The sequence below is a fragment of the Paraburkholderia solitsugae genome (assembly GCF_013177695.1).
GTDB classification, from domain to species: domain Bacteria; phylum Pseudomonadota; class Gammaproteobacteria; order Burkholderiales; family Burkholderiaceae; genus Paraburkholderia; species Paraburkholderia solitsugae.
On sequence record NZ_WOEY01000130.1, the window covers coordinates 114,071 to 171,741 of the forward strand.

Annotated in this window: 42 protein-coding genes and 2 pseudogenes (2 of these 44 running past the window's edge); 22 read left to right on the plus strand and 22 right to left on the minus strand. The window is 59.0% G+C overall.

Going from position 1 to position 57,671, the window contains the following annotated elements; all coding sequences use genetic code 11:
* Nucleotides 1-907, minus strand: partial view of an O-antigen ligase family protein gene (locus GNZ12_RS33300; protein ID WP_172309679.1) — the 5' portion only. It extends 602 nt beyond the left edge of the window; only the first 907 of its 1,509 coding nucleotides appear in the window; its start codon is at nt 905-907; its stop codon lies beyond the left edge, outside the window.
* Nucleotides 908-1,189: 282 nt separating this feature from the next.
* Here GNZ12_RS33300 and GNZ12_RS33305 point away from each other — a divergent pair, with 282 nt between their 5' ends.
* Nucleotides 1,190-2,338 (plus strand): acyltransferase family protein, encoded by a 1,149-nt coding sequence (locus GNZ12_RS33305; RefSeq protein WP_172309680.1) that lies wholly within the window; start codon nt 1,190-1,192, stop codon nt 2,336-2,338.
* A gap of 114 nt (nt 2,339-2,452) precedes the next feature.
* Here GNZ12_RS33305 and GNZ12_RS33310 read toward each other — a convergent pair whose 3' ends face one another.
* Nucleotides 2,453-3,643, minus strand: a complete 1,191-nt coding sequence (locus tag GNZ12_RS33310; protein ID WP_172309681.1) for a glycosyltransferase — start codon at nt 3,641-3,643, stop codon at nt 2,453-2,455.
* Nucleotides 3,644-3,992: 349 nt separating this feature from the next.
* On the opposite strand from GNZ12_RS33310, the gene GNZ12_RS33315 reads away from it, so the two are divergent.
* Together GNZ12_RS33315 and GNZ12_RS33320 are read left to right on the plus strand one after the other, a co-directional pair.
* The gene (locus GNZ12_RS33315) at nt 3,993-5,246 is read left to right on the plus strand and encodes an oligosaccharide flippase family protein (protein ID WP_172316255.1); all 1,254 of its coding nucleotides are present in this window, start codon (nt 3,993-3,995) and stop codon (nt 5,244-5,246) included.
* A complete protein-coding gene (locus tag GNZ12_RS33320) occupies nt 5,246-6,325 on the plus strand; it encodes a glycosyltransferase (protein WP_172316291.1) in 1,080 nt (359 codons plus the stop codon). The genes GNZ12_RS33315 and GNZ12_RS33320 overlap by 1 nt, the downstream gene beginning before the upstream one ends.
* A gap of 40 nt (nt 6,326-6,365) precedes the next feature.
* On the opposite strand, the gene GNZ12_RS33325 is transcribed toward GNZ12_RS33320, so the two are convergent.
* Nucleotides 6,366-7,370, minus strand: a complete 1,005-nt coding sequence (locus GNZ12_RS33325; RefSeq protein ID WP_172316256.1) for a hypothetical protein — start codon at nt 7,368-7,370, stop codon at nt 6,366-6,368.
* Between the two features lie 80 nt (nt 7,371-7,450).
* Nucleotides 7,451-8,035 (minus strand): hypothetical protein, encoded by a 585-nt coding sequence (locus GNZ12_RS44670; RefSeq protein ID WP_235993956.1) that lies wholly within the window; start codon nt 8,033-8,035, stop codon nt 7,451-7,453.
* A gap of 456 nt (nt 8,036-8,491) precedes the next feature.
* Between GNZ12_RS44670 and GNZ12_RS33335 the strand changes: the two genes are divergently transcribed.
* Nucleotides 8,492-10,378, plus strand: a complete 1,887-nt coding sequence (locus GNZ12_RS33335) for an alpha/beta fold hydrolase (RefSeq protein ID WP_172316258.1) — start codon at nt 8,492-8,494, stop codon at nt 10,376-10,378.
* 35 nt (nt 10,379-10,413) lie between these two features.
* Here GNZ12_RS33335 and GNZ12_RS33340 read toward each other — a convergent pair whose 3' ends face one another.
* Entirely contained in the window at nt 10,414-11,040 is a 627-nt protein-coding gene (locus GNZ12_RS33340; protein WP_172316259.1) for a phosphatase PAP2 family protein, read from the minus strand.
* Nucleotides 11,041-11,886: 846 nt separating this feature from the next.
* Here GNZ12_RS33340 and GNZ12_RS33345 point away from each other — a divergent pair.
* Nucleotides 11,887-13,320 carry a sigma-54 dependent transcriptional regulator gene (locus tag GNZ12_RS33345; protein ID WP_172316292.1) on the plus strand — a complete coding sequence of 478 codons (1,434 nt, stop codon included), beginning with the start codon at nt 11,887-11,889 and terminating at the stop codon, nt 13,318-13,320.
* A 5-nt stretch (nt 13,321-13,325) separates the two neighbouring features.
* Here the strand turns inward: GNZ12_RS33345 and GNZ12_RS33350 are convergent, their stop codons facing one another.
* Nucleotides 13,326-14,786, minus strand: a complete 1,461-nt coding sequence (locus GNZ12_RS33350) for a mannose-1-phosphate guanylyltransferase/mannose-6-phosphate isomerase (RefSeq protein ID WP_235993961.1) — start codon at nt 14,784-14,786, stop codon at nt 13,326-13,328.
* Between the two features lie 780 nt (nt 14,787-15,566).
* Between GNZ12_RS33350 and GNZ12_RS33355 the strand changes: the two genes are divergently transcribed.
* From GNZ12_RS33355 to wbaP, 4 genes and pseudogenes are all read left to right on the plus strand, one after another.
* Nucleotides 15,567-16,376 carry a Crp/Fnr family transcriptional regulator gene (locus tag GNZ12_RS33355; protein ID WP_172316261.1) on the plus strand — a complete coding sequence of 270 codons (810 nt, stop codon included), beginning with the start codon at nt 15,567-15,569 and terminating at the stop codon, nt 16,374-16,376.
* A gap of 551 nt (nt 16,377-16,927) precedes the next feature.
* Nucleotides 16,928-18,415 carry a lipopolysaccharide biosynthesis protein gene (locus GNZ12_RS33360; RefSeq protein WP_172316262.1) on the plus strand — a complete coding sequence of 496 codons (1,488 nt, stop codon included), beginning with the start codon at nt 16,928-16,930 and terminating at the stop codon, nt 18,413-18,415.
* 131 nt (nt 18,416-18,546) lie between these two features.
* Nucleotides 18,547-19,701: pseudogene (locus tag GNZ12_RS33365) on the plus strand (glycosyltransferase family 4 protein); the annotation flags it as partial.
* A gap of 165 nt (nt 19,702-19,866) precedes the next feature.
* Nucleotides 19,867-21,345 (plus strand): undecaprenyl-phosphate galactose phosphotransferase WbaP, encoded by a 1,479-nt coding sequence (gene wbaP, locus GNZ12_RS33370; RefSeq protein WP_328806096.1) that lies wholly within the window; start codon nt 19,867-19,869, stop codon nt 21,343-21,345.
* Nucleotides 21,346-21,396: 51 nt separating this feature from the next.
* Here the strand turns inward: wbaP and GNZ12_RS33375 are convergent, their stop codons facing one another.
* The 5 genes and pseudogenes from GNZ12_RS33375 to GNZ12_RS33390 all read right to left on the minus strand — a co-directional run bounded on the left by GNZ12_RS33375 (nt 21,397) and on the right by GNZ12_RS33390 (nt 25,637).
* Nucleotides 21,397-21,855, minus strand: a complete 459-nt coding sequence (locus GNZ12_RS33375; protein ID WP_172316264.1) for a GtrA family protein — start codon at nt 21,853-21,855, stop codon at nt 21,397-21,399.
* A 95-nt stretch (nt 21,856-21,950) separates the two neighbouring features.
* On the minus strand, nt 21,951-22,829 hold the full coding sequence (locus GNZ12_RS33380) for an NAD-dependent epimerase/dehydratase family protein (RefSeq protein WP_172316265.1): 879 nt from the start codon (nt 22,827-22,829) through the stop codon (nt 21,951-21,953).
* Entirely contained in the window at nt 22,826-24,328 is a 1,503-nt protein-coding gene (locus tag GNZ12_RS33385) for a GMC oxidoreductase (protein WP_216673463.1), read from the minus strand. The genes GNZ12_RS33380 and GNZ12_RS33385 overlap by 4 nt, the downstream gene beginning before the upstream one ends.
* Nucleotides 24,329-24,346: 18 nt before the next feature.
* Nucleotides 24,347-24,445: pseudogene (locus GNZ12_RS44675) on the minus strand (NAD(P)-binding protein); the annotation flags it as partial.
* A 13-nt stretch (nt 24,446-24,458) separates the two neighbouring features.
* Entirely contained in the window at nt 24,459-25,637 is a 1,179-nt protein-coding gene (locus GNZ12_RS33390; protein WP_216673456.1) for a glycosyltransferase family 2 protein, read from the minus strand.
* A 510-nt stretch (nt 25,638-26,147) separates the two neighbouring features.
* Here GNZ12_RS33390 and GNZ12_RS33395 point away from each other — a divergent pair.
* On the plus strand, nt 26,148-27,734 hold the full coding sequence (locus GNZ12_RS33395; protein ID WP_172316267.1) for an ArnT family glycosyltransferase: 1,587 nt from the start codon (nt 26,148-26,150) through the stop codon (nt 27,732-27,734).
* Between the two features lie 42 nt (nt 27,735-27,776).
* On the opposite strand, the gene GNZ12_RS33400 is transcribed toward GNZ12_RS33395, so the two are convergent.
* The gene (locus GNZ12_RS33400; RefSeq protein WP_172316268.1) at nt 27,777-29,435 is read right to left on the minus strand and encodes an endo-1,4-beta-xylanase; all 1,659 of its coding nucleotides are present in this window, start codon (nt 29,433-29,435) and stop codon (nt 27,777-27,779) included.
* 417 nt (nt 29,436-29,852) lie between these two features.
* On the opposite strand from GNZ12_RS33400, the gene GNZ12_RS33405 reads away from it, so the two are divergent.
* The 3 genes from GNZ12_RS33405 to GNZ12_RS33415 all read left to right on the plus strand — a co-directional run bounded on the left by GNZ12_RS33405 (nt 29,853) and on the right by GNZ12_RS33415 (nt 33,839).
* A complete protein-coding gene (locus GNZ12_RS33405) occupies nt 29,853-31,091 on the plus strand; it encodes a glycosyltransferase family 4 protein (RefSeq protein WP_172316269.1) in 1,239 nt (412 codons plus the stop codon).
* Between the two features lie 136 nt (nt 31,092-31,227).
* Nucleotides 31,228-32,400, plus strand: coding sequence for a glycosyltransferase family 4 protein (locus GNZ12_RS33410; RefSeq protein ID WP_172316270.1), 1,173 nt, complete (start codon nt 31,228-31,230; stop codon nt 32,398-32,400).
* Between the two features lie 194 nt (nt 32,401-32,594).
* The gene (locus GNZ12_RS33415; RefSeq protein ID WP_235993958.1) at nt 32,595-33,839 is read left to right on the plus strand and encodes a flippase; all 1,245 of its coding nucleotides are present in this window, start codon (nt 32,595-32,597) and stop codon (nt 33,837-33,839) included.
* A gap of 111 nt (nt 33,840-33,950) precedes the next feature.
* On the opposite strand, the gene GNZ12_RS33420 is transcribed toward GNZ12_RS33415, so the two are convergent.
* Nucleotides 33,951-34,964, minus strand: coding sequence for a glycosyltransferase (locus tag GNZ12_RS33420; protein WP_172316272.1), 1,014 nt, complete (start codon nt 34,962-34,964; stop codon nt 33,951-33,953).
* Complete coding sequence (glf, locus tag GNZ12_RS33425; RefSeq protein WP_172316273.1) at nt 34,961-36,067, minus strand: UDP-galactopyranose mutase; 1,107 nt, start codon at nt 36,065-36,067, stop codon at nt 34,961-34,963. The genes GNZ12_RS33420 and glf overlap by 4 nt, the downstream gene beginning before the upstream one ends.
* A gap of 1,170 nt (nt 36,068-37,237) precedes the next feature.
* On the opposite strand from glf, the gene GNZ12_RS33430 reads away from it, so the two are divergent.
* The 7 genes from GNZ12_RS33430 to GNZ12_RS33460 all read left to right on the plus strand — a co-directional run bounded on the left by GNZ12_RS33430 (nt 37,238) and on the right by GNZ12_RS33460 (nt 47,497).
* Nucleotides 37,238-38,455: a glycosyl hydrolase gene (locus tag GNZ12_RS33430; RefSeq protein WP_328806097.1), complete on the plus strand. Its 1,218-nt coding sequence runs from the start codon at nt 37,238-37,240 to the stop codon at nt 38,453-38,455.
* Between the two features lie 257 nt (nt 38,456-38,712).
* Entirely contained in the window at nt 38,713-41,064 is a 2,352-nt protein-coding gene (locus tag GNZ12_RS33435) for a polysaccharide biosynthesis tyrosine autokinase (RefSeq protein ID WP_172316275.1), read from the plus strand.
* 117 nt (nt 41,065-41,181) lie between these two features.
* A complete protein-coding gene (locus GNZ12_RS33440; RefSeq protein WP_172316276.1) occupies nt 41,182-42,345 on the plus strand; it encodes a hypothetical protein in 1,164 nt (387 codons plus the stop codon).
* Between the two features lie 225 nt (nt 42,346-42,570).
* Complete coding sequence (locus GNZ12_RS33445; RefSeq protein ID WP_172316277.1) at nt 42,571-43,761, plus strand: carboxylate--amine ligase; 1,191 nt, start codon at nt 42,571-42,573, stop codon at nt 43,759-43,761.
* Nucleotides 43,762-43,858: 97 nt separating this feature from the next.
* On the plus strand, nt 43,859-45,112 hold the full coding sequence (locus tag GNZ12_RS33450) for an NAD(P)-binding domain-containing protein (protein WP_172316278.1): 1,254 nt from the start codon (nt 43,859-43,861) through the stop codon (nt 45,110-45,112).
* 111 nt (nt 45,113-45,223) lie between these two features.
* On the plus strand, nt 45,224-46,108 hold the full coding sequence (locus GNZ12_RS33455) for a polysaccharide deacetylase family protein (RefSeq protein ID WP_172316279.1): 885 nt from the start codon (nt 45,224-45,226) through the stop codon (nt 46,106-46,108).
* A gap of 147 nt (nt 46,109-46,255) precedes the next feature.
* Complete coding sequence (locus GNZ12_RS33460; RefSeq protein WP_172316280.1) at nt 46,256-47,497, plus strand: glycosyltransferase; 1,242 nt, start codon at nt 46,256-46,258, stop codon at nt 47,495-47,497.
* Between the two features lie 155 nt (nt 47,498-47,652).
* Here the strand turns inward: GNZ12_RS33460 and GNZ12_RS33465 are convergent, their stop codons facing one another.
* The 8 genes from GNZ12_RS33465 to GNZ12_RS33500 all read right to left on the minus strand — a co-directional run bounded on the left by GNZ12_RS33465 (nt 47,653) and on the right by GNZ12_RS33500 (nt 56,597).
* Nucleotides 47,653-48,738: an acyltransferase family protein gene (locus GNZ12_RS33465; protein WP_172316295.1), complete on the minus strand. Its 1,086-nt coding sequence runs from the start codon at nt 48,736-48,738 to the stop codon at nt 47,653-47,655.
* Nucleotides 48,739-49,472: 734 nt separating this feature from the next.
* On the minus strand, nt 49,473-49,877 hold the full coding sequence (locus GNZ12_RS33470; RefSeq protein WP_172316281.1) for a DUF2471 domain-containing protein: 405 nt from the start codon (nt 49,875-49,877) through the stop codon (nt 49,473-49,475).
* Nucleotides 49,878-49,915: 38 nt separating this feature from the next.
* Entirely contained in the window at nt 49,916-50,197 is a 282-nt protein-coding gene (locus tag GNZ12_RS33475; protein WP_172316282.1) for a hypothetical protein, read from the minus strand.
* 431 nt (nt 50,198-50,628) lie between these two features.
* Complete coding sequence (locus GNZ12_RS33480; RefSeq protein ID WP_172316283.1) at nt 50,629-51,744, minus strand: Ig-like domain-containing protein; 1,116 nt, start codon at nt 51,742-51,744, stop codon at nt 50,629-50,631.
* A 58-nt stretch (nt 51,745-51,802) separates the two neighbouring features.
* Nucleotides 51,803-53,122, minus strand: a complete 1,320-nt coding sequence (locus GNZ12_RS33485; RefSeq protein WP_172316284.1) for a hypothetical protein — start codon at nt 53,120-53,122, stop codon at nt 51,803-51,805.
* 33 nt (nt 53,123-53,155) lie between these two features.
* Nucleotides 53,156-54,415: a hypothetical protein gene (locus GNZ12_RS33490; protein ID WP_172316285.1), complete on the minus strand. Its 1,260-nt coding sequence runs from the start codon at nt 54,413-54,415 to the stop codon at nt 53,156-53,158.
* Between the two features lie 42 nt (nt 54,416-54,457).
* On the minus strand, nt 54,458-55,147 hold the full coding sequence (locus GNZ12_RS33495; RefSeq protein WP_216673457.1) for an NADPH-dependent F420 reductase: 690 nt from the start codon (nt 55,145-55,147) through the stop codon (nt 54,458-54,460).
* Entirely contained in the window at nt 55,131-56,597 is a 1,467-nt protein-coding gene (locus GNZ12_RS33500) for an aldehyde dehydrogenase family protein (protein ID WP_172316286.1), read from the minus strand. Before GNZ12_RS33500 ends, GNZ12_RS33495 begins: the two co-directional genes overlap by 17 nt.
* A gap of 210 nt (nt 56,598-56,807) precedes the next feature.
* Here GNZ12_RS33500 and GNZ12_RS33505 point away from each other — a divergent pair, with 210 nt between their 5' ends.
* Nucleotides 56,808-57,266: a nuclear transport factor 2 family protein gene (locus GNZ12_RS33505; protein WP_216673458.1), complete on the plus strand. Its 459-nt coding sequence runs from the start codon at nt 56,808-56,810 to the stop codon at nt 57,264-57,266.
* Nucleotides 57,267-57,392: 126 nt separating this feature from the next.
* Nucleotides 57,393-57,671 carry part of the coding region annotated (locus GNZ12_RS33510) for a LysR family transcriptional regulator (protein ID WP_172316288.1) on the plus strand (this coding region is incomplete at its 3' end). 49 nt of the annotated region lie beyond the right edge of the window, so 279 of the 328 annotated nt are shown.

The window sequence follows — 57,671 nt, forward strand, 5'->3', positions numbered from 1 at the left end:
AGTGGCCGTAGCCTGCGCCGAACAACAGCGTTTCCGGCGACGCCGTCACCTGGTCATACTGATCGCGCATCTCGGCGAGGCGGGTGACGGTGGTCGGGTCCTTGCCGGTGACGGTTTCCTCCGACGCGAAGATACGCTCTGTCCAGTGCTCGGCGATGGCCGGAAAGCTCAACGCCGCGATGGCGGCCACGCCGGCCAGCACGGCGCTGACGATTAGCGTGCGGGCGGCCGCGCGCCAGATCTGCCGGATCGACGGCGCGGACAGCGCCATGGCGAGCAGGAACAGCAATACGGCGCCGACCAGCAAGCTGCGCGTGACGCTCAGCAACTCGACGATCACGGTGCCGGCGAACACAGCGATCGTGAAAAACGAAAAGCGCTTGGCGACGATGAATTCGTGCAGCAGCACGCCTTGCAGCCCGAGCAAGGTCACGGAGATGATGCGGAAGCGGACGTCCTCGAGATCGCCCCCCGGCGCCGCCATGCCAGTCGTCATGCCATAGACGAAGGTGAACACGAGACAGATCACGTTGGCGAAGAACAGGGCTCGCTCGAACTGCGAGATTCTGTATTCGCTCCATGGACGGCAGGCCACCAGATAGCCCAACAGAAACAGCGCGAACGGCAGCACAACGCGCAGGTAGTTGCCCGTGTCGTTATCCTGAATGAACTGGGCGACGATGCTGCCGAACACGCACAGCAACATGCTGAAGGTGACCACCGAGCGCAACCGCGAGCGGTCGCGAAAGCGTGGCGCAATCAGCAAAAGGGCGAGCCCGGTGGCGACTGCCGGCACCACCAGCGCGGTCTGCGCGAAGTGGCCTACGTTGGCGTCGGTCGCTTTATAGTCCAGTGCCAGCGGTAACAGAAAAAACCATATCCAGAGCGTCGCATACTGATGGCGCATTGCTGATTCCTCCCCGTGCTGTCGATCCGCCGTTGGTCTATAGCGGACGGTCTCGCATCGGGTCATTGTGCGGGAAGAACCCCGCCTGGCGATTGCGCGCGGTCGGTTTCGTCGCCGATTGCCTGGGTTCTGGCGACAGTGGCAAGGGCGGTCCCTGCAAGATGCGCGCACACTTCCCCATGTTGTCGGTCAATGCCTTGATGTTGGCGCGCACGCACGCGTGCCGGCACCGAAGATGCAAAAAGGGACATGCGCCCGCGAATGGTGACAGGGGAGAACAACATGAAATTATTTGGCGGGGCGGGACCCGCAACGGGCAGCCGGGCCATCGAGCTGGATTTCGTGCGCGGCATCGCGATTATCATGGTGATGGGCTTTCACTTTCACGCTGTTCATACCAACAACTTCCTGATCCATATCATCGAGTACCCCCTGAAGAACTTTGGGCGTGAAGGTGTCAATCTGTTCTTTACGCTCAGCGGCTTTCTGGTTGGCGGCCTGCTGCTTCGACAGTACGCCGAAACAGGCAACGTCGACGCAAAGCGCTTTATCATCCGGCGGATTTTCCGCATCTGGCCGGCGTATTACATCCTGATCGCCTTTCATGTGCTGGCCGGGCGCCATCCGTGGAATACCTTTCTGGTCCAGAATCTGACCCACCTGCAGAACTATCTGGGTACCTCGATTACCCAGACCTGGAGCCTCGCGGTCGAAGAACACTTTTATCTCGTTCTGCCGGCGCTGTTGCTGATGTTCGCGCGCTGGCGCCTCGGCGCGTGGACGATTGTCGGTGTGCTCACCGGAATCTGCACGGTGGTGCTCACCGCGCGCTGCTTCGCCGTGGCGGGCGGCAACCTGGAAGGGGCATTTGCGTACACGCAATACCGCATCGACAGTTTGCTGGTTGGTGTGATTCTGTCCGCGATCTACTGGATGAAACCAGGCGTCTATCATCAACTTGCGAAGCGCAAGTGGCTGCTGGTCGCCTGCATCGTGATGCTATGCGCGTGGCTCGCCTTTGCGACGCCACACTTCGCGCTCGACGAAAGCATTGGTTATACGATTCAGGCGATCGGTTTCGCCGCGCTGATTGTGTTCGTGCTGGAGTATTCGGGATCGCTCCGTTCGTCGTGGGTATATCGCGGGATTGCCTGGATCGGCCTCTATTCGTACGGCATTTACCTGTGGCATTCGCTTGCGCTCGCCCCCGGCGATATGCTGATTCGCAAAGCGACCGCCATGGGTCTTGCCCCGAGCGTGATCTGGATTGTGGCGCTCGCCGCGCAGTTCGCTTTCGCGATTGCGATTGGCTATGTCACGACCCGCGCGATCGAGTATCCGTTCCTGCGTATGCGCAATGCGATGTTCCCTGAAAAGCGCAGCAGTTCGGTGCGGGAAGAAGTACCTGTTGCGGGCGGCCAGTTGTCCTGATCACCTTCAGCCCGTGCGGCCGGCCCCGCTGCCGCTGGCTGTGGGTTGGCGCGTAGCGCCAGCCTCCGAGGGCTCTTGCCGAGGTGGTCGTGTGTCGAACGGTGTGTTGCCGGATCAGGCCATCTGCTGAAGCAAGGTCTGCTTGAATTGCCGGAGCGTATGCCGCGACAGCAGATCTTCGCGTTCCGCCGGCACGGCTTGCGGCGCGTGCGGCCACGAGGTCATCGTCTCGGTGATCGCACGGCCAATCGAGGCGGAGCTCAGGTCGCTCAGAATCGGTCCCAGCTCGCAACGCCGGCTGAACCAGCCGATCAGTCCGTCTTCGGTTGCAATCACGGGTTTGCCGAAGCGGTATGCCTGCACGAGCACGCCGCTCATTCCATAGTGTCCCTTGTAGCCTAGCCAGACTGCGTCGCAGGCGGAGAACAGATCGCGCTCGACGTCGTTCGTAATGAACGAGTCCAATATCAGCGGTGCGGGCGTGAGGCTGCGCACATGATTACGCATGAAATGGCGCGTGCCCGCGTCCTGCTCACCGGCGACGATCAGCGTGGGCGCATGCTCCAGACGGGTCAACGCGTGGACCAGTTCGTAGATGCCTTTGCGTTCGGTGATCGAACCGTACACCAACAGATAACGTTGCGTGGGGTCCAGTCCGAGCCGCTCGCGGGCCAGCACCGGATTTTCCGCTTGCTCGTCGGGAAACGGGTCCGCAACGTAGGCGATGGCCGCGCTGGACTTCGAGGCGCTGCGCGCCGACCACTCAGGCAAGGTGGGGTCGATCGTCAGCAATGCGCGCAGTCCGGCGGTCCGTACGGCGCGCTTGAAAAGCAGGGCCTTGATCGCATTCACGACCGGTCGATCCGGCGACTTGATGCCGACTTTGTGATGATGGAAGGTCGAGCGCATCGTGATACCGATCCACGGCGTCTTGCCGAACGGCGAGCCGAGAAACGGCAGCCCGTAGAAGAAGTAATCGACATAGGGCACGACCACCAGCCTGATCGGTTGCGCACGGCTGACGACCCGATGCACGCGCTTGAAATAGCGGTGAAAGCGCGAGTACTGGTTCGACTGGCGCAGCAGCCCGCGTGGCCGTTCGTCGGGATCGACGAACGCGATTTGCAGATCCGCGCGGTTCGCAGCGACGATCTGTCTGGCGAGCGGATGGTCTTCGTTGCCGGATTCCGTCGCGAGCATGCAGGGATAGCCCGCTTCCGTGCAGGCCTGCATGGTCCATTCGACATAGCGCCAGCGATGGCCGGTGAGGTTGGGCTCCACAATCAGGACGTAGTCTTGTTCCATCGATGCGGTGGTCGTCAGTGGTCGAATGCGTTGTGAAAAGGCACCCTCGCGCCGCCAGTCTGGGGGCGCTAGCGGAACAACGTTAGCATCGGCGGCGGCAGTGGACCTGTCTATTTGACCCGTTCTGTGGGTCAACGTACTAGTCCGCAATGGGTTCGGCTGAACCGGCCTAGCTGATGGCGGTTGTCGCCGATTCTCTCGCGGTAAGGTCATACATAGTATTCGATGAAAAAGCTCGCCAGCTTGCTGGTGCGACCTCACTATTTTGCGCCAGCGGCGTTTCGCAGCGATGCGTTGAATCGCTGCGTGTGGCCGATTCAGCGGCGCTCCGATTCGACGGAGATACAGCTTGCGGGCGATCAGGCTTCCGGCGTTCTCAATAGCGGCCAGCTTTGGCACGAGCGCGGCGACGTGGGTGCTGTTGCAGCAGTTCACCGTGCGTGGACTCGTAGCAATCAAATTTCTTGCGATCGGCAGGATGCTCGGGCCGGCGGCGATCGGCAGCGTGAGCGTGGCCTTGCTCGCGGTGGCGATTGCCGAGGCGTTGTCTGACACGGGTCTCGCGCAAGCAGTCATTCAAGGCGAACATCCGCCGACGCGTTCGCAACTCGGCGCGGTGTGGACGACGCTGACCGCGCGCGGCGTGCTCATCTCGCTGCTGCTGGTCGCGCTCGCGCCATTGCTGAGCAGCCAGTTTCATCTCAACGGTTCACTGGTGCTGATTCAGCTTGCGGCGCTGCTGCCGCTCCTGCGCGGACTGGCATCGCCCACGTACTACCTCGTGCAGCGCGAGCGGCGGTTCCAGCATATTGCCGGCGTCGAAGTGGCCGCGGCATTTGTCGATTGCTCGACCGGTCTGGCGCTCGCTTATTGCGGTGCCGGGGCGGCCTCGGTGCTGATCGGCCTCGTGGCCGCTGAAAGTCTGAAAAGCGTCCTGACCTGGGCGACGATGAAACCGCGTCCTCCGATGCGCGCCGTCTGGTCGGGCATCGGTCAGTACGTGGGCTTCAGCCGCTGGATCTGGGCGAGCAGTGTGGTCAATCTGCTGCTCAACCAGTTCGACAAGGTGGTAGTCGGCAAACTGCTCGGCCCGGCGCAACTGGGCGGCTATCAGATGTCGTCGCGGCTCGCGCAGATGCTGCTTGCCGACGCCGCGATCGCCATGTCGCAATACCTGTTCCCCACGTTCGCGGCGCATCATCGCCGGAGTCCGCAGTCGGCATCGAGGCTCATCAAGCTCTACCTGCTCGTGATCGCGATGGGGTTGGCGGCGTTCGTCGAGGTGCTGAGGTGGGTCGCCGAGCCGCTCTTCTCGTTGATTCTCGGCGCGGCCTGGCTGCCTGCGGTACCGCTGTTCAGAATTCTGGTGATCAATATGGCAATCGGCGCGTTGATCGCCGTGCTGGTCGCTTATCTTCGCGCGGTGGGTGACGCGAAGGCAACCGTGCATGCGTCGCTGATTCAGGTCGTTGTGCTGGTGGTCAGCGTGCCGCCGGCGGTTCATTGGTGGGGAGTGACGGGCATTGCCTGGTCCATGACGTTTGGCCTGGGTTGCGCCGCGGCGTGGATGCTTTTCAGGACCCTGACTGCAAGGGTTCCATGATGCGTGTCTTACATCTGCTTCTGGCGCCGCGTTTGTCGGGCGCCGAAGTCCTCGCGAAGGATCTGGCTATCGATCAAAGCGCCGAGGGCATGGCGGTGTGTGTGGCCTCGCTGCTACCCGTGCATGCCGAATTCGTGCCGTTGCAGGACGATCTGCAGAAGCTCGGCGTGCAGTGCTTGTTTCCGCCGCGGCGCCACCGCCTCGCCGGCAAATTGTGGAATCTGTTCATCGCGGTGCGGCAGTTTCGCCCGGACGTGATATTTGCGCACGCTACGATTCCTTCTTTTTACGCGCGCGCGTTACCGCTGCGGGTGCCAGTCGTGTATGTCATGCACTCGGCGATCAACGACTTCGAGCGGCCGTTATTCCGGCGTATCGAGCACATCCTGTCGGGACGCGCGCGGGTGGTGATCAGCGTATCGGAACAAGGCGCGACCGACTACGTGCAGGCCATTGGGCCGCATCCTTCGATGACCGTGGTGCCCAACGGTGTCGATCTTGGGCGCTTCGCGTTCACCGACGGCGCCGGGCGTAGCGGCCGGGCGCCTGAGGTTGTACAGATCGGGCGCTATGCGTCGGAGAAGAATCAGCTTCTGACGGTGCGCGCCTTCGGCGAGGTGCTCGAGCGGGTGACAGACGCGCGCCTCGTCCTGCACGGCGTGGTCGAGGATCCGGATTACCAGCGCGCGGTTATCCGCCTCGTGCGGGAGTTGGGACTCGCGGACCGTGTCGTGGTGGCGGGACCGCGCTCCGACGTGGCGAGCGTGCTGTCGGAGTCGAGCGTGTTCGTCATGCCCTCGCGCAGTGAGGCACATAGCGTGGCGTTTCTCGAAGCGCTGGCCTCCGGTATCCCGATCGTCGCGAGCAGGATTCCGTCGTTTGCGTTTGCGAATGGATTTCCCGGCGTGCAGTTGGTCGATACGGACGATGTGCCTTCCTACGCGGAGGCGATTGTCGTGGCGCTAGGTCAGACGAGGGCGCAACGCTCGCTTGCCGGCCTGACACTCAAGGAGACGGCGGCCCGCTACCGGGCGATCGCGCAGCAGGTCAGTCGTCATCTGGCGGTATCGGTTCGCTAGTTCACCTGATCATCTCACCCGCGCCCGTGGCGCGCCGCGTTCAATGGTGGCTGATGGCGATACTGCGTTCCTCGGGTGTCGCCTCGGGCGCGGAGGCCGGTGGCCACGCGCTCGCCACTTCGGACTCGCGCAGCGCGAGCGAGACAAGCAACTGGGCTTCCTTGCTGCTCGAATCGAGTTGCAGCGCATCGCCGGCCTTGTGCCAGACGCATGCCCATCGCGCGATATAGCCACAACCGCGTGCCACGCTCAGTAGCGCGTCCCGCTGCTGTTCACGCTCGGCCACCGCTGCGCGCATGCGCTGTGCCTCGGGATTGTCCGGCTGTACCGCGATAGCCGCCGCGAGGCGTGCTTTCGTCGCCGACAGATTGTTCTGCTGCAGATTGGCGCGGGCGGCTCCCATCTGTTTCGAAGCATCCACGCGGGGTTTGTCGGGCGGCTTGCTGGTCTGGCCGCCTGGATTGCGCTTTGCCTCGGCCGATGCGGTCACCATGCGGCCTGGCACCGGCAGCGTAGACGCCGGTGGCGGGGTAGGCGGTGTTCGCACGGGGGCGGGCCTCACCGGCGTTTGAGCGACGAACATAGGCGCAGATCGCTGAGCAGCGGCAAGCGGCGGCCCGACGTTCTGGGTTTTCACTTTGCCGGATACCGCGATGGGGGTGCCCTCGACCGAGTCGTTGCTGTGAATGAAGCCGAGGTAGACGGCGGAGGCCACGACCACTACCGACGCACCGAGCACCAAAGGCTGGCGCAGTCTCTGCGAGGCGGGGGCAGTGACCGGCGACTCTGTAGTGACGGCGGACGGATCGATTAAGTCGCGCGAGGAGGGACGCCAGATGCGCGGCGTGATCAGCCGGGCGGGCAGCATCGGCTCGGTGTCTTCCAGCGGGACTTGCAGGGGCGGTGGGGGCGTGGGGCGCGCGCCGAGTGACTCGACCGGACGCGTGTGGCATTGGGGGCATGGCGTAAAGCGACCGGCTAGCGGCGCACCGCAGTGCTCGCATTGGGGGTGATCATGCTGATCGGAAGTAACGTCGCTAAGCATTGCCGTTTCGCAAGTGGGCGTCGAATACCGGCGCCACAATCAAGAAAAACAAGGCACCGCAACGAGGCTTGCAAGCGGGATTACTGTGCGACGACGTAACCCCGTGCCTGCATGCATGCGCCATACGCGGCCCAGTACTGTGTCATTGGCGGTTCGGGCGCCGGCAGTGGCGGCAGCTTCACGCCGGATGCCGCTGCTGTCTCCGAGGCGCCGTTTTCCGCGATGGTGGCCGATGCCGGCGTGGCGGCCGCGGTCGTTGCGCTTGCGGGTGCGGTCGTCGCTGTGGTCGAACTTGCTGTCTTCGTTGCCGCTGCGGTGGCTGTCTTAGCCGTCGCTGTATTCACGGCGGGCTCGCTTGCACCCGGTGCGGCTGCGGGCATACCGGTGCCCGGCGGCGTCGCTGAAAAACTGCTGGGGGGCAACGGGGGCCGTGACGGCGCACCCGTCGACGATGTTTTGGTGGCCGCGGGTTTGCGCGGCGGAAGCTGCGATTCGTGCGCGATGTTGATCTTGGCCTGCTTGTTGGCCGTGGCATAGCACATCGCGGTGTCGATGCTGCGCTGATAAGCGCTTTGACTTCGGATTGGATAGACGAGCGGCTGCCATGCGAAGGCAGCACTGCTAATCACCCCTATCGTCAATGCTATATATATTCTGATTCGCATCGCAGTCGCTCCCGCAGCGATGGTTCGCCGTTCGCCGGCAATCGCGCTTCGCGGGATGTTGTCGTGGCTGCTGATTCTGCCGCTAAACGGCGGCTCACTGCCGCGAAGGCTGCTTGTTTGAGCGTAACACCGGGCCTTGTCGGCTGAAGGCGCCGCATAGCGCGCGAAAACGCCATTCTGCAGTCGTATCACGACATATTCGCATTTTTTTAATGCGGGGGAAGCGCGGTAATCGTAGCGCCCTGCGCCCGGACCCATCCGTCTGCACAATGCCCTGCGCTCGCCACAGTGACATGACCGGACCACTCGAACGCCGGATCGTGTGTGTGAGAGCGCACTTAACTTAGGCGGAGAACGGCGCTTACTGGGTACGGTTGTACTGTCTGACGTAACGTGCATGCCATTCGGCAATCCAACCCTGACGCGAGACGCTAACCGCTATCAGCACTCAGATAAATGAAACCTGTCATTTTCAATGGGCATTTTGGCTGGCTGCATCCAGCCGACGGTAACAGGGGTGTGGTGCTTTGCAACCCCTTCGGACACGAGGCAATGTGGTTGCATCAAGCGCTGCGCGAACTCGCGCAGCGTCTGGCCGCACGTGGCATTCCGGTTTTGCGTTTCGACTATCGAGGGACAGGAGATTCCATTGATCGCGAAGGCCTGGTGTGTCCCACCGATTGGGCCGACGAAGTGCTCGAGGCAATCGACTACTTAAAGCGCGTCACCGGCATCGAGCGGGTTTCCCTCGCGGGCTTTCGCTTAGGCGCAACGGTCGCTGCATGGGCGGCGCGCAAGCGCGAAATCGAATCCATTGCCATGCTCGCACCGGTTCGGTCGACGCGTCTTTTTTGGCGCGAAATGAACATCCTGAATCAGACCTGGCGACAGACTGCAGGTGTTGACGAAGATCATGAGCACACGCCGCCTGGGGCGCGGGACATCATGGGCCACCGGGTCAGTGCGGCGGCGCTCGAAGCGATCGGCGATCTCGACCTGTGCGACGAACCACAAATACCCGCTCAGCGGATCCTGATCGCTCACAGTGGCCAGCGCGACGGTACTCACGCGCTCGGTGCCCACTATGAAAGCAATGGCGCGCGCGTGGAGTCTATGGCCTTCGAAAACTACACGCAGGTACTCCAGACCGCATGGCTGACCGAGCTCCCGGAGTTACTGTTGGACAGGGTGGCGGATTGGCTGTCGGAGGGGGGTGAGCCGTGTGTCCGAGCGCCGGCAGTGCTGGTTAAGGCGAGCCCGGTGCTCGTCAACAGGTCCGCGATGGAATACCCGGTGCAACTGGGGGACGGGAACGTTTTCGGCATCCTGTGCGAGCCTGCCATGCGGCGCACCGCGCGTGAGCACACGCCCGTACTTCTTATCGCCAATACGGCCGCCACGCATCACGTCGGCGACGGACGTTTTGGCGTGGAGCTCGGACGGGCGCTCGCCAAGCGCGGATTCGCGTCGCTGCGAATCGACGCCGAAGGGCTTGGCGACAGTGGTGGCGCGACACGCACCGCCGGTCCGGGCCAAACGATCCTCGATGCGATGGGCGAGGACCTGTCCCGCGCGGCGGATTGGCTCGTTGGACGCGGTTACCGCGACGTCGTCGTTTTCGGTATCTGCGCGGGAGCCTACGTGGCGCTGCAGGCGACGAGACTGAACCGCGCGGTGCGTGGACTCATCATGATCAATCCGGTCGCCTTCGTCCTGCCGGACGGCTGCACGATGCAAAGCGCGGCCGAACGCAGGCCAGGGTCACCGCGCGTGTATCTGCGCTCCATGGTGCGCACCGGGAAGTGGCTCGAGGTGATCCGCGGCGAGGCGCGGCTTGGACCCGCCCTGCGCACGATGTGGCGGCACGCCGTTGCGCATGTACAGGACAGGGTGGCGGCCTGGAGCGGCGAAGCACTGTTCCCGGCCACGGAAAGTCACGAGGCCCGCAAGCTGTTTCAGCGATTGGGCGCAGACGGTGTTCACATTCGTCTGCTCTTTAGCCCGCGAGACCACAGTCTCGGCGAACTGCATATGCATTTTGGCGTGAACGGCCGCCGCCTGAAAAAGCTCTCACGTGCGCGCGTGCTCATGATCCGCACCATGGACCATGAGGTGCTGAGCCGGATTGCTCGGGAAGATGTGACGGCCGTATGCGAGGAACTGCTATACGCGGCGTTCGTTACTGCCGCGACGGACGAGAAAATCTCCCCTGTACCGAAGGCGATCGGCGCCGCTGTTGCATCGCGCCCCGCTCATGCCGGCACCGGCGCGGGAAAAGAGCGAGGTGCGAGTCGCGAATCGGACATGCCGGCACGTTCTTCGCGGGCCAAAAACTCGGCGTAACACCCCGTGCGACGTGACACGCTTCTGGCTTCTGTCTAGCGCGCTTCAACCGCTTGCGCTTTACTCCATTGCGTCACTTCGGACGCGTTGCTGTCGATCCAGCTTGAAACGGGAACGATCTTGCCATGACAAATCACGATGAGCGCGATAGCGGTCGCTGCGAACGGCGTGGAGTCGTGCATCGAAAACTTTCCGACTGAAAAGGTTCGGACGCGAGACTGACCCATCAGGCTCCATGTCATGCCGGCGATCAGCGTGCCGAGCAGCCACCCGGTCACGACTTCGGCGGTTGAATGCAAGCCCATCAGGACCCGCGACACACCGATCGCCACTGCGCAAGCGAGGCCGAACAGGTAAGCCAGCGCAACCGTGCGTGGTTTTGCCTGCGTCGCGCAGAGGCCAAAGGTCGTAGGATAGACCGCGCTGGCCAGCATGGAATGGCCACTGATGACCGCAAAATTCAGCGCAGGGATTTCGACGCCCCATCCTGCGTGGGCAAGCCTGCTCGCTGCCACGGCCAATACCCCCACACTGAAACAGCTCGTCCAGGCAAACAGTGGCCGCCACGCCCGCGTCGCTGCAAGCCACAGCATGACGACGCCTGCAAGGAGCGACGTCAGGTAAGGGTCGCCGAAATTGGTGACATAAGATAGCAGCCGCACAATAACTCCCTACGTTAGACAGGTCGATTGACTTTCCACAAACTTGTTTCGCACTCCGCGAAAATCCAGGTGCTATAGAGGCGTGCCTGTTGCACTTAGTGGTCACGCTACCTGGGTGTTCGCTCTTGTCACATGTTGTTCCGTTTTGTCCGTATAACATGATCGCGTGATGTGCTATGTGCGGCTCGGAACCGACAGGGACCGGCACGCTGCATCGATTTTCCGGGTGCGCGCCGCGTGACAACAACGCTGTAGACGGCATACCACACTGCCCCGCGTGATCTCAACGTTCTCTGTTGATTGTTCTCTGTTGATTGGTAAGGGAATACTGCGGCCGGCGGCGAGCGAACCCGGCGTGTGGCGCAAATAAGAGCGATAGTTTGGCGGATGGTGAGACGCATAATGGACAACCCTAAGTAGCGTCAGATATGACGAGATTCGTCTGATTTAATGTGTTCCTCATAAGGAGTCTTGAGGTTGTGGTCAACGTGCACGGTTGGTTGAAGCCGTTGAAGAATTCGCGGTGTACGCATTGCTTTCCTCATCGCCGGTGACGGCCCGCACGACAGATTGCCTGACTGTCGTTTGCGCGCGCCCCATCTTGCGGTGACGAGTGGAAAGTACATGCGGGCGGGTCTTGCCGCCCGGCAAGAAGTGGTTTGTCTGATGTAAGCACCTGATTTGGTGACGTTCAACTTACCTGACCAGTCAACAAGAATTGCTGTTGCGTGGAAGTCGTTTTTATTCACCGATCCGCATACGACAATTTCAACAATCCGCGTACTCAATGCGGTGATAGACCTGGCAACCTTGGGTGAAGGATCATCAACAGGAAAAGGCTCCGATTTGGACAACCCATCTTATCGATCGCTAGTTTATGTTTCCCGTTCCCCCGAGCGGAGTCTGTGCGACAAGCTTGGACACCGCGGCTGGGACGTCGCGGCTCTGAGGTCCGTCCGCGAGGCGAGGGCCTATCTCGCCGCACGCCGTCCAACCGTAGGCGTGTTCGACTTTGCGAGCGGCTTTTCGTCGCGCGAACTTGCCAGTTTCCAGTCTTGCTTCGCCAGGCGTGGGGTGGGCTGGGTCGGCATCCTCGCCGCGCCTCAGCTAACGAACGAAGTTCAGCGCGGTGTGATCCGCCGGTATTTCTCACGGTTTGTCACCGTTCCTTATGAGCTCGACAGCATGGTCGACACCATCGGTCATGAGCACGGCATGGTGGTACTCAATGCGGAAACAGACGCGCTCACGGGTGACGATGAAATAGTGGGTACCTGTCCGGCGATGCAAGATCTGTTTCGCGCCATCACCAAAGTGGCGAACAGTGACGCCCCCGTGCTGATTTCCGGCGAGTCGGGCACGGGCAAGGAATTGACGGCCGTGGCGATCCATAAGCGTTCGGTAAGGCGCAACGGCCCCCTGGTCGCGATCAATTGCGGGGCGCTTCCTTATCATCTGGTGCAGTCCGAGTTGTTCGGGTATGAACGTGGCGCCTTCACGGGTGCGTTCCAACGCAAAATTGGCCGCATCGAGTCCGCGCACGGCGGCACGCTGTTCCTCGACGAGATCGGTGATTTGCCATTGGAAAGTCAGTCCATCGTGCTGCGTTTTCTGCAGGACAGGAAGATTCAGCGGCTCGGCAGCACGGAGTCCATCGATGTGGACGTACGGATCATTTCCGCCACTAATGTCTCGCTCGAAAAGGCCGTCGCCGAGCAAACGTTTCGCGAAGATCTCTATCACCGGCTGTGTGTGCTGCGCATTGAAGAGCCGCCGCTCAGGGAGCGTGGCGAGGACATCGAGATACTCGCGTATCACATGCTGGAAAAATACCGCTCCGACGCCGCGCATCAGATCCGCGGGTTCTCCGGCGAAGCGATTAGAGCGATGCATGCGCATAGCTGGCCCGGCAATGTTCGCGAGCTTGTGAACCGCGTTCGTCGCGCGATCGTGATGTCGGATGGGCGCGTGCTTGGCCCGGCCGATCTGGAACTGGACTATATGCTGAGCGAAGGCGACAACACGCTGACCCAGGTGCGCGAAGCCGCGGAACGAAAGGCGATTGAAGCGGCCCTGCGCCGTCATCGCGGCCGGTCCCGCCCCGCGGCTCGTGAACTCGACATCTCGCGCGCGACGCTGTACCGGCTAATGGCGAACCACGGTGACCGTGGGCATCAGGACAGCATTGCCACTGCCACGCGGCGCCCGGCTGGCCCTGCCGCATGCGACGAGGAAGAGGACGCATGGAAGGAGCGCTACGCAAAAGTGGGCAAAGATTGAGCGCGTCAGGAAGGCAGGCGTCCATAGCTGTCCTCGAACCTGACAATGTCGTCTTCGCCTAGATACGTACCCGACTGCACCTCGATGATCTCAAGCGGTGTCTCTCCCGGGTTGCTCAGGCGATGCACCGTGCCAAGCGGAATATAGGTTGACTGATTTTCACTTAGCAGGAAGGTCTTTTCGCCGCACGTCACCTGCGCTGTTCCGCGAACGACGACCCAATGCTCTGCCCGGTGATGATGCATCTGCAGGGACAGGCTCTCGCCCGGCTTGACCACGATCCGCTTCACCTGAAAGCGATCGCCCGAGTCAAGCGAATCGTAAAAGCCCCACGGCCTATGCACCTTGCGATGATGATCCACTTCCGAACCGTGCTCAGCACGAATCCGTGACACGACGGCGTTGATCTGCTGAGCGTTCTGCTTGTCCGCGACGAGAATCGCATCCACTGTCTCGACGACGATTACGCCCTCCAAACCCACGCACGCAATGAGACGGCCTTGGGAGTGCGCAAAGGTGTTGATGGTGTCTTCGAAGATGACCCGGCCGCGCGCCACGTTCCCACGCGGATCCTTCGGCATCATCTGCCACACGGCATCCCAGGAGCCGACGTCGGACCATGACGAATCCATCGGCACAACCACGCCACAGGTGCCTTTACATTCACCAAGCCGCTCCATGACACCGTAGTCGATCGATTCGTCCGGACAATCGTCGAAGTCTTTCGCAGCGAGATGCACGAACTTGCCGTCCCGTGAGCGGTTGCGATGCGCAGCCTCGCAAGTGGCGTAAATCGACGGGTGCAGCGCGTGGATAACCGATAGCCAGACCGAAGCCCGAACCACGAAGAGCCCGCTGTTCCACCAATATTCGCCAGACCGAACGTACTGCTCCGCCAACTCACGGTGCGGCTTCTCGACGAACCGGTCGATCACGAAGCCGCCATCGTGTCCCAACGGCACCCCTACGCGAATGTATCCGTAGCCCGGTTCCGCATGCCGCGGCACCACGCCGATGGCGACGACGGCGCCGTCGGCGGCATAGTGCGCGGCGCGCGACACGGCGTCCTGGAACGCGAGCGCGTCGGGAACAACATGATCTGCAGGCATCACCACGAGCACGGCGTCCTTGTCCCCGGCGACTGCCTCGAGGGCCGCCGCGGTCAGCGCAGGCGCGGTGTTGTGCGAGGACGGTTCAAGGAGGATGCGAGACGGTTTGCCGCACTCGTTTAGCTGTTCGGCACTGACGTGGCCATGATTCTCGCCACAGACCAGGAGCAGGGTGCTGGAGACCGGCCACCACGCTTCGAGGCCATCAAGGCGTCGTGCGGTCGTGGCCAGCAGTGACTCTTCTCCAATCAACTCGATAAGCTGCTTCGGATATTGCTCGCGGGAGAGGGGCCACAGTCTCGTGCCGGCACCGCCCGCCAGAATCACCGGCTGGATCGATAGACGCTCGTCAGTCATGGACGTGAACTGCAGCAGTTTCGATTGGGGCGCAAAGGCGGTAGTCATCTGGCGGCTCCGTTTCAGATGGGCAAGCCTTCGTCGTGGCGACGCGCTTCTCCCCTGAATCAGACAACGAAGTGGTAACGACGACACCATATGTTGATGACGGGGGCCGCTCTGTGCGGATTCGAACTTAACGGTTTGCGAGGTAGGATCGTAATACGCGAAGCATGGTGAGTAGCGCTAACCCGCGTGTCGTTTAAAGTGATGATTGGTATGACTAGAAATAAAAATGAAGGATAGCGAACTAATCCTTGAGCCATGAGGTTTGGGGGCACAGGATGGTTCAGAAAGGATGCTTCAGAACTGAGACACTTTTCGTTCGAAAACGGGTGTTCGGCTCTGCGACTTCGCGTGCGCGCGCGGGGCGCGTGGGGCCTGCTTCCTTTCCGCTGGAGCCCGCAGGGCGGGCGTTTACCCTGATCCGCACCGCGTCGCAGCAATTGCCGCGCCGCATCAAAAAAATCGTTGAGCTCGTAAAGTCGTTCAGATATGAGACGGTTCGCGGACGGAATCGGGTTCGAGCTCGGCTTCTCATAATAAATACCATTAAAAACAGGCATTTAAAACGCATGGCACATCTCTGGCTAAAGAGGGTTTGCCGATGGAGTAATGCCTTGGGGCATTTCGACCGGGTGCTTCAGTAGGACTATCGCAGTGCAGTAATTTTTGGGCGGTAAACCGTTGCCCTCACATTTTGCATGCCTTCTGGCGTGCGAGGACCAGCCGGAAACGACTATGCTCGACTTTACGAACGATCAATTCTCGAACCACCTGCTCGCCGTCGTACCAGAACCTGAGATGGCATTGATGGCGCCTCACCTCAAGCTTCAGCGATTACGCGCTGGAGAATTACTTTCGGACTCAGGCGAAACCGTCAAACACGTGTACTTCCCGACTACCGCTATTGTGTCGATGGTCTTTCTGATGGCGGATGGCGCAACGGCGGAGGTGGCTGCTGTCGGTAACGAAGGCGTCATTGGCGTGCCGGTGTTGATGGGCGGAGCGACCATGCCCAACCGCATGGAAGTGCGCAGTGGCGGCTATGCGTACTCCATGAACGCTCAGGTATTCAAGCGCGAGTTCGAGCAGCATGGGCCCGTCCATAAGCTGATGCTGCTTTACATCCAGGCGTTGCTCACGCAGATCGCCCAGAATGCGCTGTGCAACAGGCACCATCACATCGTCAAACAGGTCTGCACCTGGCTCCTGCTTACCCATGATCGACTGAAGTCGGACGAACTCGTCGTCACTCAGCAATTGATCGCGACCATGCTCGGCGTGCGTCGCGAGGGCGTGACGGACGCGGCGGGCAAGCTCCAGGACGCCGGACTGATCAGCATGCGTCGAGGTCACATTACCTTGCTCGACCGCGAAGGTCTGGAAGGGCATGCCTGCGAGTGCTATGGGATCGTCAAACGGGAATTCCGCCGACTGCTTCTCGCAAGTGCAGCGGAGAAAGAAGGCGGCACACCGGTTATGTCGCCGCAACCCATGTACCGCAGAGACAGGGAGCGTGAACTCCAGGCGGCCTGTAGCGGACGTTGAGGCGGACCGATCTCAGCTGCCGCGTTTGTCGTGATTGCTCGTTCGCAGCACGGACGTTAGCCAGCGCCACGTCATGCGCTTGCGAAATGGGGCTGGGTGCGGGTGCCGGCTTGCGCCGCCAACTTGCCGCCTGGCCTCGATTTCGTCCGGCGATAGTGCGCGTTCCGTCCGTTCATCGGTGCGCCGTGCCGCCACGCATAACGACACGGCAAAAATTACCGCAATCATTTCGAGTACGGCAAGGATGATCAAAAGGTGCATGGCGTCCACGAAAAGTCGCGCTGTCGTGCGCGGGATAATGGGTTGACACTCATAGTCTGACATACGGCGCAGACCGGCTATTTTTCAAAGAACTGCCGATGTACGCCTCTGTTCGGCGAATACGTCTCATCGATAGGCGGCCAGCAGCGCGCTGCGATTCGGCGTGCGAACCACTTTGTCAATGATGCTTAAACGGAACAGCCGGAAGGGACTGTGTTCGCATTCGCACATTTCTCATGATTTGTGGCGGCTAAAGTCACTGGCGATGTATTCCTTCAGCCTCTACGACGATGCTTAAACGCAGCCTGCTTGCCAACTATGCTGGCCAGATTGCGACCGTTACGCTCGGCATCGTCATGGTGCCGGCGTACGTGCGATGTCTTGGCGTCGAGGCCTATGGTCTGATCGCGCTCAATGCCGTGTTGCAAGCGTGGGTGCAGATATTGGATCTCGGACTTTCGCCCACATTGTGTCGCGAACTTGCGCGCGCGCAAGATGAAGCATCGAGAAAAGAGGCAAGTGTCCTCCTGCAGTCACTCGAAAAATTCGTGGCGGCGATGTGCGTGCTGCTCGTCGTGCTGTCGGTGTTGACGGCGCCGTTCTTTGCAAAAGACTGGTTGCACGCTGCCGGATTGCCTACGCACGAAATCGAAATCGCATTTGTTCTGATGGTTTTAACCGCTTCATCGCGCTGGCTTTCTTCGGCCTATCGCGGGGGCATGGTGGGCATCGACAGGCAAGCCACGCTCAATGTCGTGATCGTGGGATTTGCCGTCATCCGGGCTGTGCTCGTTGTTCCCGTCATCGCGAGATGGCCGCGAATCGATGTATTTTTCCTTTGGCAACTGGGCGCGCTTGTCGGCGAAAGCTTGACTTTGCGATTCCTGCTTGGCCGCGCGATTAAAGCGCCGCTGCTGACGCGAACCTTCTCACGCGCTACGTTGACGGCGCAGGCGAGATTGTCGCTGTCCATCGCGTTCTCCGCGCTCGTGTGGGCGACCACGACGCAGATCGACAAGGTCATTCTGTCGAAGGTCGTGCCTCTGCAGGCATTTGGCGTATTTAGCATGGCGACGCTCCTCGCCAGCGGTATCTTGCTGCTGGCCAATCCTATTCAGCAGGCGTTCATTCCGCGCTTTGCCGCGGACGGTGTGGGCGGCAGCCGGAACATCCTATCGAGCTATCTTCTCGCGAGCGAGATCATGATGATCGTGGTCATTCCGGTTGCAATGATCTTCGCGATAGCGCCTGATGTCGTGCTCAGGCTGTGGTCGGCGACTGCGCCCTCGACGCCGGAAGCCTGGCGCATCCTGCAGTGCTATGCAGTCGGTAACGCATGTACCGCTATTGCGGAGTTGGCGTTCCTTGTGCAATACGCTCAAGGAAATCTGTCGCTGCAAATCAGGGGTAACGTCGCCTTCCTGATCATCCTCGTACCGGCCGTTTTCATCGGCTCGCGAAACGATGGGGCCGTTGGCGTAGCGTATGCATGGCTTGCATTGAGTCTGTTCCGGGTGCTCGTCTGGGTTAGCATCGTGCACCGTACATTCCTGCCTGGCATCAACGTGAGGTGGTACAGGGGGATGGTGGCGCGCGTCGCGGCGACGGGATTAGTCGGCTTCGCATTTCATTACACGAACCTGCGCCAGGGATCGAGAGTCCAGATTTTCGTTTTCCTCCTCCTCATGTGGCTGTCAATGATGGTGGCCGCGGTCGCTGCCTCACCGATCTCGCAACGTAAAGCGCGCAATCTCGCGGGGCGTCTCGTCTTCAACTGAAGGCGTTGCCTGTTCTCTTCGACGGGAATCGTCGACGAAGTCGCAAATTCAACCTCCAGCCGGAAGACCTTCTGTGCGAATTCGAACCGAAGGGTATCGGGGTGCCGCCTAGGATCGGCAGTAATGGCGCACTGCGGCATGACCGCGCCACGGTTGCTGAACCGTTCAATCATGGAGGTATCGCGATGAGGGTTGCAATTGTTCACGAATGGTTAGTGACATTTGGCGGGTCCGAACGAGTGGTTGAACAGATGATTGAATGCTTCCCCGAAGCTGATGTCTTTAGCTTGATCGACTTTATGGAGGATCGTACTTTTTTGAAGGGGAAAAGGGCGAAGACTTCGTTTGTGCAGAAGCTACCGTTCGCCAAACGACGGTACCGTAACTATCTGCCGCTCTTTCCGCTAGCCGTCGAGCAGTTTGACTTGTCTGCTTACGATCTGATCATTTCAAGTTCGCATGCCGTTGCGAAGGGCGTACTGGTAGGACCCGATCAACTTCATATCAGCTATGTCCATTCACCCATCCGCTATGCGTGGGATCTGCAGCATCAGTACCTGACAGAAGCGAATCTGTTGAAGGGTTTTCGTTCGATGTTCGCCCGCGTCGCGCTGCACTATCTGCGCACGTGGGACGTGCGGACGGCAAATGGCGTCGATACGTTCGTCGTCAATTCCGACTTCATTGCGCGCCGTGTCAATCGTGTCTACCGCCGCGATGCGACGGTCGTGTACCCCCCGGTAGACACCGAGGCATTTGGGTTACACACGCATAAGGAATCGTTCTACGTCACGGTCTCCAGAATGGTGCCGTACAAAAGAGTGGACCTGGTCGTGGAGGCCTTTTCGGGCATGCCTGAGCGTTCGCTGGTCGTGATTGGGGACGGCCCGGATATGGCAAAGATCCGTGCCAAAGCGGGACCCAACGTCATTGTCATGGGGCATCAGCCCTTCGCGGTCCTCAAGGACTACCTGCAACGTGCGCGGGCATTTGTATTCGCTGCAGAGGAAGACTTCGGTATTTCGATTGTGGAGGCGCAGGCGTGTGGCACACCTGTGATTGCGTTCGGCAAGGGCGGGGCATGTGAAACGGTGATCGACGATACACAGCCGCAGCCGACAGGCGTGTTCTTCGAAGAGCAGACCGTCGAATCAGTGCAGGCTGCGGTCCGCAGATTCGAAGCGGGTGCACATAAATTTTTGCCCGAGAGTTGTCGAGCCAATGCGGAGCGGTTTTCCGAGGCGGCTTTTCGTCGGGGGTTCCTGGCAGTCGTCCTGAAAGCGATGGAATCACACCAGAATTTGCGGGTCTGGCGTAAGTTCCGCGCGTCAATTCGACCACCCGTTCGCGCCATAGCGATCGAAGACGAACCGGCGGAACTTGGCGTGTCTTCGCTTCGATCCTAATCGGTTTGGAAAGTCGGCCGGCTGCTCAACACGAGGAAATGCCAAGTGAACTCAACCGTCAGAATCGAGTACGCGTCACTGCCTGAACTGGCCGTCAATCCATTTCCGGCTCTGACGAACAAGGTCGCGCTGGCAGCCGCGGATATTGTTGGTTTTACGGTAGCACTGTTAGTGACGAATCACGTGGGCAAATTTGCTACCGCGGCGCCGAGGAATATGTGGGCGATCTTCTCCCATCAGCCCATGCTGATCTACATGGCGCTCGCCTGCGTTGGAACAGCGTGGTTCTGGGCGAGGCTGCGGCACTACACGTGCCGCCGGCCGATGTGGCGTGAACTCCAGGAGATCTTCCGGATGTTGATCGTGCTCGCGGTCGTTCATCTGGCGCTTACCGCGCTGACCAAGGGAACGTTCTCGCGCGGATGGTGGGCGTTGACGTGGAGCGGCGCCCTTGTCTTAGTGCCCGCGTTCCGGTCGCTAACCAAGCGCGCGCTCGATTGGGCAAACCTGTGGAAGCGCCCGACGCTGATTGTGGGTTGTGGCGAAAGCGCGTTGGAAGCCAGGCGGGCACTGTCGAATCAGGCGTTTCTGGGCGTGGACGTGATCGCCTATGTCGCGCCCGACGCCCAGGCCGCCGCGGACAAAGAATCGATCTTTGTGTCGGACGCCCCCATTCTGCAGGGCTTGACCCCCGCGACGTTCAGATCGTTGCCAGGGGTACAGGTCGTGATAGCGCTCGAACACGATCACCGGGCCTTGCGCGACATGTGGGTTCGCGGACTCACGAAGTACGGCATTCGGGACGTCACCGTGATGGCATCGATGCGTGGCGTGCCGTTGTGCGGCACCGACATCTCGTACTTCTTCGGCCATGAAGTGATGATGTTGCGCGTGCAAAACAACCTCGCGCGTTTTTCGGCCAGAGTGCTCAAGCGGATCTTCGACGTCGTGGTGGGCGGGTTTCTGTTAATCATGCTACTGCCTATCTTCGCGATTATTGCGGCCCTGGTGGCAAGGGACGGTAGCTCCGCGTTTTTTGGGCACACCCGGATCGGACAGAACGGCAAAAAGTTCAGCTGCTACAAATTCCGCTCGATGGTGCCGAATGCCGACAAGGTACTGAATGAATTGCTTGAGCGCGATCCGGTCGCAAGAGCCGAATGGGAGAAGGATTTCAAACTGAAGGACGATATCCGGATCACGTCAATTGGCGCGCTACTGCGCAAAACCAGCCTCGACGAATTGCCGCAGTTGTGGAACGTGCTGCGCGGGGACATGAGCCTTGTGGGACCGCGCCCGGTCATCGAGAAGGAGATCGCCCGGTACGGTGAGGAGGCTGCCTATTATTTATTGGCAAAACCGGGCATGACAGGTCTCTGGCAGGTAAGCGGCCGTAACGATACGGATTACGCGCGGCGCGTATTCCTCGACGCATGGTATGTGAAAAACTGGTCGCTCTGGTACGACATCATGATTATGTTGAAGACGGTTGGCGTGGTGGTCCGGCGCGATGGCGCGTACTGATTGATGGGATGGCGATGCTGGCGCCGACTATTGACGAGGCGTATCGCTGCATCACAGTTTCAACGCAGTGATGGTCGTGCTGAGTACGCGGGCCATACAGAAATTTGCCAGCAATTGCGGCGGCGTGATAAATGCCTTGGCCAATAGGACCTCGCCACCGTCGCTCAACGCGAGCGAGTATTGGTTGGCCAGCGCCTTCAGCAACAGAAGCACCACCGGCATGGCTGAAGAGGCGAGCAAAATGACAACGCACGTGTAGAGCGTGTATAGCCCTGTCCGTACCAGATACTGTCCGCTCCTGGCGCGGAACACCAACAATCGGGAAGCCGAAAAAACTGCAATGGCCGCAATGACCGAGCTTAGAAAATTGGCCTGGAATACCGGTAAATGCAGCCACTGAGCGAAAAAAAACAGCAGTGATGTGTCGAGCAACCAACCGCAGCCCGAAACCGTACCAAATCGAAAGAATGACTTCATCGTCTTGTTCAAATTGTTAGCTTCGGTGCTCATTGGGATCTTCGACCTTGGTGTGAGATTGTGCCCCGGCTGGGTCACGGGATCAGTTCCACGGCCGCACTGGGTGGTTATCCACGACAGCAGACCGGCTATCTGCTCTGATCGGCGATACTCAAACTTCTGGGAGCAATGCCAAAGCAATTGAGAGCGGTAAAGTCCGGTGACGGATTCTGAAAGACGACGCTAATGACGCTATCGCTACGGAAGTTCAACTTTAAACCAGCCGTCTCAGCGAGCTTGAGCCCCATATACAAGACACGCCAAGGCACGGGAATCAGTATGAGACGCCGACCTTGCATGCTGGCGATGTGCCGCAATAGAGCACGAAAAGCGATCCCATCAGGCTGAGCAATAGTGAGGGGCCCCTTTGCTTTATCGAATTCTCCGGCAATCGCACGGCGCACCACATCCGCCAAGGTTTCTTCGTGCAGCAGATACTGCAGCGAGCTACCGTCACCGATCATCGGAACAATGCGCGCCTTGTCGGCAACTTGCTCGAGGCTGCCAAAAACCCCGCCCCCGCTTCCCCCATAGACCAGGCCAAGCCGCAAAACCACTCCGCCTGCCTGCAGGGCCATCCTTTCGACCGCCAGTTTTGCCTGCCCATATACAGAACGCGCACCTGCAAATGCGCTGATCGTCGAGATAAAGACCACCTGCTGGACACCGGCCGAGCGGGCGGCTTCGAAGAGCCTCGCAGAGCCCTGCACGCAAGTGCGCTGTATATCGTCTACGCTATTCACCTTCATGTCCCAGGCAGCATGAACCAGATGGGTGACCTTACGCCGAGCCAGTTCCCGCGTCACGCTTTCGGAATCGGAATCCAGCGACCATTCCATATCCCGCTCTCCGGAAGGATGCCGAACCATCCTGATTACTTCTCCGCGCGACTCTAAAGCACGAACGAGAATCGAGCCCACATAGCCGCTGGCGCCGGTTACCGCAAATCGAGGAGAAGAGGATGTCATACACGTAGCGCACAAGCATTTTCGGATGCAAGGCGGGTCACTGCCTTACCAATGCGATGGGCGTTAGCCATCACGGTCAAGGTAATCGTCGTTGCGGGAATGCTCGGGAACACCGTCGCGTCGATCACATGGGTATAGGCCATCCCATACGGCCGTCCTAAGGCGTCGGTTTCGCCGGCCTTCGGATGGACCGCCATCGGAAAGCTGCCGCCAGTGTGGAACCCGCGGCCCGGCTCCGTCACCTGCAACATGGGTGCCACGGGGAAAGCGCCGAAGCAGCGAGAGTAAGCCCGCAGTTTGTCCACTACCTGGCTTACCTTGGCTGCGGTCTGCGGATTCAACGATTGGCTGAGATCGAAAAAATCGCCATCGCTCGTACGGCGCAAGACGCCGTTGATGGCACCCGAGTGCGCCGAATGCAGGTACGCTTGAACCAACAGCAACCGGCCGAGAACCAGATTCTTCGGGAAAACCGTTTTCAGCAAGCCCAGTTTATGGTCCAGCAACTGTTCGAGATGGTCGTTGTAGCTATACACCTGCAGGTGAAGCGCGTAAGGACTTATCGCCAGGTCGGCAATCTCAATGAACGCCTGAGTCAGTGTATGAAGCTTTTCGTCCGCTACGTCAGGCGCAGCCTTCGCTTGCAGCATAGGGAATAGAAAATACTGCGAATCCTTGAACTGCACCGGGTGATCGTAAAGTCCCAGCGAACGCAGCAGTATGACAGTGGAATTGATGGTTCCCGCGCCGATAAATACGCGGCCTCCACTCAACTCGGCCCGGGTGCCGTCCTGGTTCGCCACCTCGATGATGACGCCACTTTCCGTCTCCCTTACGGAGCGTACGAGGACATTGGGCCGGTAGTGCACACGACCCGTGCCCAACAGCCGCTCCAGGGTATGACGACTGGAATACACAGAGTCGCGTGGACAACCATGCAGGCAATAGCCGCAATAATTGCAGCCCTTAGCATCGATCCGATCGCTTGCATTCACCGCCAGGCGAGACCCGCCCACCCGGATCCCACCGGCCAGCAGTCGCTCCCTATGGTTGAATGACCGCTCCAGCAGCTGACGGACCTGCGCGCTCTTTCTTAGCGGAGACATCGACTGCGCCGGCATGGGGAACTGCATGGATAGATCATCCTCCTCCCCGGCCACCGGCAGCATGCTCAATACGCTCGCATAGCTGTTTGCCATTTCTTCATATGCAACTGGCCAATCGCAAATATCCTCGGCGCTGTATGGAAAGAGGGCGGCGCCCCATGCATTGCTCAAGCCCCCTTTGGCATAAGACGCCCGGATATTCAACTTGCCGTAACGGATGTCCGGAGCTGCAACCGGGCGCTGATAAGGATAGTCCGATCCGTGGACCAGCTTGAACGGCACCTCGCCATGCTTGGGAACCAGCGTCCTCAGCACCTTGATTTCTTCGCCCGTCCATTCGGCAAGGGGCTTGCCCCCGGCCGCACGAGCCAAGGTCTCGCGCTGAGGCTCCAACGTAACACCTGCGTCCAGTATCGTGACCTCATGTCCCTCACTGGCGAGCGCATGCGCGCAAGCGACCCCCGCGGGACCGGACCCGACGACGTAGTACATAGCCGATGTTTGTCGCATTTGTGTACCAGCGTTAGTGGCCCCCTTCTCTGCCAGACACCTTCACGTTTAGCTGAAGAATGCTTAGCAGGCAGCTTGAGAAGACGAACTCCATTCCCGTGGAAATGAGTAAGGAAGAACACACGACAAGCCGCGTGAACGAGTCTGCGTCCAATGCGCCGAAGTGCGTGCCCGACCAGATGTACAACGCACGAAAAACCATGGCCACGCCGGCCACGACCAAAGTACCTCCAATCAGCGTCCCCCGCTCCAGTTGAAGCCAGCGCCCCAACCACGCAGTCCATCTGGAATTGGGAAACAACCCTTCCTGATCCGCAAACATGCGGGAGAGCACGGCGAAGAGCAGCAGTTGAAACCCCACCTCGGTCATGGTGGCGCAATAAATCAACGTATCGATACCAAAGCGGACGCCGTGAATGGTGACAGGATGCGGGAATAGTGCACCACCCAATAGCAAACCCGCAACCAGCAGCAGCATGCCGGGGTACAGGAACAGCCAGTTAGGGCTAAACAGCAGCATGAACCGCAAGTGACGCCAGCCATCGCGATAGGGGCGCAAATGCGGTGGACGGGACCGGCCGTCAGGACTGAGGGTGGTTGGGACTTCAACAACGTTCATGTGTTTCAGCGTCGCCTTGATCACCATTTCCGACGCGAACTCCATGCCTCTCGTACGCAAGTCCATGCGCTCGAAAGCTGCCTTGGAAAAGCCGCGAATGCCGCAATGAAAATCGCCGACCTTGGGTCGAAATAACAAGCGACCGATTCCGGAAAGTACGGGATTGCCGATGTACTTGTTCTTCCAGGGCATCGCCCCTGGCGCAATGCCGCCCTTGAACCGATTGCCCATCACCAGATCCGCACCTTCCCTGAGCGCGGCAACAAAGGGCTCGAGTCGGCTGAAATCATAGCTGTCGTCGGAGTCACCCATGATGCAATACTTGCCGTTGGCGCCCATCACTGCGCCATAGAGCGCGGCGCCGTAACCGCGGACGGGAATATCGACCACCCGCGCGCCCAACTGTTTCGCGATATCCTGGGAGCCGTCGGTCGAGCCGTTGTCGCCAATGATGACTTCGCCTGAAATATCTTTTCCCTCAAGGAACCGCTTGGCTTTCGCGATGCACGCCCCCAGGGTTTCCGCTTCGTTGAGACATGGCATAACAATGCTTAATTCGACGCTGCTAGTCATGAGAAGGTACCTCAATTCGGAAAACGGATTAATCCTCCGGGGGGCTTGGCTTCGCGCTTCTTTCAGCAGTGCACAGGCCGGGAAGCCACGCACAAAAATGCGACACTCGCGCAACTGCACTGCAACGTGATTTTCGGCTCGTGCGGCTCGACGTATGTGCGATATCGCACCGAGCCTCCGGCCACTTCCTAACGAGATTGAGAGGCAATCTGGAGACTGACCATTTGTTGCTCCACATGCCCGGGAGAAATTGTCTTTCTCTTGACAAACTAGAGCGCAGCATCGATCGTTACAGTGACTCGATCGATGCTTCCGTCAGTTCAAAAACGTTTCCGCACATTGCGGACACGGTAGCAACATCAGGAGTGCAATCTACTTCCATGCGCTTCGCGCGGCCTGCCTGATCCTGTGAACGTGCCGTGGCCTTTCGCCTGCTTCGGCTTTAGGGTTGCCTCACCAACGAAGTGCACTACCGTGGAGGGACGTGCCGTGAGTGGAAACGAGAACAACATGAGCATTGGCGCTCATCAGCGCGAGGAGTCGATCGCTCGGTCTGGCGAAACACCTCTGTGGCGTGTGCTTTATTTCGCCTGCGTGATGGCTCTTTCAATAGCCTATTTCCATTCGGCCATCGAGGTATCGAACTACAAGCACCTCTGGATGGACGAAGTGCTGGCAGTGACAGCCGCCGGTCAACCGACACTTGTCGGCGTTAACGCAGCGATATGGGCTGGCACGGACTTTTCCCCCCCGCTGCTTCACTACCTTTTGCATGGTTTGATGTATTACGCAGATGTATTTAGCGCTCCATTGATCTATAGAGTTCCATCCATCCTTAGTGTTTATCTGGCGGCCTGGCTGATCTACCTGTTGGTTAGGCGATACCTGAGCGCGGCTATGGCCCTGGTGGCGTTTGCGTTGATTCTTGGCTCCGGGCTGTTTGAATTCGCCGTGCAAGCGCGGCAGTATGGATTGCTGACCCTGGACCTGTCAGCAGCACTGTTTATCTGGGACGGATTTCGCCGCACGCGATATCCGAGCGCAAGCGCCTTGGCGTTATGGGCAGTTTTTGCAATGGGGTTAGGTACACATTTTTACGGATTCCTATCGATTGCTGCGATTGGAATGTGCGAGGTTTTATATTTTCTGACTGGTGGCAGCATTAGATGGAGAATTTGGCTTGCTTTGGTTTTGACCATCCCGGTGGAAGCGGGTCTCCATCCTCTGGCAGCGCATCTGGCTTCGTTTAACGCCGGCGATAACAAAGCGCTCTCCTACTATGCACATCCAACAGTTGGCGCATTTTCTGAGGCACTGTGGAAAGTGTTGCTTGGGGGAAGCGGCGGAACCCTTGTTATCGCGATAGCAGCGCTGTCAGCGATTCTCATTTCCGTGGCCAAGGTCTCGCCGTTACTGGCTGACAAATTGAACGCACTGGAAGGCGGAGTAACGCCAACATCAGCCGCGGACCGTCTGCAGTTCGAGATCTTGCTTGGGGCCTTATTGTTGCTGCCGTTTGTTATCTTCGCCTTCTCCCTTTTGATTACGCACTCATTCAGCTATCGGTACGTCGTTGCGTGCACCTTGTTTTTTGGTATGGCAGGGGCTTATCTATTGGATAAATTGACATGCAAGCGGGCAGTTGCCTTGATAACAATGCCCGTCCTGATTCTCATACTGATAAGTCGTGGACACGCGCAAGATGATGTTGCCAGTGTGATTGCCAGTCTAAGGCAGGTTCCTGCCGGGTTGCCGATTGTGGTGGAAAATGGCCGAGACTACATCGAACTCATGGGGGCCAACGATAATCCTTCCAAAGATCGGTTGTATTTTCTCAAGAACTCTGCAGGATATGTTTCGCCTGATCCAACCAACGAGCATGCAGCAACAAGGATGGTTTCCTTGGGGAAGGGTTACAAGGTCGTAGCGGCACGTGAGTTTTTGGCTCACCAAAAGGACTTCTATCTATTTACTACGCCGGAGCATGGTACCCGTGAAGGATTTCTGCCCTGGTTGTTTGCTGACTCGATCGCAACCCGTCTGCTGTTCTCCGGACCGGACGCGACTGTGCTCCAGGTTCATCAGGGCGATAAGTGAATCAGCAGCCCTCGGGTCCGACCATGCCGGCGATACCGCGAGCTACTGTCGGTCCGGAATGAGATAGCGAGGTATCGGGCCCACTCGCCAGTCGAAGCTTTGCGCGGTAATCGTTAACGGCGTATCGACACCTTGCCAGTCGCGCTGAATGTATTTTCCGGCTGGCAGGTGTATGGATGCCATACCTTCCTTGCCGTCGGTGGTCCAGCCGGCGATGACCGGATCATCAGTCCCGTACTGATACGCCTTGACGTTATTCGCGTCGACTAGTGCCTTTGCCCAGTTACGCGTGCCGACGGTACTGCTCAACACGGAAGCGGCGACGAACGCTGGTTTGGGTGTCAGATCGTGGCGCAGCAAGCCAAAATTATGTTCGATGTTGTTGATGTCGGTGCCATCATCGACAAAGTCATACCAGAACAACACCCGAACCGCGCCATAGCGCCGCGAGAGCAAATAGGTGCGCACCAGATTGGACGCCTGTGTTGCCTCACCTTGCCCAGGGTCTTTAGGATTCACGGGCCAGCCCATTTCCGTCACCCAAACCTGGAGAGGCCGGCCGTCTGATTTCACATGCTGTGCAGTCAGTTCTTTCAGGTAGGGCCATACCGTCGGAACGCTCACGAAATCTATCGGGGCGCCCGTCGCCTGGTATCCCCTTTCTGGTGTATTGGGTGGCATATAGGGGTGTACGCTAAAGCCGTCCTGGTCGTTCAGACTTCCTTCCTTGATCATCGCAACCAGGCAGTCGCCGCCGGGGCCGCCACCCGCGCCGCCGCCGCCGCAGGAAATGACCGACGCATCCGGGCTGACACGTTTGACGGCGCTGAACGTGTCCTTCAATAGGGAAGAATAGGCGGCGTAGCTGATCTTGCTGAAGTCCGGTTCATTCCACACCTCCCAATGCTTCACTGTCCCACCGTAGCGGGCGACCACAGCGTCAACGTAGTCCGAGAAACGCTTCCGGGCCTCGGGTGACTGCGGAAAGTTCGACTTTGAAAAAAGCGTTGGATAGGCGGTCGCATTGCCATAGTCAAGCACGACTAACGGCGAGATCCCGAGACGCTTACATGCGGCAAGGTATGCGTCGTAGCGCGCAGGAAAGTTGAAGACGCCTGGTCTTTTCTCGATTGCCTCCCAATAGAGTTCGTCCCGGATCCACGAGAACCCGGCCTGCTTGACGAGCGGCAACAGCACCGAGGGCGGTGTGCCGCCTTGAGCGAAGTGGGTGACGACACCGAAGTCGGAAGGCCCCACTTCATCGCGCTTCGTGACGACAGCCAGCGTGCTCGCTGTCTTGTCGAGCGTTTCTCCGTCCGGCGCTTTCAAAATTGCGTCGACGCGGAACAAACCAGAACGCGGTGTCGCGACGCCGACTTCGATCGCCTTGCCTCCCTGCATATTGCTGATGGTTCTCTCGTACGAGGCGAGCGGAGCTGGCATCAACTTGCCGTCGCTGTCATATGGGAAAACGCTGACCGTTACCTTTGCCTGGTGCAGATCGTCCGGCGTTGAAACATCGAACCGGAGGATCTTCTTTCCGTTTGTCAGCGTGATTTGCGAGCCTGGCAGATTGACCAGTTGCAGCTTCGACTGTGCGTATGAGCCGTTTGAGAAAGCCAGAAACAGTAATGCAGTTAGCGTTGCGCGTCTGACTTGGCGTGGTTCGAACAGGCTTCGGCGGAGATGAATCGTCAGCATAGGATCATCCTCGTTGAATCGCTCATGGAAATAACTCAGTCGGTTCGACAAGCAGAGATGCCGATGCGGAGCGGCCGCGCGGGACGCCGCTTTTTCCGGGCGACAAACCGGACCAAGATAGGGCGCGCCGTTCTACTCATCAGTGCGGAATCGAACTTTCAAAGCTGTCGCCGGTGCCGGATCACACCTACGTTCTCCGCCGGGCCTTGTGTGTGAAACCGTACTGATCGAGTTTCCTGCGAGATCGCTTAATGCAACCTCTGACTGGCTATCGGCTGGTCGGCGGATTACGACGCCGGTGCCGTCTGGCGCGCTGGAATGGTGTGGCAAATCGAATACAGCGATGTGTATCAGACGGCGTGAGCGAAACCTGGGCGCATGGCGTTGCTGTCTCGGGATCATCTGGAGAGGTATCTGATGGACGACGTTACGGAGCGATCCAACGCTCACCGGAAAGACGGTTCCGTTCAGGCCGCAACGGCAACCGACGCCGGCGCGATGCGAAGTGTCCAACGGCAGGTGCCGTTCGCGGGGTTTGCAATTAACGGCAAATTTGCGTCTCAGCGGATCACTGGCGTGCAACGCGTTGGCTATGAACTGGCGATGGCGTTTCAGCGACTGTTTCCCGAGGACACCGATCTCCCGCTGCTGCTTCCTGTTGACGCACGCGAGGAGGTCGACCTACCGAAAGCAAAGACGGTCGGACGCCGGTTGAAGGGCGCCCTGTGGGAGCAATTCGCGCTCCCGTTCGCGACTGGCGGCCGAACACTGCTTAGCCTCTGCAATATGGGGCCACTGTTCGCACGTCGTCAGGTCGTGATGATGCATGACGTGGCAGTCTACGATCTGCCGGAGAACTATTCCTGGAAGTTCAGGTTATGGTATCGGTTCGCATTTTCGATTTTGAAGCACAGCGCCAGCCACATTGTGACGGTGTCGGAATTCTCGAAAAAAAGAATCATGGCGCGCCTCGGTATCGACGCGTCGCGTATTTCGGTCGTCTGGAATGGCGTGGACCACTTTGACAGAATCGCAGCGGATCAGTCGATTTTGTCACGGCTGAATCTGCAGCACGACGGCTATGTACTCGCGGTCGGTAATCTGTCAGTCGGCAAGAATCTTGCCCGAGTGCTTGCCGCAATCGAGCAACTGAGCGAGCGTCACGACTGGAAGTTTGTGGTGGTCGGCGGATGCGATTTGCGGATCTTCAATCCCAAAGCCAAGGCGGGCTACGACCTCTCGAAGAACATCATCGCCGCCGGTTTCGTGTCCGATGGTGAGCTGCGTGCGCTGTATGAAAATGCGGCCTGTTTTGTGTTTCCCTCGCTGTATGAAGGTTTTGGACTGCCGCCGCTCGAGGCGATGTTGTGCGGCTGTCCCGTGGTTGTGTCGCGTGAAGCCTCGCTGCCGGAAATATGCGGCGATGCCGCGGTCTATTGCGACGCGCGTTCCGTCGAAGACATCGCCGACAAGGTGGCGCAGTTGATGGGCGACGCTGCGCTGCGCGACACCTGGCGCGCGCGCGGCAGGGCGCATGCGCGTCACTTCCGCTGGGAGCGGTCCGCACGTCAGTTACTGGATGTTCTGGAGCGTCAACTCGGGGCGGGCGAGGCCGCTCGTCCAGTCCGCGCGCCGCCCGTCGCATCGAGGTTTTGAGTTGCTGCGCTTGCCAGGTAGCCACGACGCCAAACTGCACCTTGAGCCTCGGTGCGATTCCGAACATAGCCTTCCGTATGTCACCAAGTACTCTTCCCGTGTTGAGCGCGCCGCGCTTGCTGGACAAGAGACAGGGATGCAGCAATACAGAGTCTTGGTGATCAACGATTTCGAGCAAAAGGGTGGGGCGGAGGTCGTCTATCGGCAGTCCGCTGACCTTCTACGTGCAATGTCCGGCGTGGAAGTGGAATGTTTTGACGTCAGCCGACTCCGCGGGAGTTCGTCGTTGCTGTCGAGATCGTGGAACGTGGCGGCGGCACGCGCACTGAAGCAAACCCTTATCACCTATCGCCCGCATCGGATTCTTGTCCACAACTACCACAATGCGTTATCCGCCTCGGTCCTCGGCGTGATCGCCCGATACAAGCGGGAGTTGGGCTACGCCACGTATATGACGTGTCACGATTTTCATCTTGTGTATTACAACCCGACACTGCACTACGTTGTGAACGGCCATATCGAGCATTTGACGCTGGATGTGCTGCAAACCGGGCATGTCCTGAAGTTGCGCGCCAGCACCAAAGGTGCAGTCCACGACATTTTTTCGAAGGCCTACTGGCATGCGGTGCGGGCGGTGTACAAGCCAGAGCGCATCTTCGACCGGTTAATTTGTCCCAGTGACTTCATGCAGGAGGCCCTGCGTCGGAGAGGGATCGACAACACGGTCGTCCTTTACAACCCCTCGGTAGTGGCGGAGGCGAACAAGCCGGTGAGCGTGCGCGATCGGGAGCGCTTCAATCTTGCATTTGTCGGACGCATCGCCCGCGAGAAGGGTCTCGCGGAGTTTATCGCGCTCGCGAACTCGATCGATTTTGCGCGTATTGAGCGCATCGGTGTGTTTGGCGACGGTCCCGACCGCGACGCGATCGAGCGACGCTATGCGCCGCTGGTCGAGTCGGGAAAACTTATTTTCTTCGGTAGCCTGCCGCACGACCGGCTATTCTCCGAACTACGACGCTTTGCCGATGCCATCGTCCTGCCGTCCGTGGGGATGGAAGTCGCGCCGCTCGTCATTGTCGAGGCTGCCATGCTGGGGCTGCCCACCCTGATCCGGGAAGGCGCTCATCGATTGGATTTTGGCAATACCGTCGGCAGCAAGATCACTTATCGTGATAACCCGCAGAGTATTCGAGCGGCGCTCGATGAGCTTGCCACACACCTCGCGACGCCGGAGAGACGGTACGATGTGAGCGATTTTTTGCCTCAGTGTTATGCGGAGCGTCTGGCACACATCATGCGCTTGACATAGACCCAGACACGTCTTGCTGGCCACACGCATTGCACGCGGATTCTATAGGTGACACTGATCGAAAACTATTTAATACGTCTAAGCGACAAGAAATCGATCGGGCACTAGAAACGGTATGGGCCGACGGTTACCGATTCAACAGACAGTTAAGAACCACGGACTGACTTGCTATGGCCCACCCAATATTGCGGAACATGTTTGCGCTGTCAGTCTTGCAAGTGGCGAATATGGTGCTGCCGCTTGCGACGCTGCCGTATCTGTTCCGCGTGCTGGGCCCCGACCACTTTGGCGCCTATGTCTTTGCACAGGCGGTGATTGCCTATCTGGTCTTGCTGACCGACTATGGCTTTATTTTGTCGGCCACGGGCGAGATTGCAAAGGTGCAGAACGACCGCGACGCTGTGTCGAGAATTTTCTGGAAAACGCAGGCGGCCAAAATCCTTGTAGCGTGTGTCGGCCTTGCACTTCTGATGCTGGGCGTTTTGCTGGTGCCGAAACTGATTGAGCTTCGGCCCATCATGTTTGCGACCTTTCCGCTCGTCATCGGCTCGGTGCTATTTCCGCAGTGGCTCTTCCAGGGTTTGGAGCGGATGTCCTTTGTCACCATTTCGACATTGAGCGCACGCCTGCTTGTCATACCCGCTACCTACCTTCTCGTTCACTCGCCCGATGACACGTGGCGAGCGGCGCTCATCGCTTCAATGAGCACCGTCGTCGCCGGGATCATCTCGCTGACACTGATCGCACGCTTGAGACTGATCTCGTTTGAGCTTCCGAGCGTCAGTGATGTCATCGGCGCGTTTCAGGAAGGATGGCACGTATTCATCGCAACCGCCGCTATCAGCCTGTACACGACAACGAACAGCGTGCTGCTCGGATTTCTGGCGGGCAACGTCACGCTAGGCTACTTTGGTGCCGCCGACAAGATTCGGAACGTGGTGCAGGCGCTGATAGCGCCGCTCAGCAACGCGCTGTATCCGCGCGTCAATGCACTGTTTGCTGAAGATGCCACCAAGGCCTTTGCACTGGTGCGCAAGGCACTTTATGCGCTGAGCGCCATCATGCTCGCCGTATCGGTCATGCTCTGGGCGCTCGCGCCGTGGATCGTTCGCGTCGGTATGGGACCTCAATACGCGCCGGCGGTCGACGTTCTACGGTGGATGGCGTTCGTGCCGTGGCTGGTAGCCCTGAGTAATGTTCTTGGGCTCCAGATGATGCTGCCGCTCGGCATGAAGAAGAAGTTTAGCGAGATACTGCTTGGATCCGGGGTGTTCAACGTGGCGCTGTTGGTGCCGCTTTCGATTCGCTTTGGCGCGCAAGGCGCAGCAATGTCCATACTGGCAACCGAAACGCTTGTCACCGGTTGCATGGCGTTTTATCTCATTCAGAAGAGAGTCCCGGTCTTCGTGACACGAGCCGCGTCGGCTGATGAATATTGAACGCGTGAGTGTATTGAAAGGCGTGACATAGGTGTGCTATCGCATCCGAACGTCGACGCGCGGAGAATGGCTATCGTGATACCGGCGTGTCGCGACGATGCGGCATTCGAGCTAATCTGACGCACTCTTCGCTGCAACAGCCTTGTCAGGCTCAGGACTTGCCATGAGCGACTTTTTCCAGTCGGCCGGCCTGACTGTATCGAACGGTGTTCGACCAACCGCCTGTTCGAAGTAGCGGACATAGAGCATGATGACGCTAAAACGGCGGTCACCGAAAACCAGAATTCGAACCAGCCTTCTGGCAAAAATCGACGCAGCCCAGAACGGCGCGGGACCGCGATGCCGAAACACCATATCGACATAATTGCGCAGCCCGCACGCGTACTTCCACTGCGTAGCCGCGGGCATGCGCCTGGTTTCGAACCACGCGCGCAATGAGCGCGGGCGCTGCACCAGATCGCGGTTTTCGCCGTCCTTGTGCGTCATGTGGGAGGCGGTGACGCAACGCAGCTCACCGATGCGGCTCAGACGTGCGGTGTACTCGACATCGTCGTTCCACACAAAGTACTCGTGCGCAGGGAAGCCTACGCGTTGAATCGCATCGTGCCGGATGCACGCTCCGACGAACGACATATAGTCGGTCTTGAAGGAATCGGCCGCGTGGTATTCGGGCTTTGGCGCAATCAGTCGCATCCGGTCATCGAAGGTTCCCTGATGCCAGAACTGCACACGGCGATCGATGCCAAATACCGCGCCGCATAGTGCAACAACGTCAGTGCGTGCGGCGTCCTGGGACACCATCAGCTGTTCGAGCGCATCGGGCATGGGCTCTGCGTCGTCGTCCATGAGCCAGTACCAATCGTAGCCTTTGGAAAATGCAGTTCTGATGCCCGTTGCGAACCCTCCGGCTCCTCCCGTGTTGCTCTCCGACAGAACGACGAAAACCCTGTCGTGCTTCGCCTCAACGGCAGCCAGATACTCGCGCGAACCGTCGTTGCTGCCGTTGTCGACGACGTAAATTGCATCGACGGGCCGCGTTTGAGCAAGCAGCGCCTCGACACATTCCTGCAGTAAGGTGCGCCGGTTGTACGAAACAACGATTGCTGCAACGCGCACCGTGTTCATTGGATCAGCTCCTCGGCGATTAGCTCCTCGGCGGCTTTCAGCGCGGCGCCGACGACCTGGTCCATATTGTAATAACGATATTGCGCGAGCCTCCCGACAAACGTCACATCGGGTGTGGCTTCCGCGAGTTCGTTATAGCGTTTGAAAAGTGCCTCGTTTTCGGGGCGAGGAATGGGATAGTACGGCTCACCTTCGGCGCGCGGATACTCCATCACAATCGACGTGCCGCTATGCTGCTGGCCGGTCAGATGCTTGAATTCCGTGATCCGTGTGTAGTCCTGGTCGTTGGGATAGTTGATCGTCCCGGTCTGCTGGAAGCGTTCCACGTTGCTTAGATGTTCATGCCGAAACATCAGGCTGCGGTAGGGGAGTTTGCCGAAGCGAAAATCGAAATACGCGTCGATAGGTCCCGTATAGACGGTATGTTGTCGTTCCACGACCGACCTTATGGCACGAAAATCCTCCGACAGGCGCACCTCGATATTTGGATGCTCAAGCATCCTCTCGAACATCGACGTGTAACCTTGGGCGGGCATGAACTGGAACGCATCGGTGAAGTAGCGGTCGTCGTCGTTCGCGCGGGTCGGTATGCGTGCAGCGACGCCTGCCGATAGTTCAGAGAGGTCGAGTCCCCATTGCTTTCGCGTATAGCCTCGGAAGAACTTCTCGCACAGGTCGTTGCCTACGCTGCTCAGCACGACGTCTTCGCTCGTGACGACGCAGTCGCGGGGCTCTCTCACGGATTCAAGGTACGCCGTCACGCCCTGCTCGTTCAGATCAAGGCCGTATAGCCTGTTGATCGTCGTCCGGTTGATGGGGATGGGATAAAACTCTCCGTCCAGGTGAGCGAGTACACGATGCTCGTAGAGCCGCCAGTCAGTGAAATTCGACAGATACTCGAAGATTCTTTTGCCAGATGTATGAAAGATGTGCGGCCCGTAGGGATGAATCAGCACGCCATTTTTATCATGGCAATCGAACGCATTTCCGCCAATGTGATTCCGTTTATCGATGATCAGCACTTGCTTGCCAGCGGCGGCAAGGCGCTCAGCACACACTGCGCCGGCGAAGCCAGCCCCCACGATCAAGACGTCATATTTCATCTCTCGAAGTCCTTTGGAAAAATGCGCAACAGTGATTGCCATTCACGTCATTAGCGGCACATAAACGGCCGTGGAGGGCTCAGGTGCCAAACGGCACCACTGCTGCATGGACAAGCGCATGGCCTTGCACTCGCCACCTTCGAAAAACACATCCACGCTGCGAAAGCAAACTCGAACAGGACGGCGACCGGGAATACGGTGTCTTGCACTATGCCCGACAGATAACGCCGCCGAGAAGAAGGGTGCCTTCTCGGTATTTCGGCTTCGGTACGTTTGCGCACACAGCGGGGTCCCGCGGGGCACGACGCAATCGGGTTTCGTACTCGTTAATCGCGGTCGCGTACTTTCGCGGGAGGAGGGGGATATTTTTATGGAGAACGAAGCACCTTGTGTCGCGCAACCTTCAGACCACAGAACGGACACTTGTAGTTGGCTTCAATGAAGTCGCATGGATTTGATATTAATATTCGCCACCATGACGCTTTTGTCAGACGAAGGCATTGGAGATGTTAATTGATATAGGGGTCCGCTTCTTTTCTTGCGTCTCCGCTTCGCCACTCTATTAATCAGACAAATTGAAAATAGAAGGGAATACACCTATTTGTATGAATAAATGGCAATGGAAAATAGGAATTTATGCGGGATGGAGTATCGATCAACGTCGCTGGAACCAGCTCAGTAGAAGGGTTGGCACACAAAACGCACGTTTTGTGAATGAATAATTAATAGAATTAATTATTTTTTCCAACTGTGTGAGAGCCACAGTCGTATGTGCGGCCGCGCACATATGTTCTCTCTTTCTTCATCTGAAATGCGAAGTTTTGCCTCCACTCATAAGTATGGAGAAAGTTCGCCTTATCGCCGCGCATTTACATCCAGTTACAACATATGAAAAAGGCTGACGAATATACTGCGATCCCCAACCGAAATGCGTAAGTCGTACTCATGACCTTACCTGACCGATCAAAAAATCAGCAAGATCTTCTACAGTCTGTCCCTTCTTTAGTTCCAGCTGCATCTGTCCCTCGGAGGAAATTTCTTGCCGGCCTGGTCGCAGGCGCCGGATCAATTGCGCTTTCCGCGTGCGGTGGCGGTTCGAGCGCCGACTCGCCTGCCGCGGTGGCCAACGACGCGAGCGTGGCCAACAGGGCCACTTCAAGTAGTTTTACCGTGACAGCCCCCAAGGCCAACGCGACGGTATCCGGTACTGTCACGGTGACCGGCACGGCTGGCAGCAATTGGGTCAACGTGTGCGTGTTCGACCACGCGAGTGGCGCCAAGATTGGTGCCGACACGAAGCCGAGCAGCGGTAAGTTCGCTATCCCGATTGATACGACCCAACTTTCCACGGGCTCGCACCAGTTCGACGTGATGGGATTCACCGTCGCGGCGGGACAACCGGGCGGCACCAAGACCACGTCGTCTGTCACAGTCACGGTCGCGAGCACGACTTCCGGCGCACTGTTCTACGGCATGAACGGCCACCTTGCCTATCCCAACGGCATCTACCACACCATGTCGGCGGCCGCCCAGTTGGCCTTGCTCCAGGATCTTGGCGTCACAAACTATCGCGTCGACGTAGCGGATGGCGGCATGGCCCAAACAGTTGCCAACGCACTGACCGGTGCGTTTGCCGGCAGCGGGGTCGCCATCATGCCGGTGCTCAATCCCGTTTCGGCCGGCTGGGATCAGACAGGTACGGAAGCGGCGGCCTACACCCTGGGCTACAACCTGGGGGTCGCATGCACCACGCCGCTTAAGGGGCTCGTCAAATACATCGAGTGCGGCAATGAACTCGACTCGGACGGCCTGGTTACGAACGGTGACGGCAGCAACACGAGCAACTATAGCCCCGCTATCTGGCCGGCATTCCGCGGTGTCATCCGTGGCATGATCGACGGGGTCAAGGCGGTCGACCCGACGATCCAGTGCGGCGTCAATGTCGGTATCCCGCTCGCGTATCGCGCGTTGCAGATGCTGTGGACCGGCATCACGCCTGACGGCTCTGCTAATGGCGTTTCCGGTGCGGCGATCCTCCGCTGGGACTACACGACGTACCACTGGTACCAGAGTTCAGGCGACATCCAGTGTGGATGGCAAAATAATGCATGCCTGAACGTACTGCAAGTTCTGAAGGATTCCTTTAACTTGCCGATCTGGTTGACGGAATGGGGTTGGTCCGGCGCCCAGGATACCCCGGCGCAAGCGGCTAGCTACGTGACCGCGGCGCTGACGGAGTACCGGTCGCTCATGAGTCAATACAACATTCAGTCCATCATGATGTATTGCCTCATCGATCCGGACTACGGCCTCGTGCAAGAGGATGGCGTCACGAAGAACCCGGCCTACACGAGCTTCAAGCAATTCGTGGCCGCGAATCCGGTCTGACCCGACTCATCGCGCTAGCGTACTAATGTACTAGCGAACCAAAGCCTTCACCTCCGCAGCCCACGCGCTCTCTCCGAGCCGTGGGCTGTTTCTTTTTGTCCAAAAAACTGCGCGACGCCACTTTGGACTCGTGTGCGATATAGCACAGACGGCGTTGCTGCGGCGCCACAATCTGTGCGATCTGTGAGGCGCGTTCGAGGAGCGGCGCTCCCGAGCCAGCGATTCGTTCCGGTTCCAATCAACAAGGAGTCCGTCGTATGAATACGAGTGTTTCCGGTAATACGCCGGGTGTGCTGCGGAACAACGTGGACGCATTCTCCGCCGGCGAACTGGCACAGCTGATCGTGGACAATCTGGGGCTGGTGATCTGCATTGTCCTCCTGGTGACGGGGCTATCTGCGCTGTATGCATTCGCGGCAACTCCTGTCTATTCCGCGGATGCGGTGGTCAAGGTCGATTTCCCTCAGCCCAACGCGCTCGGTGAGGCTTCGAAGGCGCAGGAGCAAGTCATTCCCCCCACGCTCCCCACCGAGGCCGAAATCCAGATCATCCAAAGCCGGAGCGTGCTTGAGCCGGTGATCAAGAAATTCAAGCAGGACATCTCAATTACGCCGCACCACATCCCGGTTATCGGCGCGATCACCCGGCAATTCGCCACGCCGGGCACGCCGATGCCGGCGCCCATCGGTTTGACCTCTTATGCATGGGGCGGCGAGGACGCATCCGTCGGCTCACTGACCGTCCCGGCCAGCCTCGAAGACAAACCCCTGACACTGACCGTCCTCGATGGCGGCCGCTACCGTCTCGCCGATCCGACGACCGGACGCACGCTCGTCGAGGGTGCACCTGGCGCACCGGGCGAGGCTAACGGTGTGGCGCTCACCATGGAGCGGCTCATCGCGCGCCCTGGAACCGAATTCACGATCGTGCGCTTTAGCGATGTCAATGCAATCGAACGCTTCTTGCATCAGTTGAAAGTTAGCGAGTCGGGCAAGGACACCGGCGTTGTGCAGATCGTCTATGAAAACGCTGATCCGGAACTGGCTCAGGCTATTGCCAACGGCATCGCCCAAGGCTATATCGCTTCCCATATCGCCCAGCACCGCGCAGAGGCCCTCACGACCCGTGAGTTCATTGTCGGAGAGCTGCCACAGCTTCGCGCCAACCTGACGCAAGCAGAGGCCGAACTGAGCCAGTACAGAACCGCGTCAAGCTCGATGCAGGCGGGTACCGAAGCCGCGTCCTACCTCCAAGGCAGCATTGAATTCGACCGCCAGATCGCGCTGCTCAAGGTACAGAAAGCGGCGCTGGAAAGTCACTTTGCGCCAACCTCACGCGACGTGCAGACCGTCGATAGCCAACTCCAGCTTCTTCAAAATGCTAAAAGCGCGTTCGAAGCGCGCTTCGACCAGTTGCCCGCCTCCGAGCGCCGCGCGGCCGACCTTACGCGCAACGTAAAGGTTGCTGAGGATATCTACGTTGCGATGGTCAACAAGTCTAATGAGCTGGCGGTGACACAGGCTGGCACACTCGGCAACGTGCACATCATCGACACCGCGCTGTTGCCCGTGGACCCTGTGAAACCCAAACGCCCCCTGATTATCGGCGTGGGCGCTGTCGGCGGGTTGATGGCGGCGATCCTGTACGTCTTTATCCGGCGCCTGGGGTCGTCCGCCGTTGAGAACTCGCGGGCGGCCGAGCGCCATCTGAACCTGCCGGTCTTTGGTCACGTGTTGTTCAGTGACGAGCAGGCCCGGTTGGACCGCGCGCAGATTTCGAACTCGCAGTCGGAGAAGAGACGCATCTCCGGTAGTGCGCAACAAAAAGTGGCCGACCGCGCAACCAGACCACCCGCCAGATTGACCTATGCCGGCGCTGTTTCGCAAAACATCTTGTTCGCGGCCGGCCGCTTCCTGCTCGCCACTGACGGGCACGACGACATACCGATTGAAGCCTTGCGGGGCATACGTGCGTCGTTGCAGCGGCAGATTCGGGACGCCACGAATAACGTGCTTGTCGTGACGGGTGCCACGCCCGGCACGGGAAAAAGCTTTATATCGTCAAATCTCGCGGTTCTCAACGCGGAGGCCGGCAAGCGAGTATTGCTGATCGACGGCGATATGCGCCGAGGCCAACTGGCCGCCACTTTTAAGCAGACCGGTGCCGGTGGCCTCGCCGAAGTCCTGAGTGGCGAGATCGACGTTGATCACGTCATTCGAAACACGGGTGTTCATGGACTTTCTTTCATTGCCGCAGGCCGGTTCCCAACCAATCCGTCGCAGTTGCTCTCGACGCCTCGCATGCATCAACTACTTAGCCATCTTGGCGAGCGATATGACTTGATCATCGTCGATACCCCGCCGGTGCTGGCGGTCAGCGATGCAAACCTGATCGCCTCCCTCGCGGGCTCGACGGTGCTTGTGGTACGCCCGAACGCCCAGAGCGAACGGGAACTGGGGGAAACCGCGCAACGTCTCGATCGCGCCGGCGCGCGTCTGGTCGGCATGATCTTCAACGCGATGCCGCGACGGCGCAGCGAGAAACGCAGCTATGGCTATGCGGTTGCCTATTCTGCAGCGAGTACCCCGCAACAGCATGTTGCATCGTGATCGCCGTCGGCGTGCGTTCCTATCCAGTTGCCTGGGCAGCCGGATAGGAACGTGCTGGACGACTGGAGGAGGCAAGAGTAAGCGTCTTGCCTCGCGCGCTTTTGCATTGAGAAAACAATGTACTCCAGACTAATATCCGCGTTGTTCTACATGTTTTTCACTTGCGTGATTCTCAATCCGCAGGTGAACGGGACTACGTTATATTTTTATCTTGTGATCCCGTTTCTTGATCCGGGGTTCGCCCGTTTTCTTAGCGGTACGGCTCGTCGCTGGGCCGGCCCGCTGCTCATTGCGATGGCGGCAAGTGCGTTGACTTCTCCTTCCGGCGCGGCGCGAGTCCTGTCGATTGCGATCTGCATCGGCTACCTGATGTACACGACAGAACGCCGCATCAGCTATCTTCATCCATGGATGGTCATCAACGTCCTGTTCGCCATCGTGCAGTTCGCGATGTACTACATCGACCATGATTTCGCGATGCTCCTCGGACCGACGAATCTTTCACAGCTGATCTGGGGGGACTATGCGACCAGCACCTATACGAACTTCTTCGAGGTGTTTTACTTTGCTCGCGTCTCGGGATTTTCGCGCGAGGCGGGATTCTTCTCTTCGCTGCTGGTGGCGTCTTTTGTCATGTACCTTTTCAGCGATTCACCCAACAAAAAAATAATCGCTATTTACCTCATCGGCCTCTTCATTAGCTTCTCGAAATCGTCGATGGTGCTTTTCCTTTTCGCTGCGCTCTATCCTGTGCGTGACAAATTGCGGTCGCTCCATCCACTGACGATACTGATTGCCTACTATGTGTTGGTTTCAGCGATCTCGCTGTATCTTGCTTCCAACGACTTCTTCGACTCGGAAACATTTGGCCACCGGCTGGCCGGCTACGCGTTTATGTTCGATGCGCGGCTAGAGGATATTGTTACGGGCGTCACCGCACATGACATGATCGCGCACTACAAGTATCTTCCCTACATCCGGCTGATCCAGGGCGATATGGAGGCCTCCGGCGTGCCGTTTGCCGGTCTCCCGGCCACGGTCGCTGAAATGGGGATCTTTAGTAGTTTGATTCTTCTCGGCGTCATCGCGTTTACTGCGAGTGACGGCTTCGTCATGCTGATTTTCCTGCTCGTCAGTGCCACCGTGAGCGTAACCACTGTTACATCCTTTATTCCACTTGCATACCTGATTTGCTACTGGCCTCGGTTCGTGGCGTACAGCGCTGACCGCGTGGCGCTTTCGCAGCAATTCCAGCCACTTCCACGGTATGGCAAGACTTAGTTTCACCGTGTCAGTGTGACGGACTGCGACACGATTTCCCTCCCAATTTATTCTTCCGATTTTTTCGACGATTGTGCGCCTGCGCACTGAGCGGGACGCTCTGCGCCCGTAGGGTTAACGCGCAGCAAAAGGCTCGATCGGCAGTACGGTGAGACTGTCGACAGCGCAACTTCCAGCGATGCTTTCAAGAGCTCACGTACGTACGATGACCAGGGAATCGATAGTATGGCGAGCCGATACGGTTCTGATCAGATAGCAGGGGTCGTTGTGGGAGCCTCGCTGAACGGACTCGGCGTGGCGAGGTCGCTCGCCTGCGCGCGCATTCCGGTCATAGCAGTCGATACAAAGATGACTCGTTCGGGAATGTGGAGCCGCCACGTACGCGCTCACTTCATCAAAAGCCTTATCGGAAAAGATTTTGTCGACGACATGATCGAGCTGGGCAAACGGTTCAGTCAGCCCCCCGTTCTTATATTGACCGAAGAAGACGCGGTGCATGCAGTGTCGGAAAATCGCGAAGCGCTTGCCCGCTGGTTTCGCTTCCGCCTTCCGGTGGACGCCACCGTCAAGATGTTGTGTAGCAAGGCAAGTTTTCACGACTTCGCCCTGAAGCATCACTTTCCGGTTCCGCGGTCCGTGATTCTCGAGAAACTGTCCGACATTGAATATCTATCGGAATTACGCTATCCGTGTGTGTTGAAGCCGGACGACAAGCGCAATGTATTGAGGGGCGAGAGGGAGCGCGCGGTTCGCGTCGACTCGCTTGGTGCTGCACGCGCGCAGGCTATCGCGATGCTTGCCACGCCTGGCGGCGTCGTGGCTCAGGAGTGGATCGAGGGGCCTGACAGCAACATCTATTTCACGCTTTTCTATCGGGGGAGCGGTGGGAGCGTGGTCAGCATCTTTACCGGGCGCAAGGTTCTCAGTTCTCCGCCCGGTGTCGGGAATACCGCCGTATGCGTTGCCGCACCCGAAGCACGCGAAGTGCTCGAACCGTTGACATTGTCGTTTGCCGAGCAGGCGGGCTTCGAAGGCATGGGTAGCATCGAATACAAGTGGGACGGCAACCATAGGCAGTTCGTGATGGTCGAGCCGACGGTCGGCCGTACGGACTGGCAGGAAGAAATCGCCACGCTGTGCGGGGTCAACATTCCGCTTGCCGCTTACCGGCATGAACTCGGACTGCCGCCCGTACCCGACCCATCGAACCGGGTACCGGTCGCGTGGCGTGCGACGTTGGCCGAGCGCGTGCCGCTTCATCTACTGGGCGAGCGCACGAAGATCGTTGATGGATATTTTCGCTGGAGCGATCCTTTTCCTGCATTGCAATTTTATTGCCTTCTCAGTCCGCTGCAGCGCTTGAGGCGCGCATGGAAGGCGACCACGGCACTCAAACTGCTGCAGGTGAAGGTTTAGCGTGGGCTGGTATTTGCAACGTGTCGTGCTTCGCGGCGCCGGCCTCGAGCATGGCCGCCTGGAAGCCGTGAGTGCTGTCCCTGGATGGAGATGATCAATGTCGTTCACTGACACCGCAATCATTGGCGCAGGGCCATATGGATCGTCTTTGGCCGCACACCTGAGCGCCGTGGGTGTGGCCCATCAGATTCTCGGGCAGCCGATGCGCGCCTGGATCAACTTCATGCCGCCCGGCATGCTCCTGCGTTCCGAGGCGTTCGCGTCGAACCTCCATGCGCCGCAACGCGGATTCACGCTCGAGGATTACTACCGCCAGAAGGGGATGCGCTATCAGCCGATGGGCATGGAGTTGCCGCTCGAGACGTTCGTGGACTACGCGCGTTGGTTTCAATCGAATCTTGTCGACGATATCCAGGCGGTCGACGTCGTCAATCTGCGACGTGTCGACGGGCACTTTCAATTGGCGTTGAGCGATGGCCGCTCTCTCGTTGCGCGCAAGGTGGTGGTCGCTTTAGGACTCAAAGGGTTCGCGCAAACCCCGGCCGCACTGCAAGGCTTGCCTGAACGCTATGCCTCTCATTCGGCGCTATATGGCGACCTCGCATGGGCGCAAGGCAAAGACGTCGCGATTGTCGGCGGCGGACAGTCTGCGCTGGGACTCGCCGCGCTGCTGCACGAGCAAGGATCGCGGGTTCACATACTCATGCGCGAAGCGGGCGTGATATGGCATCCACGGCCGCAAGCTTCGCGCGGCCTCCTGGCCCGGTTGGTGCGCCCCGACGCTGGCTTGGGACGAGGCTGGCGCTCGCTCTTCCTGTCTGAATATCCGCACCTTTTCCATATGCTCGGTCGAGCGCGGCGCCAGCAGATCATGGAGAAGTCGTACGGAGCGTCCGGCGCCTGGTGGCTGCGCGATCGCGTCGTCGGCAAGGTGAAGATCTCGTTTCGAACCGAGGTCCGCTCCGCCGCTATCGAGAAGGATCAGGTCATCCTGCGCGTGATAAGCGAGAACCAGGAATCGTCCGTTGCCGCCGATCATGTCATCGCCGCGACGGGCTTCAAGACCGATATGCGACAGCATGCGTTTCTATCGAAAGACATCGTGGACGCGATTTCGCTCGACGGCGGCCTGCCCGAACTCACGTCCAACTTCGAAACCCAGGTTCGTGGCCTCTATGTGATCGGGCCGGCCTCCGCTCACAGCTTTGGGCCTGTCATGCGTTTTGTCTACGGCGCGAGGCACGCAGCGCCCGGTGTTGCGCGGCATATAGCCAATTCGTTGAAAGTGGGCGCGAGAGAGGGCGCGTGGTCCTCTGCCAAAGGCCCCGTGCTCGAGCGAACGGGTGAGTAGCCGGATCTTTTCAGGCAGTCCGCCCGGTCCTTGATGTCCAGCATCAGCACAAGACCGGGCGCAGTCATCGCGGCACCGGGTTCTTCGAAACGCACAGAACGGAGAGGCGAGATGAATCGGGGTAAGGCATTGGTTAAAGAAGTTCTTGCTGTGCTGGTCGTCTTGACGGGCATTGCACGAGCGACGCGCGCGTGGCTATGGCGCGACCGGGTGGCGGTCCTGCTCTATCACGACCCCGACCCGGCGACGCTCGACAGGCATCTCACGTACCTTCGAAAAATATGTGATCTCGTGCCGCTGACAGACGTCGCCGCGCCCGGCCGCGGACGCCCCCGCGCGGCTATCACATTCGACGACGGGCATGTGGGCAACGCAGCGTTGCTGCCGATCTTCATCAAGCACAACGTGCGGCCGACGATCTTTCTCTGCAGTAGCATCGTCGGTCGTCCGCGCAGCCATTGGTGGCTGCATCCCGGTTCCGTGCAGGCGGGCCACGAACGGTTGAAGCACATGACGAATGCGGAGCGTCTGGCCGAACTCGCGGCATACGGTTACCGCCAGGACGCCGATGATCGAGCGACCGGCCTCAGCACCGAGCAAATTGAAACCATGCGTGTGTACGTGGACTTTCAGGCTCATACGCGGTTCCATCCCGTACTGACCCGTTGCAGCGATATCGAATGCGCAGACGAAATCGGCAACAGCAAGCATGAGATCGAGGTGCTGCTGCGCGATGTCTGCGAGCACTTTGCCTACCCGAACGGGAACTATGGCGATCGCGAAGTCAGTTTCGTGGAAGCGGCGGGATACAAGAGTGCACGTACATGCGACGTCGGTTGGAACGATCATCATAGTGATCCGTTTCGACTGCGCACGATTATCGTCGACGACAGTGCGACGACACAGCGATTTGCCGCGCAATTGACCGGCATTCCGCTCTTCTTGCATTACCTGAAGAAAGGCGGCGGTTGGAACGGGCGGTTTCCTCAGTTTTAATGGCGCGCTGCCGTTATGTTGCGCTACGTGTACTGGCAAACATAGCCGTCGAATTGGACGCGCTAAGATCTCCCGAGCGAGAAATTCCGGCCGATACCGTCCACGTTTTGCGTGATCCCATTTGTGCGATTAAAAAGGAGCGGGGAGATGCAGCGCTGCAGGGTATTGCTGATCAACGATTTTTTGCACATGGGTGGTGCGGAGATTGTCTATAAACAATCCGCGAAGCTTTTGAGTACGTTGCCAAAGGTGGATGTCGAACTCTTCGACGACAGTCGATTCGTTGTGCAAACGTCCATTCTGTCGAGAATATGGAATGTTGCTGCCGCTCGCGCGCTCGAGGAAACCATTCTCAGGTTTCGGCCGCATCGGGTGCTGGTTCATAACTACCATAACGCTCTCTCGCCTTCGATACTGAGCGTGATCGCGCGTTACAAGCGCGATCTGGGCTACCGCACGTACCATACGTGCCACGACTACCATCTCGTCTATTACAACCCGGCGATGCAATACTTCGAGAATGGCCGGCCCTTGATTCTTCCGCTTGAAGCGTTGAGCACGCGCACTGCGCTCACGCTGCGTTCGTCGCCCAAAGGTCTCATGCACGACATCATGACAAAGACGTACTGGCATGCCGTGCGGGCGGCATGCCACCCGTCGCGCGTATTTGATCAGATACTTTGCCCCAGTTCGTTCATGCAGGAAGCGCTGAACCGCTGCGGGATCGACAACACGGTAATCCTGCATAATCCGTCCGCTGTACCGGCTGCGCTGATTCCCTTGACCGTCCGGGGCAAGACGCGCTTCAACCTGGCGTTCGCTGGAAGAATTGCGCAAGAAAAAGGCCTCGCGCAGTTCATCGAGCTCGCGCAAGCGGCGGACTTCGAGCATATCGACGCTATCGGTGTGTATGGCGAGGGTCCGGAGCGCGCAACCATCGAGCAACGCTTCGCACCACTCATCGAGCGTGGCAAGCTGATTTTTTTCGGCAGCATGCCGCAAGAGCAGTTGTTCGCGGACATGCGGCGCTTCGCCGATGCCGTCATCGTACCGTCGGTGTGCGCGGAAAACGCGCCACTCATCATCATCGAGGCCGCGATGCTTGGCCTGCCTGCGCTTGTTCGCGATGGCGGAAGCATGGCGACGACCGCGGATGCTGTAGGCAACAAGATCAAATTCCGCACGGATCCGGACAGTCTGAAGCTGGCGCTCGGGCAACTGGCCACGCATCTTTCGAATCCTGAGAGAAAGTACGATGTCGGCCAATACCTGCCTGAGTACTACGCCGAGCGCCTTGCCGAGATTATGGATATCGGCGAAGGTACGACACCTTCCGCACTCCGTTCGTTCGCTGCAGACAACGCCCAATCGTCTGGTGTGTTGCGGTAGCGGCGGACCCCGCCTGAACCTGATTGACGATTGCGATACGGGTTGCCCTCGGATGGCCGTGGATAACTAGGGTTTGCGAAGCTCGACGTTAAGTGTATCGGGCATCTCGCGACCCGTTACGGCTAACGCGATCTTTGCAGCGGCGCGTCGGACGCTTATGCCGAGACGGTCCCCAGCCTGGAAGAGAGGCGGCGATACTTTACGAGTCTAAGCACCGGCTTTTCAATCAGGGGGTACGTTACAGACGAAAGTGCGACGGTCGCTACCGTGCCAATGATGCACAACATGTCAGCCTTGGCCGTGTGCAGCAGTCCCTTCTTGAGAAGGCCGCCGGCGATCATCGTGAGGAATCCATGCGAGAGGTAGATCGAGTAAGACGCGTCACCGAGAAATAGCAGCGCCTTTGACGTGACTGGTTTTGCCATGTCGTAGATCACCACGCCCAGCACGATTGCGAAGGCTGGGATGCCGAAAATGATCACGCGATAATTGTCGATTGAAACATCTCGCGACGTCGCGTAAATCATCACAAAAAAAACAATCACAGCGGCAGCCAGCGCAAAATATGCCAATCGGGTCCTGATGGCCACGCATGCGGTCATTTTCGCGATCTGTGCCGCCACCATGCCAAAAATGAATTCGCAGATCAGTGGCGAACCTGTCAAGTACAAGACAGACGCATCATGCGTGGTACTTCTCGCCACCAGAAAAATTGCCAAAAATACCAAACTTAAAAACACGGCCATGAACCAATCCGGCACACGGACCATCAGTGCCGCTGCAAAAAACACGTAAAAATAAGCTTCGAATGACAGCGTCCATCCCTGCGACAGAACAGGCTGAAAGGGTTCGATCGTGTTCGCCAGCGGCCACAGCAAAAGCGAAGCAATGATTGTCTTGATGTCTGGAAATGCATGGGCCTTGTGAATGAATCCAGCGATCCACAATATCAGTACTACAGCTGTCCAGAGCCAATAAAGTGGAATCACGCGTTCGATACGGCGCGTGATGAACACCCGCGCGTCACGCATGCCAGCCGCATTGTCCCGGCGCGTGTAAGCCATGATGAAACCGCTGATGACGAAGAAGATATCTACGCCGGCAGAGCCAACTCTGTGGAGCCCGTAGAGAAGTGTATCTGTCGCTGCTCCATGATAGTCATAGACCGCCGTGGACACGTGAAAATAGACAACCAGAATGACCGCGACTGCGCGGAGCGCTTGTAACCCGCCAAGCTTTATAGGACCCTACTTTGCGGAGAATGAGGACATGTCTTTGATCTCGCTTGATCGGCCGCGCCGCGTAAATTTTTCACGTTAAGTAATCTGCCAAATGCCCTTTCCCACAATCGGTCACTGTAAGAGACCATAACTGTGAGGTGCTGCCAAAACGCGGTTTGTTTCAGCCACGCTTCTCGAAGTCGAGCAAGATATTGATGGCGGCGACGTGTTATCAGGAGACTTAAGCAATGGCGAAGGTGGCCGCCAACGATGACTTCAATCCCTGCAGCGTCGCCTTCGTGCCTAAGGGCTTACGGCACAAGTCGTCAGATCATCACGCGCGTTCGCGAACGCGCACTGGCTTGGAATGCGAGTGCTCGCAACATTTCCAGGTACCGTCTGCTCGCGGGTTGGACCGCCGAAATTTGGCCAGACTACTCACTGAACGAGGCGGGCTGTCGTATAGATCAGTCGCTAGAGGTTGATGGCCAACTTTGAGTGCGTGTGGCGTTGCAGGATGGTTCTTTCGAATTGCCGCCAGAGATTCGGACCGCTAAGGCGAAATTCACGAGCGACGCTGCAGAGAGAAGTCTCGCTGGACTAACGTTTCACGGCAGGAGCGGGGCGTGGGTCATAGAAACCACGCGGGGTGTTCCCCTTGGGGGGGCGTGAATCAATGGGGCTTGAGAACAGATATCCTCGGAAAAGAGGCCGCGCATCCAAAACTATAACGGCCAACGGCCGATATCGGCACATTAGTCCTGAGTGGTCACATCGGTAGCGTCGGCCTGTACCAGTGCGCGCACAAGTAGGTACACGGCTGGCAGGTTGTCGTCGTCACGTCGCCAGTCGACGGGTTCGTCGAGATCCATCCCGGACAAACGACTGTCCTCAAACCGGACAAACGTCGAGCGTACTGTCTCGTTGTGCCTCGCCCGGAAGCCCCGATTCTCAAAGACCTGTTCGTCGATTGTCAGCAGCGTGCGCCAAGTCGGCAATCGCGCGCCACTTGAGTAACGGCGACGGCCACTGTCGAGATAGCGACCCGCGACCGAGGCAATGATCTGCTGGAGGTCGAGCGACGCGCTGCGGACTGCGCGTTCGAGGGCGACAGGATTGATGTCGTGGACATCCATATCAAGAGCAGAGTCGTTAATCATGCTGTTATCTTCCTGAGGACTCGCGGTAACTCGCAGCATCAAAGTTGATGCTTCAACAACGTTTCGTTTCGCTCTGCCAACAACTGGCGGATCTGGGCAAGATAGTTATCGCCGACCGTGCAGTCTTCAACAGGCCGGCTAGGCTGATGAGGCGTTGGTGGACGTACGCCGAGATAGCGGCACACCGCGGACAGGTACGGTTTGCCGTTGCCTCCCAGATGTCGCGCAGCGGCAGCCACGCGCACGTCTCCGACATGCTTGCGCAACCACGCAAGCGTTTCGCGATCACCGTCGTTCAAGATGCGGATGAGTTGGTTCATGGCCGATCCTGTATATAAAAACAGTACTGTGAATTTATACAGTATTTGACCGGGATGCAAGTCAATTCGCAAAAAGTTGGACTCGGTGGAAAGGGAGGATGGCGATCAAAGTAGATGCGCAGTTGGTCGTCGAGCACGCAGAGGAGGCTGCCGGTTGTGCCGGTCCGGCTTTGCAATCCTGCGAATCTTTGGTGTTGGACGTGGCGAACCGCTGGTCAATGTCCGGCGGAGTGCGGCCATGAAGCGCCATTGGGCGGGGCAGTTATTGGGACATTCAAACGGCTGTTCCGCATCGCTACCGGCCGCCCGCAGGCCGAAAATGCGCGCCGCGTCCTGATTGCCCTGATTGCAGCACCTCTTCCAGAAGCGCCATGCCCACGCTCCGTCACAATCGAGGACATGCGCAGCCTACGCGTTCGTTTCCGGGACGTTTAATTCACCGAGTCTGTCAATTCGAATGGGATCGAGCAGTTCACGGTCTCGACGGTCAAATCGTGGCCCGGTCGGAGCGGCCTGTCAAACGCTGCAAGTACGCTGTTGCCGCAGACATCTTCAAGGTCCGACGAAACGCGGATGGAATACCGCCCTGCCGCCCAAGGCGCCGCTGGCGTAAAACTCCATCGCCTTTCGCCCCGATCGATCGAGATTCGCCCCGGTATCGGCAGTTCGCCGTCCCCTACAACCGTGATCGCATGCCAAAGCAACGCCCAATCCAGCGGCCTGGGAAACAGGATCGACAGAGGTTGTCGACTCTTCGTCGCGGGGGGCAGGACCTTCCAATGCAGGACCGCAATGGGCTGGCGGACAGCCTTCGCAACAACAAACGGCTTGTGGAAGTTCTGGCGTAACGGACGACCGGAGGAGTCGACCATCTCCGAACCGATGGCCAGCACGTATCGTTGCCCCGGCTTCAGCGGTGGGCCCAGTTCGCGATTGGGACCTGCCCAGCGCTTCAATCTGCCGGGATCCAGCAGGACCGTCAGGTACCGCATGCTCCTGTCCCAGAGTTCGAGCGGAGGCCGATAGAGCACGTCGGGCGCAGGCCGTCCATCGGGGCCGATCAGGCTGATCTGTTGCTCGCCCCAGCCGCGCTGCATCGCCCTGGAAAAGCACACGTAAAATCGAAGCAGGTTTTCCGGCAGCACATCGGCGGACGGAAAGACATCCGTCACGGAAGTTGGCTCGGCATCGGTCGGGTTCGGAAGTGAGAATTCGAGCGTCAGCACGTTCGGGTGCCCGGCCCAGCCAAGCGGCCGGGGATCAAAGCTCGCGCGATAGCGAACGCCCGGTTCGAACGCAAAACGCGGAATGAATCGAACCCCGGCTTCCAGTATTTGATAGCGGCCAAGCACATCCGGAAGTTCGTCGCAGTCCGGCATCTCTGATTCGATGACGCCCACCCGGAGCACGGACTGTAGCAGGTGTCCCGTCCGCTGCCGCTCGCCGAGGAACTCGACAAGATCGGGGTCGAGGTTGTGCACGCCGACGCAAGCCGTCCCGATCTGCTGCGTATCGTCATCGACCCGCAACGTTGGTTCGAGCGTCACCTGAATCCTCACGCAGAGTCCCTTTGCGATGCCCCCTGCACAGCCGACGGACAAGCGGTTATGCGTGGTCGATCTCGTTGCGATGGTCCCGGTAGTGGAACGGATCCGGGCCATTCGGCCAGTTCATTTCCGCCATGCCCAATCTGCGATCGAAGAAGTACGGGACCATCAGCGTGCCGATGTCCAATCGATACGATGTCTTCGGATGCCGCGAGATTACGACTGCCCATCGCGGATCGAGAATTGCGATATGTTCCGCCCGGATCGGTAGATCGCGCTGAGTACGCCCAAGGCCGCCAGGCCCAAAATCGATTGGCCCGCCGGTCGGCTCCGGCTTCGCGGTTGCCAGCTCCGCAGCTTCAATACGTGATGCGCTGCGTACATCGATGGTGACCAGCAAGTAGTCCTTGTGATCGAATGGGTCGGTATAGATGAGCATATCGAGCGGGTTGGCCCCATAGCCCAGCTCGCCGATCGTGTCTCCACGCACGTGTGCACCATCTTTCAAATCGTCCAGATGAAAGCGAACGAGCGGCGTACAACCGTACACGGCAAACAGATAGGGCTTTCCCTGCATTTCCCGGATCAGTTGCCTAATGATCGGAGCGCGCGTTTCGAACTCCCCGTGCGTCGGGTGCCAGATCTCAACGGTGCTCGTCGCCACGCGGGATTTGAACGGGTATGGGATGCGATACAGCGTCGACGCGAATCGTTGATTCGAGATCCCGGTCACGAAAATCTCGCCGTTGTAGTACTTGACGTCCGTGATCGCATAGATCTGCTGGGGCTCGAACTCCAGCATCGCTGTCTGGTCAGGCTCGTTCGGAATCGCGATTTTCGAGTGCGCAATACCGTCGAGTTCGAGCAGCTCGAGATTGCCGTGATTGATTTTCACGATTGCAGGAATGGCATCGGGTCCACGGCCGCGCTCGACCGACATGAAGATCTGCCTGGACGGCTGATGGATCGCCATGTCGTTGACGACAATATTGCTCACAGTCGTGCCGAAGAGTGCAGCCAGTTTCTGATCGACCCCAACCACCAAATCGCGGCCTTCGAAATTCTGAAAATTGCCCACCTCCACGTCGGCTTGCGAGGTCAGATCGGATGCCCTGAGCACGAACGCATGGACCGCGGCACCCTTGATATCGCCGACAAAAAGCACGTTGCCTGGTCCAAACGCAAGGACTCCTGCGGATTGCAATGGACCGGCTGGCCGTGACGGAGCGGATGCGCCCGCTTCGGCCGCCGTCTTCTCGTACCCGGCCAGCGCCGGGCCGGACAAGGCCAGCATGAGTGCCGAGGTTGAGCCAGCCCGAAGGAACTCCCGCCTCGAGTGGCCATCGGTTGCCAACGCAGCTTTCGTCGAATGGTCCATTGCGATCCCTCACTATGGCGCGAACGTCCGGTTCTAAATCCCTTCGAAACCACCCCCGGTAGCCGCAAATCCGCCGCTAATCTCGAGCGAGTCGATCGCACCGTGCAATTCCAGTGGATTGACGCCTTCGCCATGGGTGATCAGGCCGCCGGCGATCGTGATTTTTCGGGCCGAGCCACCTGGCTTGATGCTGAGCGCAACCGCCGCAAGCCGGAGAACCACGCCTTTGACGAGCGAATCGCCCATGCCGCCCCAAGTTTCGATGCCTCGGCGGACCGTAATATCGCCAACGGGCTGGCTGATCTGGATACCTACTGCACCGTCGGCATGCGTGACGACACGCTGGAAGTCTGCCGACCGCACGGTGCCTGCGTAGATATTGAAGCCACGCGATCCCTGGCCGAAAGTCTCGATCAACGCATTGATCTCGAGCCTGTCCAGAGTGCCGAAATTGACGAAGCCGATGCCGCTAGGTCCGTAGGACGTAACCTTCCCTTCGGCAATCCACCGGTCGACGGCTCCCCAGTTATCGAGCACCATGTCGTTCGGACCGTATGTTGTGACCGGTCCTTCATTGCGCACAGTGGCAACGAAAGCGCCCGACACGACAAACACGCCGCCGGTGATGCGATTCGGCGTACCTGGCGCGATTCCGCCGTCGCTGTAGACGGCACCGGTTTCCAGACGGTGGGCAATGACACGCCCCCCCTTCTCTCCCGCACCGCTGACGAAAATGCCGCTTCCGCGAACCGGCGCACCGGCTCGGCCAGCCGACAGCCCGGTAAGGTCGGCCGTGATGGTCACGGCGCGGTCTTCATGCTGATTCCAGAGCGTGAAGGCGCCGGGGATGACTTCGACGCCATATCCCTTCGGCCGCTCTTCGAAGCCGCGCGCATCCGCAGCCTGGATGTCGATATCGTGCACTTCCACGTGGCCGCTACTCACGCGATCGCGCGCCAGCAGTTGTACAACGCCTTGAACGGTCAGGTCGTGCAACTCGAGCCGACCGAGCGCGTCGACACCGGTATCGTTGAAAATGGCGCGCCGATCGGGGTCGGCGAAAAGCCGCAAGCCCTGCACCCGGTTGTCGGCCGACAGTTCCAGCCCATCGCTGCCGGGCGCAAAGCGCAGGGCGGCTTCTGTGTCGATGCCGGTCAATGCCTGACCGGGTGCCAGGCGCAGACTCGGAACGTTGGCAATCCGGGCGGAAACGACTACTTGCAAAGCATGGCCGCCCTCGACTGCCGCTTGCAATTCGGCAACCGTGGCGACGTTACGCGTTTCGATGTTCACGATGGATTGTCCCTCCGTCATCTGGTGCAGGGCGCACTCCGCTCAGACGAGCGACTCGGCCTCTTTCGCGGAGACCAGCTTGCCGAGTTTGCCGAACTCATGCAGATCGCCGCCGACCTCGATCCGGATGGACTGATCGATGCCACCCACGCTCACGGGCGAGAATCCGCTTGCGGATATAAGTCTTGCGACAACCTCGCCGGCCTGCTTGTCATCCGCCGCAAAGAACAGTGCGGCCCGCTCCGGGGACCGGTTCGCGGCGGGCGCGAGGGATTCAGCACCCAGCGTACCGAACGCCTTGACGAGTCGCGCGCGATCCGGGATGAGCTCCGAAATGAGTTGTCCAGATGATTGCTCCGCCTGGATCGTCTTCCTGAAACCGCCTTTTCCGTCGGGGGCGATCGGGTTCGATGGGTCGACGATGATCTTTCCGGCCAGCGCATCGCGATGCGAGGCCAGAAATTGCTTGATCGCGTCGAAGTAGATCGCAAGGATGATGACATCCGCCTTCGCAATCGCATCCTCGACCGTCATGGCTTCGGCATGGCTGCCGAGCTCGCGGGCCACTACCTTTGCCTCATCCGGCGTCTTTGCCGCGACGATGATCCTCTCGCCGCCGGTTACCAGATTCTTCGCAAGCCGGGAGCCTATGTTTCCAAGGCCGATGATCGCGGTGTTCATGACAGTTGATCTCCTTTCTGAGCGGAGGATGCAATCAGCGATGCGCTGCACGCAGATCGATCTCGTGAATGACCGTGCGATACTCGACGAAGTCGTCGATTGCGGATACGCCGTTCAGCCGGCCGAGACCGCTCTGCTTGTAGCCGCCTTCTTCCGTCTCGTCGTAGACGACCGCCCAGTTGTTGATCCAGACGGTGCCCGCTTGCAACTGACGGGCGATCCGCAGCGGACGGTCCACATTCGTAGACCAGATCGACGCAGCGAGCCCGTACTCGGATTCGTTCGCGAGGGCAACCGCCTCGTCTTCGCTGTCGAAGGCCTGCATAACCAGGACCGGGCCAAACACCTCCTCCTGCGCGATCGGCATCGAATGATGGTTGATCTCGAGAAGTGTCGGACGGTAGAAGGCGCCCCTCGCGAGCGGCCCGTTCTTGAACGGACCGCCTCGTACGACGACCGCGGCGCCAGCCGCAATCGCGGCCTCGACCATGCCGTCCACGCGGCGGACATTGGCCATATTGATCATCGGCCCCGTGTCGCTAGACGGGTCCGCAGCCGGGCCGGCCTTGACCGCTTCAAGACGCGCGGCGAGACGCTCGCGAACGGTGTCCAGAATGGGGCGGTGAACGAGAAGCCGGCTGCCAGTCATGCAGAACTGCCCGGCGAACACGGTCAGCGCCTTCTCGATTTTGGACAGTGCGGCGTCGAGGTCGGCGTCGTCGAACACAAGCATGGGCGTCTTGCCACCGAGCTCGCCGCCGAAGCGTTTCATGTTCGTCGCGCAGGCTGCCATCATCGCCCGTCCGGTCTTCGAGCTGCCGGTCAGACTGATGACGGACACATCCGGGGAATCGACCAGCACCCGCGCGCCGGCGCTATGCGTTTCGGTAAAGACATTCACGACGCCCGCAGGGAGGCTCGCGACTTCGCTGAAAACCTCGCACATCCGCGTGTTCGTCTGCGCGGTGAAGCCGGGAAGCTTGCCGACGGCGGTGCAGCCCGCGGCAAGCGCCGGCGCCAGCGAGCGGATGAAGAGCACGACCGGCGAATTCCACGGCGCGATGATGCCGGCAACGCCTGCTGCCTCGCGCAGCGTCGTCGTATAGCGTCCCGGCGCGGTTTCCATGGCGCGCCCGTAATCCGCGAGGGCCAAGGCAGCGTAAAACCGCAACTTGGAAGGGACCATCGTGACTTCGAACTCGGCTTCGGCCTTAACCTTTCCGTTTTCGAGCATCAGTACCTCGACCAGATCGCCGGTCCGAGTCTCGAAGCGGTTTGCCATTTCGTTGAGGGCCTTTGCTCGCAGGCGCCGGTTATCGCGCCAGCCGGAGTCCTGAAAGGATTTGAGCGCAACGGCGATCGCCCGTGTTGCCATCGTATCGGTCGCTTCGGTATAGGTACCGATCGTCTCACCACTTGCCGGATCGACGCTCTCGGCGACCGCCGGGGCATCCGCCCACTCGCCTCCGATCCAATGCCGACCTCGCAACTGAGAAGCCATATCACACTCCCGACCGGTTTCCTTTCTGGTCCGTAGCAACCACTAAACTTTTCATACACCACATTTTTCTCGATGGTAGACAACCGGACGCCTGACCGTTAACTGACAATCCGGAAATCGGATTTCCATATATGGAAAGATCGCGCGAGCGGTCGCGTTTGTATGCTTGAGGAGGTGCCTGCGATCCGTTTCCTCTCCGGGAGTTACCCAATGCTCACTCCGACCGAAGTGCTGTCCTCGATACTCGAAAAGCCAACCGATATCGACCACGTCCGTTCGCTTGTCACACCCGACGTGACCTATGTTTCGCTCAACTACGACAATCCCGACCTGAAGAGAATCATGCCGTGGGCCGGTACGTCTCGCGGTCCCGAGAGCATTGTCAGGACCTTTGTGGATGTCGGCCGATACTGGGAGGTTCAATCCTTCGAGCCCGAAGCGCTGTTCGGCTCCGACGAATACGCGGCCATGTTCGGCCGGTTTACGTACAGATCGACGGTCCTGTCCAGGGGCGTGACCACGCCGTTCGCGGTGTTCGCAAAGGTTGAGCAGGGCCGTTGCACGTACCTACAGTTCATGGAAGACACATTCGCGACGGGCGCGTCGTTCCGAAGCGGAGGAAGCTGGACGTTTCAAAGCAATCCGAACGGCGAGCGGGTCGTGATCTGAACGAACCGGTCCACGACATCACCGCTGGCGCCCTGCCGCCTTGCTGCCTGCCCGTTGCAGCGGTAACCTGAGCAAGGCGTTGCCGCATATCGCCGCGAGGCGACGGTCGAACGGAGCGAAACGGTGATGAAGGACCTGAATTCCCTGCTGATATTTGCGAAGGTTGTCGAGGCGAGCAGTTTTTCAGAGGCCGCAAAGCGGCTCAAGATGCCGATTTCCTCGGTGAGCCGCCGTATCGCCGAACTCGAAAATCAGCTTGACGTCCGCCTGCTCGAGCGATCGACACACCACCTGAGGCTCACGGACTTTGGCGCCGAAGTCTTCGAGCTCGCAAGGCATGCCACGGAGGTCAGCGAAGCCGTTGACAATGTCATCTCGAACCGCCTCCCGGACGTGTCTGGCACC

Excerpts from the sequence above, each read along its gene's own strand:
- GNZ12_RS33305 (WP_172309680.1), top strand. The coding sequence starts at position 1,190 with ATGAAATTATTTGGCGGGGCGGGACCCGCAACGGGCAGCCGGGCCATC.
- GNZ12_RS33310 (WP_172309681.1), bottom strand. The coding sequence starts at position 3,643 with ATGGAACAAGACTACGTCCTGATTGTGGAGCCCAACCTCACCGGCCAT.
- GNZ12_RS33320 (WP_172316291.1), top strand. The coding sequence starts at position 5,246 with ATGCGTGTCTTACATCTGCTTCTGGCGCCGCGTTTGTCGGGCGCCGAA.
- GNZ12_RS33325 (WP_172316256.1), bottom strand. The coding sequence starts at position 7,370 with ATGCTTAGCGACGTTACTTCCGATCAGCATGATCACCCCCAATGCGAG.
- GNZ12_RS44670 (WP_235993956.1), bottom strand. The coding sequence starts at position 8,035 with ATGCGAATCAGAATATATATAGCATTGACGATAGGGGTGATTAGCAGT.
- GNZ12_RS33335 (WP_172316258.1), top strand. The coding sequence starts at position 8,492 with ATGAAACCTGTCATTTTCAATGGGCATTTTGGCTGGCTGCATCCAGCC.
- GNZ12_RS33350 (WP_235993961.1), bottom strand. The coding sequence starts at position 14,786 with ATGACTGACGAGCGTCTATCGATCCAGCCGGTGATTCTGGCGGGCGGT.
- GNZ12_RS33355 (WP_172316261.1), top strand. The coding sequence starts at position 15,567 with ATGCTCGACTTTACGAACGATCAATTCTCGAACCACCTGCTCGCCGTC.
- GNZ12_RS33360 (WP_172316262.1), top strand. The coding sequence starts at position 16,928 with ATGCTTAAACGCAGCCTGCTTGCCAACTATGCTGGCCAGATTGCGACC.
- GNZ12_RS33375 (WP_172316264.1), bottom strand. The coding sequence starts at position 21,855 with ATGAGCACCGAAGCTAACAATTTGAACAAGACGATGAAGTCATTCTTT.
- GNZ12_RS33380 (WP_172316265.1), bottom strand. The coding sequence starts at position 22,829 with ATGACATCCTCTTCTCCTCGATTTGCGGTAACCGGCGCCAGCGGCTAT.
- GNZ12_RS33390 (WP_216673456.1), bottom strand. The coding sequence starts at position 25,637 with ATGACTAGCAGCGTCGAATTAAGCATTGTTATGCCATGTCTCAACGAA.
- GNZ12_RS33395 (WP_172316267.1), top strand. The coding sequence starts at position 26,148 with ATGAGCATTGGCGCTCATCAGCGCGAGGAGTCGATCGCTCGGTCTGGC.
- GNZ12_RS33400 (WP_172316268.1), bottom strand. The coding sequence starts at position 29,435 with ATGCTGACGATTCATCTCCGCCGAAGCCTGTTCGAACCACGCCAAGTC.
- GNZ12_RS33405 (WP_172316269.1), top strand. The coding sequence starts at position 29,853 with ATGGACGACGTTACGGAGCGATCCAACGCTCACCGGAAAGACGGTTCC.
- GNZ12_RS33410 (WP_172316270.1), top strand. The coding sequence starts at position 31,228 with ATGCAGCAATACAGAGTCTTGGTGATCAACGATTTCGAGCAAAAGGGT.
- GNZ12_RS33415 (WP_235993958.1), top strand. The coding sequence starts at position 32,595 with ATGTTTGCGCTGTCAGTCTTGCAAGTGGCGAATATGGTGCTGCCGCTT.
- GNZ12_RS33420 (WP_172316272.1), bottom strand. The coding sequence starts at position 34,964 with ATGAACACGGTGCGCGTTGCAGCAATCGTTGTTTCGTACAACCGGCGC.
- glf (WP_172316273.1), bottom strand. The coding sequence starts at position 36,067 with ATGAAATATGACGTCTTGATCGTGGGGGCTGGCTTCGCCGGCGCAGTG.
- GNZ12_RS33435 (WP_172316275.1), top strand. The coding sequence starts at position 38,713 with ATGAATACGAGTGTTTCCGGTAATACGCCGGGTGTGCTGCGGAACAAC.
- GNZ12_RS33440 (WP_172316276.1), top strand. The coding sequence starts at position 41,182 with ATGTACTCCAGACTAATATCCGCGTTGTTCTACATGTTTTTCACTTGC.
- GNZ12_RS33445 (WP_172316277.1), top strand. The coding sequence starts at position 42,571 with ATGGCGAGCCGATACGGTTCTGATCAGATAGCAGGGGTCGTTGTGGGA.
- GNZ12_RS33450 (WP_172316278.1), top strand. The coding sequence starts at position 43,859 with ATGTCGTTCACTGACACCGCAATCATTGGCGCAGGGCCATATGGATCG.
- GNZ12_RS33455 (WP_172316279.1), top strand. The coding sequence starts at position 45,224 with ATGAATCGGGGTAAGGCATTGGTTAAAGAAGTTCTTGCTGTGCTGGTC.
- GNZ12_RS33460 (WP_172316280.1), top strand. The coding sequence starts at position 46,256 with ATGCAGCGCTGCAGGGTATTGCTGATCAACGATTTTTTGCACATGGGT.
- GNZ12_RS33470 (WP_172316281.1), bottom strand. The coding sequence starts at position 49,877 with ATGATTAACGACTCTGCTCTTGATATGGATGTCCACGACATCAATCCT.
- GNZ12_RS33475 (WP_172316282.1), bottom strand. The coding sequence starts at position 50,197 with ATGAACCAACTCATCCGCATCTTGAACGACGGTGATCGCGAAACGCTT.
- GNZ12_RS33485 (WP_172316284.1), bottom strand. The coding sequence starts at position 53,122 with ATGGACCATTCGACGAAAGCTGCGTTGGCAACCGATGGCCACTCGAGG.
- GNZ12_RS33500 (WP_172316286.1), bottom strand. The coding sequence starts at position 56,597 with ATGGCTTCTCAGTTGCGAGGTCGGCATTGGATCGGAGGCGAGTGGGCG.
- GNZ12_RS33505 (WP_216673458.1), top strand. The coding sequence starts at position 56,808 with ATGCTCACTCCGACCGAAGTGCTGTCCTCGATACTCGAAAAGCCAACC.